Genomic DNA, 55566 nt, shown 5'->3' on the forward strand with positions numbered 1-55566 from the left:
CGGGAACTCGTCCATCCGCAGGTAGAGCGCGCCTTCGGTGGGTCCTGACCCCTCGACCATGCCGAGGACCTTCAGCCCGTATTCGCGCCAGGCCGCGACGTCGGTGGTCTCGATGCGCAGGTAACCCAGGGACTTGATCGTCATGAGGCGCCTCCCAAGAAGTCGATGGTCAGCTTGTTGAACTCGTCGAATTTCTCCAGCTGGGCCCAATGGCCGCACTGTCCGAACACGTGCAACTGCACCCGCGGAATCTGCTTCAGCGCCACCAGCGCCCCGTCGAGTGGGTTGACACGATCCTCGCGACCCCAGATCAGCAGTACCCGCTGACGCAGCTTGTACACGTCGCGCCACATCATGCCCAGCTCGAAATCGGCGCCGGCGAACGACTTGCCCATCGCCCTGGTGGCCGCCAGCGACTCCGGCGTGCTGGCGATCTGGAAGCGCTCCTCGACCAACTCTGGGGTGATCAGGCTCTGATCCCAGACCATGATGCGCAGAAACTTCTCGATGTTCTCCCGCGTGGGGTCGGCGGCGAACTTGCCGAGCAGTTTGACGCCCTCGGTCGGGTCCGGCGCGAACAGGTTCACGCTCAGCCCGCCCGGGCCCATCAGCACCAGGCGCCCGGCCCGCTTCGGGTTGTCCAGCGCGAACCGCACCGCGGTGCCGCCGCCGAGCGAATTACCCACCAACGCAGCCCGTTCGATGCCGAGATGGTCGAACAGGTTCAGCAACGCGTTGGCGCTGTAGCGGTTGTACTGCTCGTGCTCGGTGTGCTTGTCGGAGAGCCCGTAGCCGGGCTGATCGACGGCCAGCACATGGAAGTGCTTGGCCAGCACCGCGATGTTCTTGGAGAAGTTCGACCAGCTGGAGGCGCCGGGACCGCCGCCGTGCAGCAGCACCACCGTCTCGGAATGACCGACCCCGGCCTCGTGGTAATGCAGACGCATGTCCTGGCCTTTGCCACTGACATCGGCGAACCGCGAGGTCGACTCGAACGTGATCTCCTGCTGCTGGGCCGCTTCGGCTGCGAAAGACGTCATCAAACCATCGTGTCCTGGGGCGGCAGACCGAACGCGTCGTTACCGAAGATCAGGTACGCGCGCTCGGGCTCGTTGGCCGCATGGACCCGGCCCGCGTGCGCATCCCGCCAGAACCGCTGGACGGGCTGGTCCAGGCCGAGCGCGGTCGCACCCGATGCCTCGAACAGCAGGTCGATGGACGCGATGGCGCGCGCGGTGGCACGGACCTGGTCCCGACGGGCGCAGGCACGCAGCGAGAACGGGATCTCCTGGCCGGCCTGCAGCAGCTGGTACTCGTCGCGCACGTTGCCGATCAGCTGCCGCCAGCCGGCGTCGATGTCGCTGGCCGCCTCGGCGATCCGGATCTTGGCGAACGGATCCTCCTTGGACTTCTCGCCGGCGAACGCCGCGCGCACCCGCTTGCCCTGATGCTCGACATGCGCCTCGTAGGCGCCGTAGGCCATGCCCATGATCGGCGCACTGATGGTGGTGGGGTGCATTGTGCCCCAAGGCATCTTGTAGACCGGCGCGGTGTTGTTCTGATATCCGCCCGCGGTGCCGTCGTTCATGGCCTTGTAGGACAGGAACCGGTGCCGCGGCACGAACACATCCTTGACCACGACGGTGTTGCTGCCGGTGGCCTTCAGTCCCACCACGTTCCACACGTCGTCGATCTGGTAGTCGGTGCGCGGGATCAGGAAGCTGCCGAAGTCCACCGGCTTGCCGTCCTTGATCACCGGGCCGCCCAGGAACGCCCAGGTTGCATGGTCACATCCGGACGACCACTGCCAGGCGCCGCTGACCAGGTAACCGCCGTCGACCACGGTGCCCGCGCCCATCGGCGCATACGACGACGACACGCGCACCGTCGGGTCGTTGCCCCAGACGTCGTCCTGGGCCTGCTGGTCGAACAGCGCCAGATGCCAGTTGTGCACGCCGATGATCGACGCCACCCACCCGGTGGAACCGCAGGCGCTGGCGATGCGCCGCACGGCTTCGTAAAAGAGGGTCGGATCGCACTGCAGGCCGCCCCACTGCTGCGGCTGCAGCAGTTTGAAGAAACCCACCTCGTCCAGTTCGGCGACGGTCTCGTCGGGCAGACGGCGCAACTCTTCGGCGGCGAGCGAACGCTTGGCGATCCGCGGCAGCAGGTCGTCGATGCCGGCGAGAACCGACTGCGCGTCGCGCTGTTCAATGGACGTCACTGGTGTGCCTCCCGAGGCGTGCGAAAGTAACTACAAGAGATTAGAACACGTTACGATTTGTGTCGAGTAGCGGTGGCCTGTGGCCACTGGACCTGCGGACATGCATTTCTGTAACCTGTTCTAGTTATGACCTACCCCGGCGTGAAGAGAGGGCTCATCTTGTGACGGACGTAGTCGCCGACCAACCGCTGGGCGCCCACGTGCTCGAACTGGAGATCGTGAAGGTCATCGAGGAGACCGCCGACGCTCGCTCGCTCGTGTTCGGATCCCCGGCCGACGCGCCCGTTCCGCCGGAGAAGCTGCGATACGCACCAGGACAGTTCCTCACCCTGCGGGTGCCCAGCGACCGCACCGGCTCGGTCGCGCGCTGCTATTCGCTGTGCAGCTCACCGTTCACCGGCGACCCGCTGACCGTCACGGTCAAGCGGACCGCCGAGGGATACGCGTCGAACTGGTTGTGCGACAACGCCCACGCCGGGATGCGGATCCACGTGCTCGCCCCGTCGGGCACCTTCGTCCCCAAGACACTGGACACCGACTTCCTGCTGCTGGCCGCAGGCAGCGGCGTGACCCCGATGCTGGCGATCCTGAAGTCGGCGCTGTCCGAGGGCACCGGCAAGGTGACGCTGCTCTACGCCAACCGCGACGAGAACTCGGTGATCTTCGCCGAGGTCCTTCGCGACCTCGCCGCCAAATACCCGGACCGGCTCACCACGATCCACTGGCTGGAATCGGTGCAGGGGCTGCCGACCGTGTCCGCGCTGGCCGAGCTGTTCGCCCCGTACGGGTCCCGCGAGGCGTTCATCTGCGGGCCCGGCCCGTTCATGGCCGCCGCCGACGAGGCGCTCAAGACCGCGGGCCTGCCCGCCGAGCGCATCCACATCGAGGTGTTCAAGTCGCTGGAGTCCGATCCGTTCGCAGCGGTAACGCTGGCTTCAGATGACAGCGACGAAGGCCCCGCGACCGCGATCGTCACGCTCGACGGGCAGACCCACGAGGTGTCCTGGCCGCGCCGCGCCAAACTGCTCGACGTGCTGCTGGACAAAGGGCTCGACGCGCCCTTCTCGTGCCGGGAGGGCCACTGCGGTGCGTGCGCGGTGGTCAAGAAGTCCGGCGATACCGAGATGGAGATCAACGACGTGCTCGAGCAGCAGGATCTCGACGAGGGGCTGATCCTGGCCTGCCAGGCACATCCGATGTCGGATTCGGTCGAAGTCACCTATGACGAGTAGCGGGGGGATTACCTTCATCACGATGAAACGGCTCGCAACGGCAAGTGCGGTCGCGCTGGCCCCGATGTTGATGGCGGCACTCGCCGGCGCCCCCGCAGCCACGGCCGCGTCCAACACCGCGGTGTCCTCGATCAACGTCGACCCCGCCACGCAGATCCAGATGCACGTCACCGCGAACTGCGACGCGGCACAGAACAGGTGCTTCTACAACACCTCCGCGAACCTGCTGACCCCGAGCGGCCCGACCGGGTTCCCGCAGGACACCTGGGCCCGCCAGACGGTGACCCTGCGCAGCGACTCCCAGGACATCTGGCAGGAGGCCTCGTACAGCGCGCCGTCGGGCACCCCACGCGAATCCAAGGGCGCCAACCACGACAACGTGCTGTCCAGGATGCTGAAATCGCTGCGCGACGTCGAGGTTTCGGTGACCTACTTCGGCGGCGGCCCGATCCCACGGTTCACCACCGACGGTGACTCCGTGCCGACCTCGTGGACCACCGGCCTGCCCGCCAAGGGGTCGCAGTTCATCGTGTGCTCGCAGATCCAGGTGGTCTACGAAGGGGTCAACCTCACCACCCCGAGCGCCTGCGCGCAGACGACCTTCGAGTAGCCGCCTAGCGCGGCCCGCTCCACTCCAGACGCGCGCCGTCCGCCGCGACGACGACCAGGTCGCCGCCGAGCACCGCCCGATGCACCAGGTCGGCGAGTTCCTCGGCCGACGCGTCGGGGTGGGCCAGCGCGATGCCGCGGCCGACCTCGTTGTTGAAGAGGTCCATGGCCATGCTCGTCGGGCGGTTGCCGGCCCTGCCCTCGTGCGCGGCCGTGAACGTCGCCGTCCAGTCAGCGCCGAACCGCCGCGTCAACAGCGCGCTGGCGTACGCGTGCCGGAACGCATCGGTCTGGTTGTCGGTCTCGACGCCACCGGGCGGCGGGAACCGGGCCACGGCCTCGGCCGTCGCCCGGATCTTGACGGCGTGGACGTCGGACATGCGCGCCGGCTCGGCCAGCAGCATCTCGATCTCGGTGCGGGTCAACTCCACCGGAGCGATCTCACCGGCTTTCCGCCCGGTCACCACCGCGGCATCGAAAACCGATGTACCACCGGGATCTTCGGGGACCCGATAGGTCTGCAGGATCTCGGCGAGCCGACACGCGCGCTGCTCGCTCACCGCGGCAGGCCCAGCAGCCTCTCCCCCGCGACGGTCAGCAGGATCTGCTCGGTGCCGCCGGCGATCGTCAGGCAGCGGGTGTTGAGGAAGTCATGCACCTGCTGGTTGAGCACCGCGCCGCCGCCCTCGGACAGATCCATCCGGAACTCGGCGAGGGCCTGCCGGTAGCGCACACCGATGAGCTTGCGTGCGCTGGCCTGCGGGCCGGGGTCCTGGCCCTCGACGGCGAGCTGGGCGATCCGCTGGTCCAGCAACGAGCCGACCTGCGCGGTGACGATCAACTGACCGAGCTGATCCTGTTGGGCGCCATCGACTTCCAGCCGGGCGATGACCGCCAGCAGCTCCTCCATCGGGTTGCCCAGCGCGGTGCCCTGGGCCATCGCCACCCGTTCGTTGGCCAGCGTGGTGCGCGCCAGCCGCCATCCGTCGTTGACCTGCCCGACCACCATCTCGTCCGGGACGAAGACGTCGTCGAAGAACACCTCGTTGAACAGCTCGTCACCGGTGATCTCGCGCAGCGGGCGGATCACGATGCCCGGGCTCTTCATGTCGATCAGGAAGTAGGTGATGCCTTTGTGTTTCGGCGCGTCGGGGTCCGTTCTGGCCAGGCACACGCCCCAGTGCGCCTTCTGCGCGGCCGAGGTCCACACCTTCTGACCGGTGAGCTTCCAGCCGGGCCCCGATTCGCCGTCGACGCGGACGGCCTTGGTGCGCAACGCCGCCAGGTCCGAGCCGGCGCCGGGCTCGCTGAACAACTGGCACCACGTCAGCTCACCGCGCAACGTCGGCGGGACGAACTGCTCGACCTGTTCCGCGCTGCCGTGCTCCAGGATCGTCGGCACCGCCCACCACCCGATCACCAGATCCGGACGCACGACGCCCGCGGCGGCCAGCTCCTGGTCGATGAGCAACTGTTCGGCCGGACCGGCGGCGCGGCCGTGCGGTCGCGGCCAGTGCGGTGCCAGCAGGCCGGTCTCGGCGAGCGCGACCTGGCGCTCACCCTCCGGCGCGGCCGCCACTTCGGCCACCGCGGAAGCGATCTCGGGCCGCAGGTCGGCGACCGAGTCCAGGTCGATGTTGAGGTCCCTGCGCACGCCCTGCTGTGTCAGCGCGGCCACCCGGCGCAACCACCGCGACCGGCCGCCCAGGAACTGGCCGATGCCGTAGGCCCTGCGCAGGTACAGGTGCGCGTCGTGCTCCCACGTGATGCCGATGCCGCCGAGCACCTGGATGCAGTCCTTGGCGTTGGCCTTGGCCGCGTCGATGGCGACCGACGCGGCCAGAGCGGCCGCGATCGAGAGTTGATCGGCGTCCGCCTCCTCGGCGGCCCGTGCGGCATCCGCGGCAGCCACCGCCACCTGCTCCGAGCGCAGCAGCATCTCCGCGCACATGTGCTTGATCGCCTGGAAGCTGCCGATCGGCTTGCCGAACTGCTCGCGTACCTTCGCGTACTCGGTGGCGGTGCGCAGCAGCCAGCGCGCCAGCCCGGCGGCCTCCGCGGCCATCAGCGTGGCCGCCAGGTCGACGACCCACTGGGCGGGGACGTCCAGCGCCTCGGCCGGCGCACCGTCGAGCACGACGCGGGCCAGCGGGCGGGAGAAGTCGGTGGCCTCGAGCGTCTCGACGGTCACCCCGTCGGCGGCGCCGTCGACCAGCACCCACGTGTCGCCCGCGGGCAGCAGCAGCACCGCGGACCGGTCCGCGCCCAGCACGTGGGGCGCACTGCCCGAGACCCGGCCGTCGGCGTAGTCCAGGTCCGCGCTCAGCGTCAGCGCCGCGGTGCGCTGACCGGTGGCCAGCGCCTCCAGCAGCTCGGCCTGCGCTCCGGGCAGCACCAAGGTGGCCAGCGCGGTGGTCACCACCGGACCGGGCACCAGCGCCGCGGCCGCCTCGTCGATCATGGCTGCCAGATCCGATACCGTGCCGTCGGCTCCGCCGTGCTCCTCGGGGAGCGCGACACCGAAGATCCCTAGTTCGGCCAGGCCGGCGTACGGCGCGCGCCAGGCATCGGCGTCACCCTGCTCGACCTCCCGTGCCGCCTCGACCGCGCGCGACGCCGCGGCCCAGGTCCGGACCAGTTCACGGGCGGCGGACTGGTCGTCGGTGGTGGGAGCGGATGTTGAAGCCGACACCATGTCTCCTAGCGTTTGGGTGAGAAGACGATGCTTCTCACTAGAACGTGTTCTAATAGTGACAGCGTTCGACCGTCAAGTCGACCGCCCTCGGAGCGGGGCACCGGCGTGTGCCCGCCGCATGGACAAGAGAAATACGGGACCGGGATGCGTATCGTTTTCACCGGGAACGCATCACGAAGGAGCCATTCACCGGATGTCGGGGTCGTCGGATTTCGCCGCTGATAAGCCGCAGACGCCTGCCCGCACCACCTCGGGCACGGGGTCGGACTCCAAGCCCCGCCAGGTCATGAACGTCGCGGTGCTCGCCGAATCCGAGCTCGGCTCCGAGGCACAGCGCGAACGGCGCAAGCGCATTCTCGACGCCACCCTCGCGATCGCGTCCAAGGGCGGGTACGAGGCGGTACAGATGCGCGCGGTGGCCGAACGCGCCGACGTCGCGGTCGGCACCCTGTACCGGTACTTCCCGTCGAAGGTGCACCTGCTGGTCTCGGCGCTGGGCCGTGAGTTCGAGCGCATCGACGCCAAGACCGACCGGTCCGCGTTTCCGGCCGGCGCCACCGCCTACCAGCGGCTCAACATCATGGTCGGCAAGCTGAACCGGGCCATGCAGCGCAACCCGCTGCTGACCGAGGCGATGACGCGCGCGTTCGTGTTCGCCGACGCGTCCGCCGCCGGTGAGGTCGATCACGTCGGCAAGCTGATGGACTCGATGTTCGCCCGGGCGATGAGCGACGGCGAACCGACCGAGGACCAGTACCACATCGCGCGGGTGATCTCCGACGTCTGGCTGTCCAACCTGCTGGCCTGGCTGACCCGCCGCGCGTCGGCCACCGACGTCAGCAAGCGGCTCGATCTGGCCGTGCGGCTCCTGATCGGCGACGGCGACCAGCCTAAGATCTGACGGGTGAGCGCCGACCTCCCGTCCGAACTGCAGGCTGCGCTGACCGCCGCGGCCGACACCCCACGACTTCTGGTCACCTCTGACTTCGACGGCACGCTGGCGCCGATCGTCAACAACCCGGCCGATGCACGCCCACTGCCCGACGCCGCGGAAGGGCTGCTTCAACTTTCCGAATTGCCCTCTACCACAACGGCATTGATCTCCGGCCGGGCGCTCGAGACGCTCCGGGCGCTGTCGTCGATGCCGGCGTCCGTACACCTGGTGGGCAGCCACGGCGCCGAGTTCGCCGGTGGCTTCGCCCATGACATCGACCACGATCTGCTCGGGCGCATCACCGAGCGGCTGCGCGAGATCGCCTCGGGCCGAACAGGTGTGACGGTCGAGACGAAACCCGCCAGCGTCGCACTGCACGTACGCAACGCGTCCCCGGCCGACGGGGAGGCCGCCCTGGCTGCCGCGTGGGAGGCGTCCCCGCAGTGGAACGCGCACGTGACCAGCGGCAAGGCGGTACTGGAGTTCGCCGTCGTGTCCACCGACAAGGGCGAGGCGGTCGACATCCTGCGCGCCGAGCACGATGCGACGGCCGTGGTGTTCTTCGGCGACGACGTCACCGACGAGAAGGCGTTCGCCCGGTTGCGCAACTCCGACGTCGGGGTCAAGGTCGGGCCGGGCGAGACGGCCGCGGCCTACCGGGTGGACTCGCCGGACGACGTCGCCACCGCGCTGCAGTTCCTGCTCAGCCGACGACGGTCACGCCGGGGGTCCTGACGTACGTCCCCGCACCACCTCGGTCGGCAGCACCTCGATCACGGGCAGTCCCGAGCGCGCCGGGTTGTGCAGGATTTCCCCTGCCCGCCTTCCTTTTTCCACACCCGGCTGCACCACGGTGGTCAGGCCGCGGCGCCTGGCCTCCGGCACCCCGTCGAAACCGGTGACCGTCATCTGCCCCGGCACGTAGACCCCCCGTGCGCGGAGGTGGTCCATCGCCGAGAGCGCCAGCACGTCCGCGGTGCACATCAGCGCGGTGATCCGGGGATTGGCCTCCAGCGCGACGTCGGCGCCCATACCGCCCGACGACGGCAGATGTTCGTAGCTCTCCACGACGGTCAGCGACTGCGGGTCGAGGCCGGCCGCTTCCATCGCGTCGCGCACCCCGCGGATCCGTTCACCCTGCACCTGGAAGTGCGGGGTCCGCAATCGCTCCGGGTCGGCCAGCGCCGGAGAGACGCCGCCGTGCGGCCAGTCCCGGCCCAGTCGCATCGTCAGCAGCCCGATCTCGCGGTGGCCGAGGCCGATGACGTGCTCGGCGAGCCGACGCATCGCCGCCCGGTCGTCGATGCCCACGCGCGATGCCCCGGGTACGTCCCGCGGCTGGTCGACCACCACGAGAGGGAGATGACGTCCGGCCACCACCGGCAGATACGGGTCGTCGTCCGAGGCCGAGTACACCACGAAGCCGTCCACCCCGGCGGCCAGCACCGCCGCCGATCCCTCGGCGAGGCTGCGGTTCGGACCCACCGCGACCAGGAGCAGGCCCTGCCCCACCGCCTCACACGACTCGGCAAGCCCGGCAACGAAATCCAGTGCCGCGGGATCGCTGAACGAATAGTTCAGCGGTTCGGTGATCACCAGGCCGACGGCTCCGGCCTTGCGGGTGCGCAGCGAGCGGGCGACCGGGTCCGGGCCCGGATACCCCAGCCGCTTGGCGGTCGTGAGCACCCGCTCGCGCAGTTCGGGCGACAACTGGTCGGGCCGGTTGTAGGCGTTGGACACGGTGGTGCGCGACACCTTGAGCTCGGCGGCCAGTGAGGCCAACGTGGCACGCCGCCTCGGCGCCGGACTCCTGGACATGCTCCCCGACGTTAGTGGATGGCGGGCGCCGCAGGCCTGCGACTCGGGCGCGGCGCGCGGAGACCGGCCCACACCAGCAACCAGACCGCGCACGCGATCGAGACGATCACGAAGCTCGGCGGCAGATTGAACATCGCCGAGAGCACCAGTCCCACCCACACCGACACCAGTCCGATCACCGCGGACACCGCCATCGCCACGACCGGGCGGGCAGTCAGCATCAGCGCGGTCGCGGCGGGGGTGACCACCAGGGCGAACAACAGCAGTGTCCCCACGGCCTGCACCGCCATCGTCACCGTCAGCCCGAGCAGCACCATGAACGTGATCGACAGCCCACGCACCGGAACACCCTTGGCCTCGGCGACCTTGCTGTTGACCGAGGTGAACAGCAGCGGCCGGAAGATGAACGCGATGCCCGCGGCGGTCAACACCAGCAGCCCCAGGAAGGACAGCAACTGCTCGCCGGTGATCGCCAGCAGGTTGCCGAAAAGCACGTTGGTCAGCGTCGAGGAGTTTCGGGTCGCCAGCGAGTTGAAGAACAACCCCAGCCCGGTGGCGAACGCCAGCACGGTGCCGGTCGCGACCTCCCGGTCGGCGGCCCGCTTGCCCAGCGCGCCGATCACCAGCGCCCCGCCCACGCAGAACACGCCGAGCCCGACCGCCACCGGCAGGCCCAACAGCACGGCACCCGTGGCGCCGGGCAGGCCGATGTGCGCGAGCGCGTGCGCGGCGAACGCGATATGGCGCACCACGATGAAATAGCCCATGAGCCCGGCCGCCAGGGCCACGATGGTGCCGCCCAGCCAGGCGTTGCGCATGAACGACGAGCCGAGGATGTGCAGCCAGTTGTCCTGATAGCCGAGGGCCACCACGGTCTGGGTCATCCGCCGCTCCGCATGTAGAGCTGGCCCTGCAGGGTGTGGGCCACCTGGATCGTGGTTCCGTACATGTGGGTGAGCAGGTCGGAGTCGACGACGCGGTCCAGTGCCGCGTGGTGGGCGTGCCCGTCGAGCAGATAGATCGCGCTGTCCAGGACCGCCAGCAGCGGGTTGAGGTCGTGCGTCACCACCAGCACCGTCACCCCCAGCTCCTGCTTGAGCCGGTTCAGCACCGCGACGATCTCGTGCTGGTTGCGCAGGTCCAGCGAGGCCAGCGGCTCGTCGAGGATCAGCATCCGCGGCCGCGACACCAGTGCGGCGGCCAGCGCGATCCGCTGGCGCTGCCCGCCGGACAGGTCCGAGAGCCTGCGGTCGGCGATCTCACGCCCGTCCACCCAGCCGAGCGCCTCGTCGACGCGCTGACGGTCGGCGGCGCTGGTGCGGCTGAAACCCCACCGGCGCCCCGTCAGACCGAGCAGCACCGCGTCCCGGGCGCGGATGGCCTCGTTCGCGTTCGCGTCGTAGTTCTGTGGGACGTAACCGATCTCGTCATTGGCGCTGCCGGGCCGGTGACCGTATACCCGGACCTCGCCCGCGGTGGGCGGGAGCAGTCCGAGGATCACCTGCAGCAGCGTGGTCTTACCCGAACCGTTGGGTCCGATCACGGCGACGAATCTGCCCGCCTCGACCCGGAACGTCGAGTCGCTCCAGATCATCCGCCCGTCGCGCTCGACGCTGACGTCGTCGAACGCCAGCGCCGGTACCGCGGCCGGTTCAGGTGCGGACACCGAGGGCCTCGGCCAGGGCATCCAGTTGCGCCACCTGCCAATCCTGGAACGAACCGGCCCCGTCGGGCAACGTCTCGGTCACCTCCACCACCGCGACACCGGCCCGCTCGGCTGCCGAGCGCAGCTGCTGGGGCACCGAACCCTCGGTCTGGATGTTGTAGATCAGCACGTCGACGCCGCGGTCGGCGAGCAGCCGCAGGAACGCGTCCAGATCGGCTGGCGACGGTTCGCTCTCGTTGGCCGCGGCGGCGCGGTAGCCGGCCGGGGTGCGGTCCACCAGCCCGACCGCGGTGGCCATGTCTTCGAACACGCTCTCGCTGGCGCCGTAGGTCTTGCCCGCGGCACCGGTCCGGATCGCCGCGATCGCGTCGCGGTAGGGCTTCATCGACTCCTCGAACGCGGCGCGCCGATCGGCGAAGTAGCCGGCGGCGTCCGGGGCGAGGTCGCTCAGCGTCGCGGTGACCGCCTCGGCGACCTCGGTCACCACTGCCGGGCTGTACCAGACGTGGGGGTTCTCGCCTGCGCTGTGGTCGTGACCCGCGTGGTCATGGCCCACGTGGTCATGGCTGTGGTCCCCATGGTCCTCGCTGTGGCCGCCGCCGATCTCGACCGCGTCGATCACCCGCGCATCGGCCGCCGAGGTCGCGGCGAGCTTGACCGCCCACTCGTCGTAGTGCCCGCCGTTGACGACCACCAGTTGCGCGCCCTCGAAGGCCACCGCGTCGGAGGGTGCGGGTTCGTAGTCGTGCGGGTCGACCGACGAACCGGCCAGCACCGTCGTCACGTCGGCGCACGCTCCGCCGAGCTGGGACACGATGTCACCCCACTGGTCGACGCTGACGACGACGTCGACCGCCGACGCCGGGCAGTCCGGCGCCCCGGCCCCCGACGGGGCGGCGGTGTCCGCACCGCCACAGGCGGACAGGGACAGCGGCAGGCAGACGGCGAGCGTCGCGGTGAGCGCGCGCAGACGACGGGACGAACCAAGCACGTCGCAACGATAACCGTTTTCAATAACGTCCGCACACCGCCGTGGCGGCCGTCACTTCCCCGTCACCGCCGGTGTCCGGATTCCGGGCACTAGGCTCGGCCCCATGACCACGGTCTCGGTCGACCTCAACGCCGACCTCGGTGAGGGTTTCGGGGTCTGGACGCTCGGCGACGACGACGCGATGCTGGAGATCGTCACCTCGGCCAACGTCGCCTGCGGTTTCCACGCGGGTGATCCGGCGACGCTGTCGAAGGTGTGCCGCGCGGCCGCCGACCGCGGCGTGCGGATCGGCGCCCAGGTCAGCTACCGCGACCTGGCCGGCTTCGGCAGACGCTTCATCGACGCCAGCGCCGAGGACCTGACCGCCGACGTGATGTACCAGATCGGCGCCCTGTCCGCGCTCGCCGCCGCAGCCGGTACCTCGGTGTCATATGTGAAACCCCATGGTGCGCTGTACAACTCGATCGTCACGAATCGGGTACAGGCGCAGGCGGTGGCCGAAGCGGTACACGCCGTCGACCCCGCGCTTCCCGTGCTCGGCCTGGCCGGCTCGGTGTTCTTCGCTGCCGCCGACCGGCTGGGACTGCGCACCGTGCCCGAGGCGTTCGCCGACCGCGCCTACCGGCCCGACGGACAGCTGGTGTCCCGGCGCGAGCGCAACGCGGTGCTGCACGACGTCGACGAGATCGCCGCGCGCGTGATCTCGATGGTCACCGCCGGACGGGTCACCGCGGTGGACGGTTCGACGATCCCGGTCACCGTCGAATCGGTGTGCGTGCACGGCGACTCCCCCGGCGCCGTGCAGATCGCCACCGCGGTGCGTGAACGGCTGCTCGGCGACGGCGTGGCGCTGGCTCCGTTCACCTGAGCCAGCCGGGGAATATCCGGCGCCCCGCCGGGTTGAAGGTGATCAGGCCCCACGTACCCTCGACGGGCTCTACGCATGTCGAATCAGCCGGTCGGAGGTGAAGCGCGTTGGTCGCGTTCGAGCCGTCTGTCGGAGACGCCCAGCGATGGGCGTACCCACTGCTGCTGGTGCTCAGCGGTGTCGCACTCGGGGTCTCCGGGATGCCCGCGCCGCTGTACGGCATCTACGAGACCAACTGGCACCTCTCGCCGCTGGCCACCACGGTGGTCTTCGCGGTGTACGCCATCGCCGCACTGGCCGCCGTGCTCGTGTCCGGCCGGATCTCCGACGTGGTGGGGCGGAAACCGGTGCTCGTCGCCGCGCTGATCGCACTGCTGGTCGGCCTCGGCGTGTTCCTGGTCGCCGACAGCATGGCCATGCTGCTGCTGGCCCGCACCATCCACGGCGCGGCAGTGGGTTCGATCGTCGTCGCGGGCGCGGCCGCCCTGCTGGACCTGCGGCCCGATCACGGCGTGCGCGCCGGCCAGCTCAGCGGCGTCAGCTTCAACATCGGGATGACCGTGGCCATCCTCGGTTCGGCGCTGCTCGCCCAGTACGCGCCGCACCCGCTGCGCACCCCGTACGCGGTCGTCGCCGTCCTCTGCCTGATCGTCGGCGTCGGTCTGCTGGCGCTGCGCGAAACCCACACCACCCGCGCCAGTGGCCCCATCCGCATGGCCAAACCCTCTGTGCCTCAGGAAATCCGCGGCGACTTCTGGTTCTCCGCGCTCGGCGCGATGGCCTCCTGGTCGGTGCTGGGTGTGCTGCTGTCGCTGTACCCGTCGCTGGCGGCGCGCCAGACCCACATCGACAACCTGGTCTTCGGCGGGGCCGTGGTCGGCACCACCGCGTTCGCCGCCGCGCTCGCGCAGCTGGCGGCCACCCGCATCCCGGCGCGGTATTCCGCGATCATCGGCGACGCGGGAATGGCCGTCGCTCTGCTGCTGACGATCCCGGTGCTGCTGACCCACCAGTGGCAGCTGGTCTTCGTCGCGGCCGCACTCCTCGGCGCGACATTCGGGTTGGGGTTCGGCGGCTCACTGCGCCACCTGTCCGACGTCGTGCCCGCGGGCAGGCGGGGCGAGACGATGTCGGCGTTCTACCTGCTGGCCTACTCGGCCATGGCCGTGCCGACCCTGATCGCGGGCTGGGCGGCCACCCGATGGGATCTGGCCGCGGTGTTCCCGTGGTTCGCCGGCGCGGTGGCGGCGGCCTGCCTGGGCGCCGCGCTGGCCGGACTGCGCAGCATCAGGGCCACCCGCACCGCTTAGGGTGTCGTCATGCGCCTGAAGGCCGGGCGGCCTGACCTGCAGGCCTACGCCGGGTATTTCGACCTGCCGACCCCGCCACCGTCGTCACCGCTGACGGTGACCTGGGCCGGGGTGGCCACGCTGTTGATCGACGACGGCCGGTCCGCGGTCATGACCGACGGATTCTTCACGCGGCCAAACCTTCTCACGGTCGCCGCGCGGCCGCTGAAACCGTCACCGTCCCGGATCCGGGACGGGCTGACCCGACTGGGCGTGACGCACCTGGACGCCGTCACCCCGGTGCACACCCACTACGACCACGCGATGGACTCGGCGCTGGTCGCCGACCTGACCGGCGCCCGGTTGATCGGCGGCACCTCCGCGGCCCACCTCGGCCACGGCCTGGACCGCGTCGAGGTCGTCACCCCGGGTGCACCGAGCACGGCGGGCAACTTCGACCTCACGCTCGTCGAGGGCGACCACTGCCCGCCGGACCGCTTCCCGGGCACCATCACCGCACCGATCACCCCGCCGGCCCGGGTCTCGGCTTACCGCTGCGGGGAGGCCTGGTCGACGCTCGTGCACCACCGGCCGTCCGGCATCGGCATCCTCATCGTCGGCAGCGCCGGATTCCGGCCGGGCGCGCTGAGCGGCCACCGCGCCGACGTGGCGTACCTCGGCGTCGGGCAGCTCGGGCTGCAGCCGGAGAGTTACCTCGTCGAGTACTGGACGCAGACCGTCCGCACCGTCGGCGCCCGCCAGGTGGTGCTGATCCACTGGGACGACTTCTTCCGGCCGCTGCACAAGCCGCTGCGGGCCCTGCCGTTCGCCGCCGACGACCTCGACCGGTCGATGCGCGTGCTGTCCCGGCTGGCCGCCGAGGACGGTGTCGGACTGCACCTGCCCACGCTGTGGCGGCCGGCCGCCCCATGGAACTGACAGTCTCCGTCGTCGCGCTGGCCGCGGTGCTCGGTTTCGCGCTGCTGCGCCCGCACCGGTGGCCCGAGGCCGTCGTCGCGGTGCCTGCCGCGGGCGCCGTCATCGCCGTCGGCGCCCTGTCCTGGGATGAGGCCGTCGCCGAGGTCGGCCGGCTCGCCCCGGTGGTGGGGTTCCTGGCCGCGGTGCTCGTGCTGGCCCGGATGTGTGACGACCTAGGGTTGTTCCACGCCGCCGGCGTGCTGATGGCCCGGGCCACCTCCGGCGGCCAGAACCGGTTGCTGGCCTCGGTTTTCGGGATCGCCGCCGGCGTCACCGCGGTGCTGAGCCTGGACGCCACCGTCGTATTGCTGACCCCTGTCGTGCTGGCCACCGCACGCACGCTCGCAGTCCCGGCGCGGCCACACGCGTACGCCACCGCACACCTGGCCAACACCGCCTCGCTGCTGCTGCCGGTGTCGAACCTGACCAACCTGCTGGCCTTCAGCGCTGCCGGGCTGTCGTTCCTGCATTTCGCCGCGGCCATGTCGCTGCCCTGGATAGCGGCAATACTGGTCGAATTCCTGTTGCTGCGTTGGGTTTTCGCGAAGGATCTGGCGATCCCGCCGCAACGCGAGGTGTCCACCGAACCGATCGAGGTACCTGCCTTCGCGCTGGTGGTGGTGGGCCTGACGCTGGCCGGGTTCGCCGTCACCTCCCTGCTGGGCCTGTCGCCGGCATGGGCGGCACTGGCCGGAGCGCTGGTGCTGGGCGCGCGGGCGCTGGGTACCGGCCGCACCACGGTCACCGCGATCGCCAAGGCGGTCGACGTGCCGTTCCTGGCCTTCGTGCTGTGCCTCGGCGTCGTGGTCGACGCGGCGATGCGCAGCGGACTGGAACCTGCCATGCACCGGCTGATCCCCGACGGTCAGGGCCTGTGGGCACTGCTGGCGATCGCCGCGGTCGCGGCCGTGCTGTCCAACCTGGTCAACAACCTGCCCGCGGTGCTGGTGCTGCTGCCGCTGGTGAGCGCAGCCGGCCCCGCCCCGGTGCTGGCGGTGCTGATCGGGGTGAACATCGGGCCCAACCTGACGTACGTCGGGTCCCTGGCGAACCTGTTGTGGCGCAGCGTCGTCCGGCGGGACATGAAAGCCGGGTTCGGGGAGTTCAGCCGGGTGGGCCTGTGCACCACCCCGCTCGTGCTGGTCGCGGCGGTGCTGGGGCTGTGGACCTGGATCCAGCTGGTGGGGCTCTAGTTCAGGCGGCGCTGCCGGGCGATCTCGGCGAGCACGACCCCGGCTGCCACCGAGGCGTTCAGCGACTCGGTGGGGCCCGCCATCGGGATGGACACGATGCGATCGCAGTTCTCCCGCACCAGGCGCGACAGGCCCTTGCCCTCCGAACCGACCACGACGATCGTCGGACTCAACCCGTCGATCTCGTCGATCGTGGTGTCACCGTCGGCGTCGAGTCCGACGACCTGCAGTCCCGCGTCGGCGTACTGCTTCAGCGTGCGGTTGAGGTTGGTCGCCCGCGCCACCGGCGTCCTGGCTGCCGCACCCGCGCTGGTCCGCCATGCGACCGCGGTGACAGATGCCGACCTGCGCTGTGGCAGCACGACGCCATGGCCGCCGAATGCGGAGACCGAACGGACGATCGCACCGAGGTTGCGCGGATCGGAGATGTTGTCGAGTGCGACCAGAAGTGCCGGCGCCGCATCGGATTTCGCGTCGCGAAGCAGATCGTCGGGGTGCGCGTAGCTGTAGGGCGGCACCTGCAGTGCGATGCCCTGATGCAGGCCGTTGGCCGCGATCCGGTCCAGATCGTGGCGGGGCACCTCCAGGATCGAGATGCCTCTGTCGGCGGCCATCTGCACCGACTCGGTGAGACGCTCGTCGGAGTCGGTGCCCAGCGCCACGTACAGCGCCGTGGCGGGGACCCCGGCGCGCAGGCATTCCACCACCGGGTTACGCCCGAGGACGATCTCGGTGTCGTCCGTCTTCTTGTGCCTGCCCTGCGCCTGGCGCGCCGCCTTGGCGGCGCGCTTGCCCGCGGGGTGATGCGGCCGCTCATGCGCAGGCGGCGTCGCGCCGCGGCCTTCCAGACCGCGCCGCCGGACCCCGCCGGACCCGACCGTCGGCCCCTTCTTGGTTCCGGCCTTGCGCACCGCACCGCGACGCTGTGAATTACCCGCCATTACTTGTCCGTCCCGTCCAGAAGTGACCATTGGGGACCGTCGGCGGTGTCGGTCACCTCGATACCCGCCGCCTTGAGGCGGTCGCGGATGGCATCGGCCTCGGCCCAGTCCCGGCAGGCCCTGGCCTCCTCGCGGCGGCGCACCTCGGCCCGCACGAGCACGTCGACCGCCGCGAGCGCCGCCGAAGTCTCGTCGCGCGACTCCCAGCGCTCGTCGAGCGGATCGGCACCCAGGATGCCCATCATCGCCCGGATCGACATCGCGTGCGCCAGCGCGGTGTCGTGGTCACCCGCGTCCAGTGCCCGGTTGCCCTCGGCCCGCACGGCGTGCACCTCGGCCAGCGCCATCGGCACGGCGAGGTCGTCGTCGAGTGCGGCGCCGAACTTCGGAGTCCACTGACCGGGCACCACCGCACCCACCCGGTTGCGTACCCGGTGCAGGAAGTCCTCGATGCCGGTGTAGGCCTTCGCCGCGTCCTGCAGTGCCGTCTCGGAGAACTCCAGCATGGACCGGTAATGCGCACTACCCAGGTAGTAGCGCAGCTCTGCAGCCCGAACCCGTTGCAGCACAGCAGGTATCGCGAGCACGTTGCCCAGCGACTTGCTCATCTTCTCGCCGCCCATGGTGACCCAGCCGTTGTGCATCCAGAACCGGGCGAACCCGTCACCGGCCGCCTCGGCCTGGGCCATCTCGTTCTCGTGGTGCGGGAAGACCAGATCCATGCCGCCGGCATGGATGTCGAACTCGGGGCCGAGGTAGGTCTCGCACATCGCGACACACTCGGTGTGCCATCCCGGGCGTCCCCGTCCCCACGGCGTCGGCCACGACGGTTCTCCCGGCTTGGCGCCCTTCCACAGCGTGAAGTCGCGCTGGTCCCGCTTGCCGGTGGCCACACCCTCGCCCTGATGGACGTCGTCGATCCTGTGGCCGGACAGCTTGCCGTACTCGGACAGCGTCGAGACGTCGAAGTAGACGTCCCCACCCCCGGCGTAGGCATGCCCACGCTCGATGAGCCGCTCGATCAGCTCGACCATCTGCGTGATGTGCCCGGTCGCACGCGGCTCTGCCGACGGCGGCAGCACGCCCAGCGCGTCGTAGGCCGCGGTGAACGCCCGCTCATAGGTGGCCGCCCACTCCCACCACGGACGTCCCGCGTCGGCGGCCTTGTTCAGGATCTTGTCGTCGATGTCGGTGACGTTGCGGATGAACGCCACGTCGAAGCCCTTGGCGGTCAGCCAGCGCCGCAGCACGTCGAACGCGACGCCGCTGCGGACGTGCCCGATGTGGGGCAGACCCTGCACCGTCGCGCCGCACAGGTAGATGGACACGTGGCCGGGCCGCAGTGGCGCGAAATCGCGCACACCGCCAGACAAAGTGTCATAGAGCCGCATGACAGCTGCGGGGCTTTCGGTCACGACGGGCCAGCTTACCGGCCCGATCAGCCAGAACCCTCATCGCCGTTCACGGAGCGCTCGTCGGTAAGCACCAGGGCCGTCGCGATCGCGGCCAGTCCCTCGCCGCGCCCGGTCAGACCGAGACCGTCGGTCGTGGTCGCTGATACCGACACCGGGGCGCCGAGCAACTCGGACAGCACGGCCTGCGCCTCCGCGCGTCGTGGGCCGACCTTGGGCCGGTTCCCGATCACCTGCACGGCGGCATTACCCACCCGCAGACCGTTCGAGAGCAGCAGGGAATTCACGTGGCGCAGCATTTCGGCACCGCTGACGCCCCGCCATTGCGGCAGGCCGGTGCCGAACACCTCGCCGATGTCGCCCATGCCCGCTGCCGACAACAACGCGTCGCAGAGGGCATGGGCGGCCACGTCGCCGTCCGAGTGGCCGGCGCAGCCGTCTGCGTCATCGAACTGCAGACACAGCAACCAGCACGGACGACCGGCTTCGATGGGATGTACGTCGGTACCGAGCCCGACGCGGAAACCCGGCAGTGTCACAGCCGCATCGAGAAGTTGCGGCTACGACGCCGCAGCGAGAACTTCGTCCAGAATCGTCGAGGCCTTGGCGTCGTCGGTGTTCTCGGCGAGCGCGAGCTCACCCACCAGGATCTGCCGGGCCTTGGCCAACATGCGCTTCTCGCCGGCCGACAGCCCGCGCTCCTGATCACGACGCCACAGGTCGCGAACGACCTCGGCCACCTTGTTCACATCACCGGAGGCCAGCTTCTCGAGATTGGCCTTGTACCGCCGCGACCAGTTGGTCGGCTCTTCGGTATGCGGTGCCCGCAACACCTGGAAGACCTTGTCGAGGCCCTCCTGCCCGACGACATCGCGCACGCCCACGTACTCAGCGTTGTCTGCGGGAACGCGAACGGTGAGATCCCCTTGCGAGACCTTGAGGACGAGGTATTCCTTCTGCTCACCCTTGATGGTCCGGGTTTCGATCGCCTCGATCAACGCAGCACCGTGGTGTGGATAGACGACGGTGTCTCCGACCTTGAAAATCATCAGTTTCGAGCCCCTTTCACCCCTTGATCTTAACACGCACCGCCATCGGGCGCGGATCAACGATGCAGGTCAGGGGCACGGAAGGTATGTACTAGGGGTTGACACCACAACGAATCCATGCATCGCGGGGGGCCTTTCGGCGGTGTTCCCGGCCGCGTCCCGACCTCGGCTACCGCGCCGAATGATCACCTACTACTCTGCATAGTCGAACCACGGTGCCCGGCGGGAAACGTCTCCGCCGGCTAAGCAGGAGGCCCCCAGTGAACCCCTTCAATCGGCGCTCTTCTGTCCTCGCCGCGCTGGCGACTTGCGGCGTCGCCGCGTCCGTCGTGCTCAGCGGCTGCAGCGCCGGGCAGGTGTCCCAGACGGCGACCCAGGAGCCGGCGGTCAACGGCACCAGCGGCAACATCGGGAACATCGCGCTGCGCAACGTCCACCTGCGTGCCGAGCAAACAACCGACTACGTGCAGCCCGGCACCGAGGTCGAGTTGCTGTTCGTCGCGGCGAACAACTCCCCCGACGTCGCCGACAAGCTGGTGTCGATCACCTCCGACATCGGCGAGGTGACGCTGACCGGTGGCGGCGACCTCCCGGTGAACGGCTCCCTGTTGGTCGGCGCCCCTGACGGCCAGATCTCGGCGCTGGAGAGCGTCGAACCGACCGACGCCGCCGAGGCGAGCGTCGACCTCAGCAAGCCGATCACCAACGGGCTGACCTACGACTTCACGTTCACCTTCGAGAAAGCCGGTCAGACCACGGTCCCGGTGCCGATCTCGGCCGGCGAGACCCCGCGCCGCGAAGAGGCGGGCAGCTCGGCCGGCCACGGTGGCGGCGGCGGGCACTAGCCCGTCACGACACGTTCGCGCGCCGTCGGCGTTCTGTCGGTGCAGGCGGTTACGGTCAGCGCGTGGCCCGGACAAATTCGAAAGTACGTTCGCAATACCGTTGTTCCGAGTGCCATCACGTCACCCCCAAATGGGTGGGCCGATGCCCGGAATGCGGCACCTGGGGCACGGTCAACGAGGTGGCGCTCAGCGCGGTCGGCGGTTCTGCGTCCCGGCGTGCGGTAGCTCCGGCCTCCCCGGCCGTGCCGATCAGCTCGATCGACCCGGGCGCCACCCGGCATTTCCACACCGGAATCAGCGAACTCGACCGGGTGCTGGGCGGCGGCGTGGTCCCCGGCTCGGTGACCCTGCTCGCCGGCGACCCCGGGGTCGGCAAGTCGACCCTGCTGCTGGAGGTCGCCCATCGCTGGGCCTCGACCGGCCGCCGGGCGCTGTATCTGTCGGGTGAGGAGTCCGCCGGGCAGATCAGGTTGCGCGCCGAGCGCACCGGCTGCACCCACGACGAGGTCTACCTGGCCGCCGAGTCCGACCTGCAGACCGCGCTCGGCCACATCGACGTCGTGCAGCCCAGCCTCGTGGTCGTCGACTCCGTGCAGACGATGTCGACCACCGAGGCCGACGGCGTGACCGGCGGGGTCACCCAGGTCCGCGCCGTCACCACCGCGCTGACCATGACGGCCAAGACCACCGGGGTGGCCATGCTGCTCGTCGGGCACGTCACCAAGGACGGCGCAATCGCCGGTCCGCGCTCACTGGAACACCTGGTCGACGTCGTCCTGCACTTCGAGGGCGACCGCTCATCGGCGCTGCGGATGGTGCGTGGCGTCAAGAACCGGTTCGGCGCCGCCGACGAGGTTGGCTGTTTCCTGTTGCACGACAACGGGATCGAGTGCGTGTCCGACCCGTCCGGATTGTTCCTCGACCAGCGGCCCAAGCCGGTCTCGGGTACCGCGGTCACCGTCACCCTCGACGGCAAGCGCCCGATGATCGGCGAGGTGCAGGCGCTCATCGGCGCGCCGGCCAGCGGCAGCCCCCGCCGCGCCGTTAGCGGCATCGACTCCTCCCGCGCGGCGATGATCACCGCGGTGCTGGAGAAGCGCGCGCGGCTGCCGGTCGGCACGAACGACATCTACCTGTCCACCGTCGGCGGCATGCGGCTGACGGATTCGTCCTCGGACCTGGCCGTGGCCCTGTCCATCGCGTCGGCCTACACCGATCTGGCGCTGCCCACCACCGCGATCGCGATCGGCGAGGTCGGTCTGGCCGGGGATCTGCGCCGGGTCACCGGCATGGAACGCAGGCTGGCCGAGGCGGCCCGGCTCGGTTTCACCTGCGCAGTCGTCCCGTCCGGGGTGGCGTCGGCACCGCCCGGGCTGCAGGTGTTGTCGGCCGACAACATCACCTCGGCGTTGCAGGTGTTACGGCGGATCAGCCAGAATGGCGCGAACTGACAGCTCAGCGCGGACGTGGAGACCGCAGACGTGGAGAAGGTGTGGCCGTGAAGTCGACGACAGCCAGGGCTGCGCGCACGGTCGTGCCGCTGGCGCGCCCGACGCTGCGCGAGACGCTCGCCCGGCTGGCTCCCGGGACGCCGCTGCGCGACGGCCTTGAGCGCATCCTGCGCGGCCGCACCGGCGCACTGATCGTCATCGGCTACGACGACAGCGTCGAGGCGATCTGCGACGGCGGGTTCTCGCTGGACGTCCGCTACGCGCCGACGCGGCTGCGCGAGCTGTCGAAGATGGACGGCGCAGTGGTGCTGTCCAGCGACGGCAGCCGCATCCTGCGGGCGAACGTGCAGCTGGTGCCTGACCCGTCGATCCCCACCGAGGAGTCCGGCACCAGGCACCGGTCGGCCGAGCGGACCGCGATCCAGACCGGCTACCCGGTGATCTCGGTGAGCCACTCGATGAGCATCGTGACCGTGTATGTCGCCGGCGAGCGCCACGTGGTGCCCGAGTCGGCGACGATCCTGTCCCGGGCCAACCAGACCATCGACACCCTGGAGCGCTACAAGACCAGGCTCGACGAGGTCAGCAGGCAGCTGTCGACGGCCGAGATCGAGGACTTCGTGACGCTGCGCGACGTGATGACCGTGGTGCAGCGGCTGGAGATGGTCCGCCGCATCAGCCTGGAGATCGACTCCGACGTCGTCGAGCTCGGCACCGACGGACGCCAACTCAAGCTGCAGCTCGACGAACTCGTCGGCGACAACGACACCGACCGCGAGCTGATCGTGCGCGACTACCACGCCAACCCCGACCCGCCCACCGCCGCACAGGTGACCGCGACGCTGGAAGAGCTCGACGGGCTGTCGGACGGCGAGCTGCTGGACTTCACCACGCTGGCCCGGGTGTTCGGCTATCCGTCGACCGCCGAAGCGCAGGACTCGGCGATGAGCTCACGCGGCTACCGGGCGATGGCCGGTATCCCCCGGCTGCAGTTCGCCCACGTCGACCTGCTGGTGCGCAACTTCGGGTCCCTGCAGGGCCTGCTGGCCGCGAGCGCCAGCGACCTGCAGTCGGTCGACGGCATCGGCTCGATGTGGGCGCGCCACATCAGGGAGGGCTTGTCCCAGCTGGCCGAGTCGACGATCGCCGACCGGCTGGCCTGACTCAGCCGATGGGTCCGGGCGGCTGCCCGGGTCCCTGCGGCGGAAGGCCGCCTGGGTTGGCCGCGGGCTGGGCAAGGATGAACGGCACCGTCGCCGATCTCAGATTCCCCAGCTGTACCACCAGGTTGTAGGTTCCCGGCCCGATCGGCTGGCGCGGCAGCGGGCAGTTCGGTGCCGATCCCATGCCGGTCCAGGTCACCTCGGTGGTCACCTGCTCGCCCGGCTGGAAGGTCTTGATCAGCGTCTCGTTGGAGGGCGCGCAGTCCAGGTTCGACCACAGTCGCTGGTTGTCCAGGGAGTACACGTAGGCCGCGAGCACCGCGGCGCCCACGTCGCGCTGGCACGCGACCAGGCCGATGTTGGTGACCACCATGGTGAACTTCGGCTGATCGCCGACCACGTACTGGGGCTGGTTGGTGATGCCCTTGACTGCGAGCGTGGAATCCGGGCAGTCGTCGCCCTCTTTGAGGATCGGCGGCGGCACCACCGCGGCCGTCGGCGTGGGAGTCGGAGGCGGCGCATCCTGCGCAGGCGGCTGGATCGGCGACTTGACGGCGGGATCCTCGCCGGGCAGCGGCTGCGGGGCGGCATCGGCCGACTCCGATGTCGACTCGTTGGCGGTCGGCTGTTCGGTGCTCGTGCTGTTCAACACGACGACGGAGACCACGGCCGCGACAATGCCGATGACCAGCGCGGCAATGCCGAGCGCGAGCGCCCTGCGACGCCAGTAAATCTGCCTGGGCAGCGGCCCATGTGGTTCTAGATCCAGCACGAGATCACGGTAAGGCCAGGTCACGCCGCGTTGTCCGACGCTGCCCGGCGTGTCGCCCTCAGGCTTCGCCGATGTCACCGATATGGTCGCGCAATACCACCTGGCCGTCGGCCAGGTGGTAGGTCACGCCGGCAATCGCCAGCGCCCCGCTGTCCACCGCGTCGTGGATCGCCTTCGACCGGCTCAGCAACTGCTTACCGGTCTCGGTCACGTGCCGTGCCTCGAACTCGTCGATCCGGTGCAGACCGTCGCGGCGGGCCGCCAGGATCGACGGCATGACCCGCTCGACCACGTCCCGCACATAGCCGCCCGGGACGTCGCCGTCGTCGAGCGCTCCCAGCGCCGCCTTGACCGCCCCGCAGCTGTCGTGCCCGAGCACCACGATCAGCGGCACATTCAGTACCGTGACGGCGTACTCGATCGAGCCCAGTACCGCCGAGTCGATCACGTGGCCGGCGGTGCGCACCACGAACATGTCGCCCAGGCCCTGATCGAACAGGATCTCGGCGGCGACCCGGCTGTCACCGCAACCGAAGACCACCGCGGTCGGTTTCTGCGCCGACGTGAGGCTGGCACGGTGTTCGATGCTCTGGCTGGGATGTTGCGCCTTCCCGGCCACGAAGCGCTCGTTACCCTCTTTGAGTGCTTTCCATGCGGTCAATGGGCTCGAGTTAGGCATGGCTGCCATTCTGCCCGAGGTGGGCCCGACGATCGATCCCGAGGCGCTTGTCCGGTGGTATGAGCATGCGCAGCGGGACCTGCCGTGGCGTCGGCCCGGGGTGTCCGCGTGGCAGATTCTGGTCAGCGAGTTCATGCTGCAGCAGACCCCGGTGGCCCGCGTCGAGCCGATCTGGCTGGCCTGGATCGAACGCTGGCCGACACCCTCGGCGACCGCGGCGGCCGGCGCCGCCGAGGTGCTGAGAGCATGGGGCAAGCTGGGCTACCCGCGGCGGGCCAAGCGGCTGCACGAGTGCGCCACCGTGATCGCGGCCGAACACGGCGACGTCGTGCCCGACGACGTCGAGACGCTGCTGTCGCTGCCGGGCATCGGCGCCTACACCGCCCGTGCGGTGGCGTGTTTCGCCTACGGCCAGCGGGTTCCGGTGGTGGACACCAACGTTCGCCGGGTGGTGGCCCGCGCCGTGCACGGACTGGCCGACGCCGGATCCCCGTCGTCGCGCGACCTCGCCGAGGTCGAGGCGCTGCTGCCCGAGGACCCCGGTGCGCCGCGATTCTCGGTGGCGCTCATGGAGTTCGGCGCCACCGTGTGCACCGCACGCGCCCCGCGGTGCGGCATCTGCCCACTGCCGCGGTGCGCGTGGCGGGCACGGGGGTTCCCGGCCGGCACCGGCCCGGCCAAACGGGTGCAGAAGTACGCAGGCACCGACCGGCAGGTGCGAGGAAGGTTGCTCGATGTGTTGCGCGCCAGCACTTCCCCGGTCGCCCGCACCGAACTCGACGTCGCCTGGACCACCGACACCGCCCAACGCGACCGCGCGCTGGACTCGCTTCTGGTCGACGGCCTGGTGGAGCAGACCGCCGACGGCCGGTTCGCCCTGTGCGGTGAGGGCGGCGGCGAAGGCGACTAGGCCAGAGCGGCGATGGGCGTGACCGATTCCGAGGAGTTGAACCGCCTGCGGTAGTCCGACGGGGTGACGCCGATGATGCGCCGGAAGTGGTGGCGCAGCAGGGTGGCGGTGCCGAATCCGGATCGTTCGGCGATGTCGTCGATGTCCAGCGTCGACTCCTCCAGCAGCCGCCGGGCGTAGAGCACCCGCTGATCGGTCACCCACTGCATCGGCGTACGGCCGGTCTCCTCGACGAAGCGGCGGGCGAAGGTGCGGCCCGACATGTGAGCCCGGCGCGCCAGCGTGGTGACGGTGTGCGGTTTGTCCAGATTGGCCAGGATCCAGTCCAGGTGCGGCGCGAACCGCTCCGAACACTTCACCGGGATCGGCTGCTCGATGTACTGGCGCTGCCCGCCGTCGCGCTGCGGCGGCACCACCATCCGGCGGGCGATCGTGTTGGTCACCTCGCTGCCGAGCTCGCGGCGCACCAGGTGCAGGCACGCGTCGATGCCCGCCGCGGTGCCCGCACTGGTGATCAGGTTGCCGTCGTCGACGAAGAGCACGTTGCGGTCGACCTTCGCGGTCGGGTACATCCGCGCCAGCTCGTCGGCGTGCATCCAGTGCGTGGTGCACGGACGCCCGTCGAGTAGACCTGCGGCGCCGGCGACGAACGCCCCCGAGCACACCGTCAGGATGATCGAGCCCGATTCGGCTGCCCGGCGCACCGCCTCGAGCGCCTCCGGCAGGTAGTCGCCGCCGCCGATCGCCGGGATCGCCACCAGATCGGCGCCGACGAGGTCGTCGAGACCGTGGTCCGGGGTGATGGTGGCGCCGACCGAGGTCCGCAGCGGCTTACCCGCCTCGGGGCCGCACACCTTGAAGTCGAAGTTGGGCACGCCGTCGCCGGAGCGGTCGATGCCGAACACCTCGCAGATGACGCCGAACTCGAACACCGCGAGTTTGTCGAGCACCAGCGCCGAGACACTTTTCAACGTCATGGCAGCATCTTATCGAGACCTGTCGCTCCTGCCACTGTTGGCCGGATGTTATCTGGGCGGACGATTACTGCCATGAGTACCGCACTGGCATATCTGATCCTTCTCTCTCCGTTCGCGCTGGCCGTCGCGGTGAGCCGGGCGGCCCACCGGTCCGGCCACCTCCGCCTGCACCTCGGTCAATTCCGTTGGGCGGCACCGATGTCCGGCCGGCTGTTCGACGACCCCGACTGGAATCGGGTGCAGCACGACCTCGACGCGGTGCGCACCCGGTTCGAGCAGAACCCGAGCTGGCCGTCCTCAAGCGCGTCCGGCGAACGTCGTTGACAACGGCCGGACTAGGAACGCGCAGTCCGAAACTTGTGGTCAAGCATTAGGCACACAGTGTTAAGAACTCCGTGACCGCCCGTTCATATTTCCCGGCGGCGTCGTCGTGGATGAGGTGTCCGGCGTTGGGCACGTGCACATACCTCGCGCCGCGCACCATCTCGGCCATCTCGCGCATCTGCCCCGGCGGGGCCACCGAGGCCCCCGCCTCCAGCAGCAGCGCCGGCGCCGAGACCGCCCGCCACTGCTCCCAGTAGTCCCGCCTGCCCCATTCCGCGGCGATCTCGATCCACTTGTCCGGGTGTCCGTGCAGCCGCCAGCCCGACGCCGTGCGATCGAACGCCTCCAGGAAGTACCTGCCCGCCACCGGCCCGAACTCGGCGTACACCTGCTCGGCGGTGCCGAACTCGACCGGCAGCGCATGCACCCACGGTTCCCACGGACCCGTCGTGCGGCCCCGGAAGTCCGGCGCCATGTCCTCGACCACCACCGCGGCCACCAGATCGGGCCGCTCGGCCGCCAGGCACCAGGAGTGCAGCGCCCCCATCGAATGACCGATCATCACCGCGGGCTCACCGAGCCCGGCGACGGCGGCACCCAGGTCGGCGACGAACCGCTCGGTGCAGATCGGATGCGCATCGGCGACCTCGCGGCCCCGGTGCCACGGCGCGTCGTAGGTGTACACCCGCCCGAACCGGGCCAGCCACGGCACCTGCCGGGGCCACGTGGTGCCCCGCCCCATCAGTCCGTGCACCAGCACCAGCGGCAGGCCCGTGCCGCCCTGGAAGGTGAGCAGATCGCCGCCGGTCACGCCGTGCCCCGAGTCCATGCAGACATCATGCCGAGACCGCGCGGTAACCTGAACGGCATGGCTGTGGTGAAGATCAACGCAATCGAGGTACCCCCGGACGCCGGGCCGGAACTGGAGAAGCGGTTCGCCCACCGCGCCCACGCCGTCGACAACCAACCCGGCTTCTTGGGATTCCAGTTGCTGCGCCCGGTCAAAGGTGAGACCCGCTACTTCGTGGTCACGCAGTGGGAGTCCGAGGACGCGTTCCAGGCCTGGGCGAACGGGCCCGCGATCGAGGCACATGCAGGTGAGCGCGCCAACCCGGTGGCCACGGGTGCGTCCCTGCTCGAGTTCGAGGTTGTACTCGACGTTGCAAGGACCGACACCACGTCATAGGGCAGGCCGGATCAGGCGCAGAGCGACCGCGCTGGCGGTCAGCCTTGTCTGCGTCGCGTCCGTGGCCTGCGGATGTGCCGCCACGCGTCCGGCTCCGGCCGACGCCGCGTACGGCGTGCCCATCCAGATCAACACGCCCCAGGGTCTGCGCGCCAAGCAGACCATGGACATGCTCAACAGCGACTGGCCGATCGGCGAGGTCGGCATTCGCACGCTGGCCGCTCCCGAGGCTGTCGAGCACGTCGGGGTGACACTCGACCGGATGTGGTGGGACAGGCCCTTCACGGTCACCGACATCGACGTCGGCGCCGGGCACGCGAAACTGAACGTGCTGACGTCCTACGGGGTGGCCCAGACCATCGAGCTGCGCACCGACGACGCGGGCATGGTGGACCGGTTCCAGGTCGACCTGGTGCCGCCGGCGGTACGGGAGTGGTCGGACATCGACGAGCTGCTGACCGGGGCCGGGGCGCGCTACTCGTACCAGGTCGCCAAGGTGGACGACGGCCGGTGCGTCAAGGTGGCCGGCTCCAACACCGACCTGTCGCTGCCGCTGGCGTCGATCTTCAAGCTGTACGTGTTGTTCGCGGTCGCCGAGGCGGTCAAGGCGGACACCCTGGAGTGGACCGACACGCTGACCATCACCGAGGGCGCCAAAGCCGTCGGCTCGTCGGCGTTCGACGGACTGGACCCGGGCTCCACGGTGTCGGTGCGCGATGCCGCGCAGCAGATGATCTCGGCCAGCGACAACATGGCCACCGACCTGCTCATCGAGCGGTTGGGGCCGGGCGCCATCGAGCGGGCCCTGGTGGCCGCCGGCCATCACGATCCGGCCAGCATGACCCCGTTCCCGACCATGCACGAGTTGTTCTCGGTCGGCTGGGGCACGCCGGATCTGCGCGAGGAGTGGAAGCAGGCCTCGCGCGAGGGCCGCGCCCAGTTGCTACAGCAGACCAACAGCCGTCCCTACGAGCCGGATCCGAAGCGCACGCACATGCCGGCCTCCGACATCGGCGCCGAGTGGTACGGCAGCGCCGCCGACATCTGCCGGCTGCACGCCGCCCTGCAGAAAGGCGCGGTCGGCGAGGCCGCGCCGGTCAAGGACATCTTGTCCGCGGTTCCCGGCATCGACCTCGACCGCGACGAGTGGCCCTACATCGGTGCCAAGGCAGGCAACCTGCCCGGCGACCTGACGTTCAGCTGGTACGCCGTCGACCGCTCCGGGCAGCCGTGGGTGGTCAGCCTGCAGTCGAACTGGCCGGAGTTCCGCAGCCAGACAGCCGCCGCGTGGCTGATGTCGATCGCCCGGCAGACCTTCGACCTCATCCCGAACTGATCGGGGCCCCCCGCAGGGTCCACGCGTGCCCGCGGAAATGCATGGTCGTGCGACTGACCGGTGCGATGTCGATGCGCCAGAACGACTTCGGCGGGGCCTCAAGCGCCACCAGGATCGCCGCCCGGATCACCGCCGGATGGGTGACGGCGACGACGCGGCTGCGCTCGGCGGTCACCGAATCCAGCCACCGGCCCACCCGGGCGACCAGTTCGACCACCGATTCGCCGCCGTGCGGCACCCGCGCGGGATCCGTCAACCAGACGGCCATCTCGGCCGGTGGCACGCCGCCGAGTTCGCTGCCCCGCCACCGGCCGCAATCGAGATCCGCGAGCCCGGGCTCGACGGCCGCGTGCAGACCCAGCAGCTCGGCGGTCTGCCGGGCACGCAACTCCGGCCCGCAGAAGACCCGCTCGGCCTGACCGAGGTCGGCTCGGCCGACCTTGGCGATCTGGTCTCGGCCGAGCGGGTTCACGGGCTCGTCGACGGGGAACCGTCCGGCCGCCATCCCATCGGTCATCGCATGCGACACCAGGGTCAGCCGGACGACCTCGCTGACCGGACTCACCTGCTGACGGGTTGCTTACGTTCCCCGAACAGCCGCGACACCAAAGCCGCGAACACCAGCCCGATCGTGGCGTAGATGACGACCTGGGTACCGAGCGAGTACAGCCGGAACTCATAGAGCAGATCGGCCGGGAAGCCCTCATAGACGATGACGCCCGCGTCGTCGACCAGCGGACCGGGGGTCTCGTTGATCGACGGCAGGATCAGCATCGCGACCGCGACCGCGACCACGTACGCGCCACCGGCCGCCAGCGTGGCGTTCCAGGCGCCCAGCTTGGTCGTCCACCGCCTGCCCAGATACACCGCGCCGACCAGCAGCACGGCCGACAGCACCACGACGGCGACGTAGAGCAGCGTGCGCTGCCGGATCGTCTCGTCCAGGCTCAGCGCAGGCGGACTCGCGGGGTACTTCAGCGACGGCACGACGTACAGGCTCAACAGCATGCCGCCGGCGATGTAGACCGACAGCAGCCGGGCCGACACGTCACCGACCCGCCCGTAGGCGACCGCGAACACGACGGCGAACAACGCGCCGATCGCGAGGCTGAACAGCAGCACGCCCAGACCCATGCCGACGTTCATCTGCACGGCCCGGGTGAAGCCTCCCCCGTCGCCGTGGCTGTGGCCCGCGGCCCCCGCGGCGTGCTCGATCGCCTCGTGCGCGGCGCCGACGCCGTCCTCGTAGCCGATCGCCAACTCGATCTGCGGCTCGACGAAGATCCGGGCGAACAAGAACCCCAGCACGCCGGCCGCGGCGCCGGCCAACAGGCCGCGCCAGATGATCTGCTTCTCCATTTTCGGTTGTCCCTGCCTGCCGCTGAAATCAGTGGCAGGGGAAACCGAGGAGGTGCCGTGCGTCGTGCACGAACTCGTGGATGTAGGTGTTGCTGCCGAAGACCGACGTCGCACCCTGGTCCATGCCGATGAAATACAGCACCACCAGCGCGAAGAATGCGGTGAGAGACAACCAGACCGCGGCTTTGGTGCCGGAGAGGTCGATCGCGCCCGCCCGTGTCCTGCTCGCGTGAGGAGAAGTCATGCCCAGTTCCTTTCAGGGATACCGCGTCCCAGTGATGAGGGCGACGGGTCCGGGTCTGACTTTCACAGTGGCGCGACCGTTCTGGAATTTCACCAGGTTCCGGGGCCCGTCGATTACTCCTGCATCGTAAGCCCAATCACACCGCCGACGTAAGCCACCCGGGAAGCCCGACGGGCGGCCACCCGAGGGTGACCGCCCGCCTGAGGTTGATCGCGTTATTCGGCTGCGGACGCAGCGCCGCCGGCACCGGCCTGTGCCAGGTCCGGCTCGACAGCCGCAACCGGCTTGCGGGCACCGGAGAACGTGAACACCGCGTCCTCGCCTTGGCCCTCGCCGTCCCAGTTCTCGACGTCGACGGTGACGAGCTGACCGGGGCCGACCTCCTCGAAGAGGATCTTCTCCGACAACGCGTCCTCGATCTCGCGCTGGATGGTCCGGCGCAGCGGGCGCGCGCCCAGCACCGGGTCGAACCCGCGCTTGGCCAGCAGCGACTTGGCCTTGTCGGTCAGCTCCATCGTCATGTCCTTGGCAGCGAGCTGCTTGGAGACCCGGCCGATCATCAGGTCGACCATCTTGATGATCTCGTCCTGCGTCAGCTGGTGGAACACGATGATGTCGTCGATGCGGTTGAGGAACTCCGGACGGAAGTGCTTCTTCAGTTCGTCGTGAACCTTCTGCTTCATCCGCTCGTAGTTGTTCTCTCCGCCACCCTGGGTGAAGCCCAGACCGACCGCCTTGCTGATGTCGCTCGTACCGAGGTTCGAGGTGAAGATCAGCACGGTGTTCTTGAAGTCGACCGTGCGGCCCTGGCCGTCGGTCAGGCGACCGTCCTCGAGGACCTGCAGGAGGCTGTTGTAGATCTCCTGGTGGGCCTTCTCGATCTCGTCGAACAGCACCACGGAGAACGGCTTGCGGCGCACCTTCTCGGTGAGCTGACCGCCCTCTTCGTAGCCGACGTACCCGGGAGGGGCGCCGAACAGCCGCGACGCGGTGAACCGGTCGTGGAACTCGCCCATGTCGATCTGGATGAGCGCGTCGTCGTCGCCGAACAGGAAGTTCGCCAGCGCCTTGGACAGCTCGGTCTTACCGACACCGGACGGCGAAGATGAACGAACCGGACGGACGCTTGGGATCCTTCAGGCCGGCACGGGTGCGGCGGATCGCCTTGGAGACGGCCTTGACGGCATCCTCCTGGCCGATGATCCGCTTGTGCAGCTCGTCCTCCATGCGGAGCAGACGCGTGGTCTCCTCCTCGGTCAGCTTGAACACCGGGATGCCGGTCCAGTTGCCCAGCACCTCGGCGATCTGCTCGTCGTCGACCTCGGCGACCACGTCGAGATCACCGGAGCGCCACTGCTTCTCACGCTCGGCACGCTGCGCGACGAGGGTTTTCTCCTTGTCGCGCAGGCTGGCGGCCTTCTCGAAGTCCTGCGCGTCGATCGCGGACTCCTTCTCCCGGCGCGCGTCGGCGATCTTCTCGTCGAACTCGCGCAGGTCCGGCGGCGCGGTCATCCGGCGGATGCGCATCCGGGCACCGGCCTCGTCGATCAGGTCGATCGCCTTGTCCGGCAGGAACCGGTCGTTGATGTAGCGGTCGGCCAGCGTCGCCGCGGCTGCGATGGCACCGTCGGTGATGGACACCCGGTGGTGCGCCTCGTACCGGTCGCGCAGACCCTTGAGGATCTCGATGGTGTGCTCGACCGTCGGCTCGCCGACCTGGACGGGCTGGAAGCGGCGCTCCAGCGCGGCATCCTTCTCGATGTACTTGCGGTACTCGTCGAGGGTGGTCGCGCCGATGGTCTGCAGCTCGCCGCGGGCCAGCTTCGGCTTCAGGATGGACGCCGCGTCGATGGCGCCCTCGGCCGCACCCGCACCGACGAGCGTGTGCAGCTCGTCGATGAACAGGATGATGTCGCCGCGGGTGTTGATCTCCTTGAGCACCTTCTTCAGGCGTTCCTCGAAGTCACCGCGGTAGCGGCTGCCGGCCACCAGAGAACCCAGGTCCAGCGTGTAGAGCTGCTTGTCCTTCAGCGTCTCGGGCACGTCGCCGTGCACGATCGCCTGGGCCAGGCCCTCGACGACGGCGGTCTTGCCGACGCCGGGCTCGCCGATCAGCACCGGGTTGTTCTTGGTGCGGCGGCTCAGCACCTGCATGACCCGCTCGATTTCCTTCTCGCGGCCGATGACGGGGTCGAGCTTGCCCTCCATCGCGGCGGCGGTCAGGTTGCGGCCGAACTGGTCGAGGACCAGCGAGGTGGACGGGTTGCCCGCCTCGCCACCGCGGCCTCCGGTACCGGCCTCGGCCGTCTCCTTGCCCTGGTAGCCGCTCAGCAACTGGATGACCTGCTGGCGCACCCGGGTCAGCTCGGCGCCGAGCTTGACGAGAACCTGAGCGGCCACGCCTTCACCCTCACGGATGAGGCCGAGCAGGATGTGCTCGGTGCCGATGTAGTTGTGGCCGAGCTGCAGCGCCTCGCGCAGGCTCAGCTCCAGCACCTTCTTGGCTCGGGGGGTGAAGGGGATGTGCCCGGACGGCGCCTGCTGTCCCTGGCCGATGATCTCCTCGACCTGGCTGCGCACGCCTTCCAGCGAGATGCCCAGCGATTCGAGGGACTTGGCGGCCACGCCCTCACCCTCGTGGATCAAGCCCAGCAGGATGTGCTCGGTGCCGATGTAGTTGTGGTTGAGCATCCGGGCCTCTTCTTGAGCCAGGACGACAACCCGACGCGCACGGTCGGTGAATCTTTCGAACATCCGTGGTTACCTGCTCTCCATTGCATATATGGAGGTGCTCGCACTGCGCCGTCTCGCGGGCGGTCTCATCCAGCGCTTCGCACCTACGCCGTCCACTCTAATGGTCGGCGGCTCCGAGTGCCCCGCCCGCCGGTAACTGATGGAATGACGACAGAACTGGCAGAGGGCGGGAAAACCCGACGCTGATACAAGCAACGCGGGGTAACGGCATTTCGTTTCCGAATCCGCGTCATCGTGGGTTCGCCCGCAGCGAACGAAAAACCCGGTGTGCGACGCACCGGCAGCCGGTGGCTACGTTGCCGCGTGGAAGGCGTCGATGACGTCGGCCGGAATCCGCCCGCGGGTGGAGACGTTGTGGCCGTTGCGCCGGGCCCATTCGCGGATGGCAGCGCTCTGTTCCCGATCGATCGCGGCGCGGCCCCGGCCGGTGCCCACCGCGCGACCGCGGCGCCGACCGCCGACCCGACGCCCGGCGTCCACCCATTGCTTCAAATCATTTCGAAGCTTTGCGGCGTTCTTGGCAGAGAGATCGATCTCATAGGCGACACCATCGAGACCGAATTCGACGGTCTCGTCGGCGGCACCTTCACCGTCAAAATCGTCGACCAACGTGACGGTGACTTTCTTCGCCATTACCGTACTGCCCTTCTCACGTCTCAGATGGGCGGATATGGCCCCATCGCTGGCACCAATGTGCCATAAATATGCGGGCCATTCAACAACGTGCGATTCGAAGCAGTTCAGTTACCGTGTCGGCGAACAATCGGGAACAAAACCGTCTCCCTAATCGACAGTCCGGTCAACGCCATCAGCAGTCTGTCGATACCCATTCCGGTCCCGGTAGTAGGCGGCATGCCGTACTCAAGTGCGGCCAGAAAATCCTCGTCCAGCGCCATTGCCTCGTCGTCTCCCGCCGCGGCGGCACGCGCCTGGGCTTCAAAACGTTCACGCTGAACGACGGGATCGATCAACTCCGAGTATCCGGTCGCCAACTCGAAGTTGCGCACGTAAAGATCCCATTTTTCGGTGACGCCCTCGATGCTGCGGTGCGGCCGCGTCAGCGGCGTGGTCTCCACCGGGAAGTCACGCACGAACGTCGGCGCCCACAGCTTGTCACCTACGGTGAATTCCCACAGTTCTTCCACCAATTTCCCGTGTCCATAACCGCGGTCGCGGGCAATCTCGACGCCTAAACGGTCGGCGATCTGCCAAAGACGCTGTGCAGGGGTCTGCGGGGTGATCTCTTCACCCAGCGCCTCGGACAATGACGGATACATTTCCAGCGTCGCCCATTCACCGTCGAGGTCGTAGACGGAGCCGTCTGCCAATGGGACCTGCCGGGTGCCGATCGCTTCGTCGGCGACCTCCTGAATAAGTTCCCGGGTGACGACCGCGGAATCGTCATACGTTCCGTACGCCTGATATGTCTCCAACATCGCGAATTCGGGCGAATGTGTGGAATCCGCTCCTTCGTTTCTGAAGTTTCGATTCAACTCGAAGACCCGGTCGAATCCACCCACCACACAGCGCTTCAGAAAAAGTTCCGGCGCGATGCGCAGGTAAAGATCGGCATCCAGCGCATTGGAGTGCGTCACAAAAGGCCGGGCCGCGGCGCCGCCGGCCAGCGTCTGCAGCATCGGGGTCTCGACTTCGAGGAAACCGCGCCGCTCCAGCGCCGAGCGCACCGCGCGCACCACCGCCACCCGCTGCCTGGCGATCGCGCGCGCCTCGGGACGCACGATCAGATCGACATAGCGCTGCCGCACCCGGGATTCCTCGCTCAGTTCCTTGTGCGCGACCGGCAGCGGCCTCAGCGCCTTCGCAGCGATCTGCCAGGAATCGGCGAGCACCGAGAGTTCACCGCGGCGGGAGCTGATCACCTCTCCGTGCACGAACACGATGTCGCCGAGATCGACGTCGGCTTTCCACGCGTCCAGGGATTCCCGCCCGACCTGGTCCAGGCTGATCATCGCCTGCAGCTGCGTACCGTCGCCCTCCTGCAGCGTCGCGAAGCAGAGCTTGCCGGAGTTGCGCGCGAAGATCACCCGGCCCGAGACGCCGACCTGCTCACCGGTCTTGGTGTCCGCGGTCAGGTCCGGGAACGCCGCGCGCAGCTCCGCGAGGGTGTGGGTGCGGTCGACCTTCACCGGGTACGGGTCGCGCCCCTCGGCCAGCAGCCGCTCACGCTTGGCCTGCCGGATGCGGAACTGCTCGGGGATGTCGTCAACAGAATCGGGGGACGTCACGACGTGCCAGCTTAAATGAACGAATGAGCCCGTCCGCCCACGCTCTAATCGACGCCGCCGCGGTGCGTGCCCTGGGTCACCGCACCCTGGACTGCAGCTACAAAGGCGTCCCGGCGCCGTGGTGGGGACACACCCCGGCGCAGATCGTCGCGCAGCGCCCGGACCTGCCCATGCGGGGCGCAGGCGGCCCGGTCTGCGTGCTGCGCGGCGACGCCGTGGCACACAACATCGAGACGATGGCCGCCTGGTGCCGCGGCCGGGGCGTGCAGCTGGCCCCGCACGGCAAGACGCACATGTCTCCGCAGCTGGCGGCCCGCCAGCTCGCCGCGGGCGCCGTCGCGGTCACCGTCGCGACCGTCGGGCAGGCCGCGGTGTACCGCGCGTTCGGGGTCCGCGATCTGGTGCTGGCCAACGAGCTGGTCGACGACGCCGGACTGCGCTGGGTGGCCGCCGAACTGGACCGTGACCCCGCCCTCGGGTTCGTGTGCTGGGTGGATTCGGTGCGCGGCGTGGAGCTGATGACCCGGGCGCTGGCCGGCGCGGCGCGGCCGGTCGACGTGTGCGTCGAGATCGGCATGCCGGGCGGACGCACCGGGTGCCGGTCACCGGAGGCCGCAGACGAGGTGGCCCGCGCCGCGGCCGCCTCCCCGCGGCTGCGGCTGGTGGGTGTGGCCGGGTACGAGGCGGCGGTGGCGCAGGCGCTGACCGGCGACGCGGTCGCCGGTGTCGCGACCCACCTGGCGGACCTGCGTGCGGCCGTCATCCGGCTGGCCCCGCTGTTCGAGACCGACGACATCGTGGTCACCGCGGGCGGCAGCACGTACTTCGACGCGGTCGCCGACGCGCTGACCGGCTGGCCGCAGGGTCTGTCGGTGCGCCCCGTGCTGCGCAGCGGCTGCTACGTGACCCACGACCACGGCCTCTACGCGCAGACCTCGCCGCTGACCCGGGACGGCGGCGCCGGGCTGCGGCCCGCGCTGGAGGTGCACGCCCAGGTGGTGTCGCGCCCTGAACCCGACCTGGCGATCCTGGCCATGGGCCGGCGCGACGTGTCGTTCGACCAGGGCATGCCGATCCCGCTGGACCTCGCCGGTGCCACGGTCGAACGACTCCACGACCAGCACGCCAACCTGCGGCTGGGCCGCGGCGCCGACGCCGAGGTCGGCCAGTGGCTGCGGTTCGGGATCTCGCACCCGTGCACGACTTTCGACAAGTGGCGGCTGATCCCAGAGGTCGCCCCCGACGGCCGGGTGGCCGACCTGATCCACACGTTCTTCTAGCGCTTGGCCTTGCTGCGCTGGTTGTCGCGGTTGCGTTCGAACACCATCCGCAGCCCGTCGAGCGTCAGGTGCCGGTCGTAGTGCTGCACGGTGTGCAGATCGGCCAGCATCAGCGGCGCGCTGTGGCCGGTGGCGATCACGTTGACGTCGTCCCCGGCGAAGCCGTCGACGTCTTCGCGCACCCGGTTCACCAGCCCGTCCACCAGGCCGGCGAAGCCGAAAACCGCTCCGGCCTGCATGCATTCGACGGTGTTCTTGCCCACCACCGACCGCGGCCTGGTCAACTCCACGCGCCGCAGTCCCGCCGAGCGGGCCGCCGCCGCGTCGGACGACACCTGCACGCCGGGGGCGATCGCGCCGCCGAGGAATTCACCGCGCGCCGAGACCACGTCGACGCAGATCGAGGAACCGAAGTCGACCACGATCGCTGCCGTGCCGAATTTCTGGTACGCGGCAAGGCAATTCACGATCCGGTCGGCGCCGACCTCTTTCGGGTTGTCGACCAGCAGCGGGATCCCGGTGCGCACCCCAGGCTCGATCAGCACATGCGGCACCGACGGCCAGTACTGCTCGAGCATCACCCGCACCTCGTGCAGCACCGAGGGCACCGTGGACAGCCCGGCCGCGCCGGTCAGCAGTTCGGCGTCGTCACCGATGAGTCCGTCGATGGTCAACGCGAGTTCGTCCGCGGTCACCTCCGGCTCGGTCCGGATGCGCCAGTGGTGGGCGACCTTCGCGTGGTCGCCGGAACCCGAGATCAGCCCGACCACGGTGTGGGTGTTGCGCACGTCGATGGCTAACAGCACGACGTCACCTCGGAGACAGCGGCGCGGTGGCGTCGGACATCAGTTCCTCCAAGGCAATTCGTGGCTGTCCCCGGACGGGCTGCGCGGATGGCCGTCGATGCCCGCACTCGCCCCGATGTCCACGGCGATGTTGTCGAGCAGGCGGGTGTGACCCAACCGAGCGGCGATCAGCATGCGGCCTGCGCCCTCGGCCGGCGCGGGCCCCAGCAGCGGGTCCCGGACCTCCAGGTAGTCCACCTCCAGCGCGGGCACCTCGTCGAGCACCGCGCGCGCGGCGTCCAGGGCGGCGTTCACCCCGGCCGACGCGCCGTACATGCCGGCCAGCAGCGCCGCCGACAACGCGCCGGCCTGCTCACGCTGCACGGGGTCCAGGTAGCGGTTGCGCGACGACATCGCCAGGCCGTCGGCCTCGCGCACGATCGGCACGCCCTGGATCTCGATGTCGAGGTCGAGGTCGGTCACCATCTGGCGGATCAGCGCGAGCTGCTGGTAGTCCTTCTCGCCGAAGTACGCGCGGTCCGGGCGCACCATGTTGAACAGCTTCAGCACGACCGTCAGCACGCCAGCGAAATGCGTTGGCCGCGAAGCTCCTTCGAGTTCACCGGCGAGCGGTCCGGGATGCACGGTGGTGCGCATACCGTGGGGGTACATGTCGTCGGCGGTCGGGGTGAACGCGATGTCGACACCCTCGTCGCGCAGCGCCTCTAGGTCGTCGTCGAGAGTGCGCGGGTAGGCGCTCAGATCCTCATTCGCGCCGAACTGCAGCGGATTGACGAAGATCGACACCACGACCGCCGCGCCCGGCACCCGCCGGGCGGCGCGGATCAGCGCCAGGTGACCGTCGTGCAACGCCCCCATCGTCGGAACCAGCACGATCCGTCGCCCGGTGGTGCGCAGCGCCCGTGTCACCCCGGAGACGTCCCGCGGCCGGTGGTACACGTTCAACTGGCCCGGGGTGAACTTCGGGACGTTGCGCCTGGTCATGACTGTCCTGCTTCTGCCAGCACCTCGAAGACCCCTTCCGGAGCGTGCGCACGTTGGGCCGTGCGCCATGAGTTCGTCCTATACGCCTGCGCCAGATCGGTGTTCACCTCGGCGAGCGCCTGCAGATGACCGGCGACGGCGGCCGCGTCACCGCGGGCCACCGGACCCGTCAGCGCGGACTGCCCGCGCGCCAGCGCGTTGTCGAGTGCCGCACGGGCCAGCGGGCCGACGATCCGCTCCGGCAGCCCGCCGGGCGCGTCGCCGACGGTCTCCTGGCCGAGAAGCTCCTGGCCTCGCAATGCGGCGCGCAACGCGTCCACCGCGTCGAGCACGACCGTCACCACATGGTTGCCTGCGTGGGCGAGCGCCGCGTGGTAGAGCGCCCTGGCATCCTCGCGCACCCGGAACGGTTCGCCGCCGACCTCCAGCACCAGCGATGCGGCGATCGCGTACCCGATCTCATCGCCGGCGGTCACCCCGAAGCAGGTGTCCCGGAGCCGGTCGACGTCCTCGTCGGTACCCGCGAACGTCATCGCCGGGTGGATCGCCAGCGTGATGCAGCCCTGCTCGGCCAGCGGGGCGAGAATGCCGATGCCGTTGGCTCCCGAGGTGTGCGCCACGATCGTGTTCGCGCGCACCGCCCCGGTGGCGGCCAGGCCGCTCACCAGTGCGGCCAGCTCGGCGTCGGGCACGGCGAGCAGCAGCAGCTCGGCACGCCGGGCGACCTCGTCGACCGGCAGGATCGGGGTGTCGGGCAGCCAACGCTGTGCGCGGGTGCGGGAGGCGGCGGACACCGCGCTGCACCCTACGACGACGTGTTCGGCGCGCTCGAGCGCCGCGCCCATCGCGGCGCCGACCCGGCCGGCGGAGATGATCCCGACGGTCAGGCGGGCCGGGCGGAGTCCGTCGGGCGGGCTGTCACCGCCGGCGGGGGGCTGCACCATCGCAGTCGACCTCGCTGATCCTCATGGCTTCGTTCCGGTCCCGCGGTGCGGGTACCGGACGGTCGCCACGAAGCCTACTCAATCCTCGCGGCGCCTCCGGCGCCCACCACCGGAGGGTGACGCCGCCTGCAGACGGGCCAGCAGCTCGGCGACCGACTGGCCGCCGGTGTGGGCGCCGCCGTCGGCGTCCTCCTCGACCGGCTCCTCTTCCGGGGCGGGGGGCGCCTCCTCGCCGGGGGCGTAGTGCTTACCGCGGGGCGGTTCGGAATCCGGTGCCCGGCGCCTGCCGACGTACTCGTCGTCCGGCGCGCCGTCGACAGGCGGGGCGTCGGCGGGCGGGGCGGCCTCCCAGTTGCTGCCCGGCGCACCGGCCGGAATGAACTGCCCCTGCGCGGGCGCCGGCTGCCAGTGCGTGCCCGCCGGAGCGGTCTGCGGGCGGGGCTGCGGGGGCAACCACGGAAAGTGCGGCTGCTGCTGCGGCGGGGGCGGCTGGGGCGGGGCCTGCGGGGGTGGTGGCGGGGCGGCTCGGGAGCCGGGCCCGGCGGTGGTGGCGGGGGCGCCCACTGCGGGTGCGGGGCGGGGGCATCGTCGGCGCGGTGCCGTCGACCGGCAGCCTGTTCGGCCGAGCGCCGATGTGCGCCACCGGGTTCACCGGCGGGCACCCATTCGTGCTCGGGCAGATGCGGCTCGACCGGCACGTCGATGATCGGGCTCTCGTCGGTCTCCGGCGCATCCGGCTCCGGGGTGACGACGAAGTCGTCCTCGGTGTCGATGCGGCTGCTGCTGACCCGGCCGGCCGTGCGTTCGGTCTCCAGCGCCGGGCGATCCGAGAGGTCGGCGTCGAACAGGTACTCCAGGTTGGCCCGCAGCGCGGCCAGCTCGGCGCGCAGGGCCGCCACCTCGTCGGCCGACTGCGCCCGCAGCTCCGAGGCCAGCTCGCGGCGCAGCTGGGATTCCACCGCGAGCTCGTACTCCCGGCGCGCGGAGATCTCGCGGTCCAATTGCAGGTCGTACACCAGCTTCAGGTCACGCACCTTGGCCTGGTCGGCGTCGCTCTGCCTGCGATAGATGACCGAGACGAACGCGGCGACCACCGCCGCCCACAGCGCGAGAATGACCGCCAGCTTGAGCAATTCGACACGGTTGGTGAAAACCAGCGCTGAGCTGGCGCCGATCGCGAGTACCAGCAACACCGTCATCAGGAACCAACCCGGCCTGCGGCCGCTGCGCCGGAGGCGGGTGCCTCGGGTCGGATCGGTCATGGGCCGACTGTACCTGTCACTGGTCGTGTCGCGTGTCGACCCGGGCGGCGATTCGGCCTGTCGCCGGGGATCACGTCAGCTCGGCGCCGCGTCGGCGTTCTGCGACTGATCCTCCGGTGACTTGCAGCAATGCTGCAGCCACATCGCCGCGACCACCAGTGCGAGCGCACACAACCCGGCCACCACCGCACCGGGGGTGTCCTCGGCGGCCACCCGCAGCGTGCTGCGCCGCGGCAGCAGAAAGACCACCACGGCCACCCACCAGCCGAACACGACGCTGCCCATCCACGCCGAGGCCTTCGCGATCACGACCGACCGGGCCACCGCCAGCGGGTGCAGCCGGCCGTGCCCGAGCCCGATCTCGCCGTCGCGGATCCGGGCCCGCACGTAGAACGCCCAGCCCGCCAACGCCACCGCGACTCCGAGCAGGGACACCCCCGTCCACACGTCGACCGGCGGGAACCACCGGTAGATGAGGTGCACGAGTACATAACTGACGACCGCGGTCACCGCGGCCGCGGCGGCCAGGTCCCGCTTGCGCGTCGGGCCCATCAGTTGCGGTCCCCGACCCGCAGGGCGAACCCGGTTCTGCGTACGCCGGTGCGTTCGGCGGCGTCGACGGCCGCCAGGTGCACCGCGATCGGGTCGGTCCGGCCCGCCACGGTGAGGGTCGCGTCGGGCTGCACCTCCAGCCACGGCACCAACACGAACGCGCGGACGTGCGCGTACGGGTGGGGCAGGGTCAGATCGGCGTCGCCGAGCACCACCTCGCCATCGGGGCCGACGCACTGCACCAGGTCGACGTCGAGCGTCCTGGGTCCCCAGTGCTGCTCGCGGACCCGCCCGGACGCGTCCTCCAGCTGCTGGGCGCGGCGCAGCCACCCGTGCGCGTCGAGATCCGGATCTTCGGCCACCACAACGGCATTGAGGAACGGCCCCTGCTCGACCCCGCCCCACGCCGGCGTCTCGTAGACCGGGGACACCGCGACGACGGCGTCGCCGAGGCCGTCGAGCACCGACTGCAGATGCGCCAGCCGGTCGCCGAGGTTGGACCCGATGGACAGCACGACGCGGCTGCTCACGGCGCGGTACCCCGTCCACCGCGGCGCGAGCGGCGCGCGATCACCGCGACATCGTCGAACTGCAACGGGATCGGGGCCGAGGGCTTGTGCACCACGACCTCCACCGCGTGCACGCGCTCGTCACGCATCACGTCCTCGGCGATCTCCGCCGCCACCGTCTCGATCAGCTGCCGCGCCGGCCCGGCCACGACGTCGGCGGCCCGCTGGGCCAGCACGCCGTAGTCGAGGGTGTCGGCGAGGTCGTCGCTGGCGGCCGCGGCGGCCAGGTCGATCCACACCGTGATGTCCACGACGAAGTCCTGACCGTCGCGGCGCTCGTGGTCGAACACGCCGTGGTTGCCGCGAACCTTCAACCCGCGCAGCTCGATCCGGTCAGTCATCGGAGTCCGCCCCGAGATCAGCCATGCCACCTGTCCGCCATGCCTCCACCACCGCCAGTGCGTCGACCGACGCACGCACATCGTGCACCCGCACCCCCCAGACGTGGTGCCAGCCGGCCAGCGCGGACACCACCGCGGTGGCCGTCTCTCGGCCAGGCCGGGGCGCGCAGTTCCCCGTCCGGGGCGGCCAGCAGACTGCCCAGGAAACGCTTGCGCGACGCGCCCACCAGCACCGGGATCCCGGTGCCGACGAACTGCGGAAGCGCCTGCAGCAGAGCCCAATTGTGCGCGGCGGTCTTGGCGAAGCCGAGCCCGGGATCGATGATCAGATTCGCCGGGTCCACACCCGCCCGCACCGCGGCGTCCACCCCGGCCAGCAGTTCGTCCCTGACCTCGGTGACCACGTCGCGGTAGGAGGGCACGTCGTGCGGGCGGTCGGCGCCGACGTTGCGCCAGTGCATGAGGATCCACGGCACACCGGCGTCGGCGACCACCCTGACCATGTCGGGATCGGCGTTGCCGCCCGACACGTCGTTGACGATCCGCGCGCCGTGTTCGAGCGCGGCCCGCGCCACCTCGGCGTGCATCGTGTCGATGCTGACCGTGATGCCTTGTTGCGCAAGTTCTTTGACAACGGGCAGCACGCGGGCCGATTCCACCTCGGCACGCACCCGGGTGGCGCCCGGCCGGGTCGACTCACCGCCGACGTCGACGATCGCCGCGCCCTGGCGTACCAGCTCGACACCGTGTGCCACCGCGCGCTCCCGGTCCAGGAACCGGCCGCCGTCGGAGAACGAGTCGTCGGTGACGTTGACGACTCCCATCACCTGCACGGTCGCCGGTGCCGCAGGTGGAACGCTGGCGGAGCTCACTTGCGCAAGATCAGTTCCAGGGCTTCGGCGCGAGAGGCCTTGTCGGTCTTGAACTGTCCGCGCACCGCCGAGGTGGTGGTCACCGCGCCGGGCTTGCGGATCCCGCGCATGGCCATGCACAGGTGTTCGGCCTCGATCACCACGATCGCCCCGCGCGGCTTCAGCCGGCGCATCAGCGCGTCGGCGATCTGGGCGGTCAGCCGCTCCTGCACCTGCGGGCGCTTGGCGTACAGGTCCACCACGCGGGCCAGCTTCGAGAGCCCGGTGACGCGCCCGTCCTCGCCCGGGATGTAGCCGACGTGGGCCACCCCGTGGAACGACACCAGGTGGTGTTCGCACGTCGAGTACATCGGGATGTCCTTGACCAGGACGAGTTCGTCGTGCTGCTCGTCGAACATGGTCTTGAGGACCTCGTCCGGGTCGACGTACAACCCGGCGAAGATCTCCTGATAGGCCCGTGCCACCCGGGCCGGCGTGTCCCGCAGGCCCTCCCGGTCCGGGTCCTCACCGACTGCGATGAGCAGTTCCCGCACGGCAGCTTCCGCACGCGCCTGATCGAAGGCAGGGGGGGTGATCGTCGCCGTGTGGTTGGGCGACCGCGTCATCGAGATCTCCGTTCAGTATCAGCCGTTGGAGGGCGGAGCGCCCTGCCCGTTCTCCCCGCCGCCGTCGTGGCCGGGATCCTCCTTCGGTTCCGGTGCGGGCGCACCGCTGTGAGGAGCACGTTGTCCGGGCTGCGGGTAGGGCTGATACGGGGGGTACCCCGGATACGTCGGAGTGGGCGGCGGTGTCCCGCCCTGCCAGCCCGGCTGCGCCGGCGGCGGATACCAGTAGCCCTGCGGCGGCTGCTGCTGCGGTGAGCCCGGCCGGGGCGGCCACCCCGGGGCATGCCAGCCTGCGGGGGCGCCGTAGTCGGGCTGGGTCGGGCCGTTCGGCGCACCGTTGGGTCCGTGGGAACCGTTGCCGCCGTTCTTGTGCGCGCGCTCGGCGGCAGCCTTGGACGCCTGGGCGATCGCGGTCTTGAAGGCCGGCTCGGGCATCGGCTTGGGCCACGGCTCGCCGCGCTCCATCGCCAGCTCCCCCGGCGTCTTGATCGGCGGCTTGTCCGACGGCACCCGGCCGCCGAAGTCGTCGAACATGGTCAGGCGAGGGCGCTTCTTCACGTCGCCGAAGAGGGCTTCGAGCTCGACGCGGTGCAGGGTCTCCTTCTCCAGGAGCTCGCCTGCCAGCGTGTCGAGGACGTCGCGGTACTCGGTGAGGATCTCCCACGCTTCGGTGTGCGCGGCCTCGATGAGCTTGCGCACCTCGTCGTCGATGATCTGGGCGACCTCGTGGCTGTAGTCGGCCTGGTTGCCCATCGAGCGGCCCAGGAACGGGTCACCGTGCTCGGTGCCGTAACGCACGGCGCCGAGCTTGGAACTCATGCCGTACTCGGTCACCATCGCCCGCGCGATCTTGGTGGCTTGGTCGATGTCGGACGACGCGCCGGTGGTCGGCTCGCGGAACACCAGTTCCTCGGCGGCACGGCCGCCCATCGCGAAGACCAGCCGCGCGATCATCTCGGAGCGGGTCATCAGACCCTTGTCGTCCTCGGGCACGGACATCGCGTGACCGCCGGTGCGGCCGCGGGCCAGGATCGTCACCTTGTAGATCGGCTCGATGTCGGGCATCGCCCACGCCGCGAGGGTGTGTCCACCCTCGTGGTAGGCGGTGATCTTCTTCTCGTGCTCACTGATCAGGCGGCTCTTGCGGCGCGGGCCGCCCACCACGCGGTCGACGGCTTCCTCCAGCGCCGCGCCGGTGATGATGGTGCCGTTCTCACGCGCGGTCAGCAGCGCGGCCTCGTTGATGACGTTGGCCAGGTCGGCGCCGGACATGCCGACGGTGCGCTTGGCCAGGCCGTCGAGGTCGGCGTCGTCGGCGATCGGCTTGCCCTGCGAGTGCACCTTGAGCACCGCGCGCAGGCGAGGTCGGGGCTGGACACCGGGATCTGCCGGTCGAAGCGGCCGGGCCGCAGCAGCGCCGGGTCGAGGATGTCGGGCCGGTTGGTGGCCGCGATCAGGATGACGCCCTGGCGGTCACCGAAGCCGTCCATCTCGACCAGCAGCTGGTTCAGCGTCTGCTCGCGTTCGTCGTGGCCGCCGCCCAGGCCGGCGCCGCGCTGGCGGCCGACGGCGTCGATCTCGTCGACGAAGATGATGCAGGGGCTGTTCTGCTTGGCCTGCTCGAACAGGTCACGCACGCGGGAGGCGCCGACGCCGACGAACATCTCGACGAAGTCCGAGCCGGAGATCGTGAAGAACGGCACGCCGGCCTCGCCGGCCACCGCGCGGGCGAGCAGCGTCTTGCCGGTGCCGGGCGGGCCGTAGAGCAGCACGCCGCGCGGGATCTTCGCGCCGAGCGCCTGGTAACGGCTCGGGTTCTGCAGGAAGTCCTTGATCTCGTAGAGCTCCTCGACCGCCTCGTCGACGCCGGCGACGTCGGCGAACGTGGTCTTGGGCATGTCCTTGGACAGCATCTTGGCTTTGGACTTGCCGAAGCCGAAGCCCATCCGGCCGCCCGCCTGCATACGGGAGAACATCACGAACAGGCCGACCAGCAGCAGCAGCGGAAGCATGTAGATCAGCAATGTGCCCAGCACGCTGCTCTGGTTGACCACGGTGTTGGTCTTGACGTTCTTATCCTGCAGCGTCTCGAACAGCGTCACCCCGTACCCGGTCGGGTACTTGGTGATGATCTGGTTGCTGTCCTCGGTGTCGCCGTTGCCGTTCTTGAGCTCCAGCCGCAACTGCTGCTCACGGTCGTCGAGCTGCGCGCTGTTGACGTTGTCACCGTTGATCTGCGCTACCGCGACGGACGTGTCGACGGGTTTGTACCCGCGGGTGTCGTCGCTGAAGTAGAAGAAAGACCAACCCAGCAGCAGCACCACGGCGATCACCGTGAGCGTGCGGATGACATTCTTGCGGTTCATGAGTCAGTCCGGTTCATCAACGTGTACGGCCGGCGATCGGTTTCGCCGGCCAAATCCTTCCAATACATGCAGCTGGAATAGTCAAGGCTACCGCTAGACCAACGTTCGGCAGTTCCCGGAGTTCACGGAGGGAACAATCAGGCCGGAGCCCGGAGTTCACGGAGGCCCGCGAACGTGAACTCTCGGTAGTCAGTCTGCGCTGCCCACGACCGTGGGTGCACGCTCGGGGAAGGGGCACCTGATGCGGACGCGGAGGGTACGGACCAACGGGGTCACGTTGCGGGTGTTCGAGGCCGGCGAGCCCGGCGCGCCCGTCGTGGTGCTGTGCCACGGCTTCCCCGAACTGGCCTTCAGCTGGCGTCACCAGGTGCGGGCGCTGGCCGACGCCGGCTACCACGTGCTGGCCCCCGACCAGCGCGGCTACGGCGGTTCGGACCGGCCCACGGCCGTCGGGGCTTACACCGTCGCCGAGCTCGCCGCCGACGTCGTCGGGTTGCTCGACTCCGACGTCGGCGGAGGCGCCGAGCAGGCGGTGCTCGTCGGCCACGACTTCGGCGCCGTCGTCGCCTGGGCCGCCCCGCTGCTGCATCCGGACCGCTTCTCGGCGGTCGCGGGGCTGAGCCTGCCCCCGGTGCCCAGACCGAAGGTGCCGACCACCCAGGCGTTCCGCCGGATCTTCGGTGACCGCTTCTTCTACATCCTGTACTTCCAGGAGCGGGGCCCGGCCGACGCCGAACTGGATCGCGACCCGGCCACCACCTTCCGGCGGCTGTTCACGATGGCGGCAGGCACCGCGTCGGCCGAACCGGGTGCGGCCGGGTTCCTCGACCGCATCCCGGACCCGGGCGGCCTCCCCGACTGGATCAGTCAGGCGGATTTCGACGTCTACGTCGACGAGTTCACCCGCGGCGGATTCACCGCACCGCTGAACTGGTACCGCTGCTTCGACCGGAACTGGGAGCTGACGGCCGATCCGCCCGCCGCGACCATCGCGGTCCCGGCGCTGTTCGTCGGCGGCTCCGAGGACCCGACGCTGGCCTACACCCCCCGACACCGGGTGCGCGAGGTCGTCTCCGGCGACTACCGCGAGGTGATGATCGACGGCGCGGGCCACTGGCTCACCGAGGAGCGGCCCGACGACGTGTCGCGCGTCCTGCTGGAGTTCCTCACGTCGCTGCGCTGACGCTCTAGGGTGCCAGGCATGCCTATCCCAGCACGCGCCAACGCAATCCGGAACACGCTCGCCGCCGTCGCCGTAGCGGGGGTGACCGCCGCAGGACTGACGGCGTGCGACGCGCAGAGCTCGCCGACGCTGCAGCCGGGCGCCGACAGCCGTCAGGTGACCGTGGTCGGCGAGGGCCAGGTGCAGGGCACGCCCGACACACTGACCGTCAACGCGTCGACGGAGTTCCTCGGGCCCGACGCCACCGCGGCGATGAACCAGACCAACGAACTCCAGCAGACCGTCATCGACGGCCTCGCCGGGCTCGGCATCGAGCGAAAGGACGTGGCCACCACGGCTGCGGATCTGCAGCCGCAGTACGGCAGCAACACCACCGCGATCGCGGCGTACCGGGCGACCAACTCGATCACCGTCACCGTCCGCGATCTCAACCTCGCCTCGGACGCGATCAACCTGATCGTCGACACCGGCGGCAACGCGGCCCGGATCAACTCGATCAGCTACTCGATCGAGGACGACTCAGAACTGGTGCGCGACGCCCGGGCGCGCGCGTTCGAGGACGCCAAGGACCGCGCCGCCCAGTACGCCGAGTTGTCGGGCCTGAACCTCGGCAAGGTCATCTCGATCTCCGAATCGTCCTCGCCGACCCCGCCGATCCCGCTGCAGGCGCCGCGCGCGATGGAGGCCTCGGTGCCGCTGGAGCCAGGTCAGCAGACGGTCGGGTTCTCGGTGACGGTGATCTGGGAGCTGACCTGACCTGACCCGGCCGCAGTTCCCGGCCCGACCAGCACCGGGATGCCGTTGAGCACCGCGGTGCCCGACAGCGGGTCCAGCGTCGAGCCGTCGTTGAGCTGGTTGGCGTTGACTCCGGGATGCTCGGCGGCCAGATGCTGACGGGTGCCGTCGCGGTCGTGACCCCAGCCGTGCGGCAGCGACAGCACGCCACGCCGGATCCCGTCGGTGACCTCGACGGGCACCACCACCTCACTGCCGGGCCCCTTCACCACGGCGGTGTCGGTCACGCCGAGCTCGGCCGCGTCGTCGGGGTGGATCCGCAGTGTGCAGCGGTTGGTGCCGCCGGCCAGCGCGGGCAGGTTGTGCATCCAGCTGTTGTTGGAGCGCAGGTGCCTGCGGCCGATCAGCACGTACCCGTCACCCGACCGGCTCATCGCGGCGCGCAGCCGCCCGACGTCGACCACCAGCTCCGGCGGGGCGAGCTCGACCTTGCCCGACGGGGTGCGCAGCACCTCGGTCAGCCGCGGCTGCAGCGGGCCCAGGTCGATGCCGTGCGGGGACTCTCGGAGCCGTTGCAGCGTCAGGCCGCCCGGCCGGGCCCCGAACGCGTCGCCGTACGCGCCGAGACGCAGCATCATGTCCAGGCGACGCTCGTAGCCGCGGCCGCCGGTCAGCATCGCGGTGAGCTCGTCGACCTGGCGGCCGGCGACCGGCGACCCGGCGTCGGCGGTCTCCTTGGCCAGCGTCGCGGCGATCACCTGTTCGTCGACCAGCGCCGGGTCGGCGTCGGGGCCGAGACCGTAGAGCCCGAGCGCGATCCGGGACAGGATCTCGGCCTCGTCCGGCCTGCCGTCGAGCGGCAGCACCGGCGGTGAGTAGCGGGCGTTGTTGCGCACGGCCAGGCCGTTGAGCGCGAAGTCGAAGTGCGGGCTGCGCGACGGCGGCGGGGGCGGCAGGATCACGTCGGCGTGCCGAGTGGTCTCGTTGAGGTACGGGTCGACGCTCACCATGAAGCCGACACCGGCCAGCGCACGGTCCAGCCGGTCGCCGTCCGGGGCCGACAGCACCGGGTTGCCCGCGATGGTGATCATCGCCCGGATCTGCCCGTCGCCGGGTGTCTCGATCTCCTCGGCCAGCGCGGCGGTCGGCATCTCCGAGAGCACCTCCGGGTGGCCCGAGACCCGGCTGTGCCAGCGGCCGGTGCGAAATCCGCGGCCCGGCCGGTGCCCGCGCGGGGCGGCCGCCACCGGCGACAGTGGGAACATCACGCCACCGGGCCGGTCCAGGTTGCCGGTCAGCGTGTTGACGACGTCGACCAGCCAGCTGCCCAGCGTGCCGAACTCGACCGTGGAGGTGCCGATCCGGCCGTACACCGCGGCACTGGCTGCGGCGGCGAGCTCGCGGGCCAGGGTCCGGATGTCGCCGGCGTCCACGCCGCAGTACCCGGCCACCACCTCCGGCGCGAAATCCGAAGCGAGCGTGCGGACTTCGTCAACGCCGACGGCGTGGTCGGCGACCGCGCCCAAATCGACGAGGTCCTCGTCGAACAACACGTGCGCGACCGCCAGCAGCAGCGCCGAGTCGGTGCCGGGCCGCGGCGCGAGGTGCCGGTCGGCCGACTCGGCGGTGCGGGTGCGGGCCGGGTCGATGACCACCAGCCGGCCACCCCGCTTGCGCAGCGCGCGCAGCTTGCCGGGGAAGTCGGCGGCGGTGGCCAGGCTGCCGTTGGACACCAGCGGGTTGGCGCCGATGACCACCAGATAGTCGGTGCGGTCCAGGTCGGGCACGGTGAACGCGACCGGGCTGCCGAACATCAGCCCGAGCGAGACGTGCTTGGGCATCTGGTCCAGCGTGCTCGCCGAGCAGACCTGCCTGGTGCCCAGTGCGCGGATGATCAGCGGCGGATACAACGCGCCTGCGACGGTGTGGGCGTTTGGATTGCCCAGGTACACGCCGACGGAGGCCCCGCCGTGCTCACGCACCGCGGCGCCCAGTCCGTCGGCGACCGCGGCGAACGCGTCCTCCCACGTCGCCTCGGTGAGCACGCCGTCGCGACGGATCAGCGGCGCACTCAACCGGTCGGGGTCGTTGTCGAGTTCAGCGAAGCTCGCGCCCTTGGGGCAGATGAACCCGGCGGAGAACACGTCGTCGCGGTCCCCGCGGGCGGCGCCCACCCGACCGTCCTCGATGGTCAGCGTGAGTCCGCAGGTGGCCTCACAGAACGGGCAGATGCGCAGCGCGGTGTCGGCCATGCCCTGCATTCTGCGCTCAGGAGTCGGTGTACACCTTCGGATCGAGGGTGCCGATGTAGGGCAGGTCGCGGTAGCGCTCGGCGTAGTCGAGGCCGTACCCGACGACGAACTCGTTCGGGATGTCGAAGCCGATGTACTGGATGTCGACGTCCGCGCGGACCGCGTCGGGCTTGCGCAGCAACGTGCACACCCGCAGCGAGCGGGGCCCGCGGGTCGCGAGATTGCGCAGCAGCCACGACAGGGTGAGCCCGGAGTCCACGATGTCCTCGACGATCAGCACGTCGCGGTCGTTGATGTCGCGGTCGAGGTCCTTGAGGATGCGCACCACTCCTGACGACGACGTCGACGAGCCGTAGGAGCTGACGGCCATGAACTCCAGTTGCGTGGGCACCGGGATGGCCCGGGCCAGATCGGTGACGAACATGACCGCGCCTTTGAGCACGGTGATCAGCAGCAGGTCCTGCCCGGACGTCGCGTCGCGGTAGTCCTCGGCGATCTGCGCGGCCATCTCGGCCGTCTTGGATCTGATCTGTTCCTCCGACAGCAACACCGATTTGATGTCCCCCGGATACAGGTCCGCAGTCGGCGCAGGCACTCCCACAGCCTAGCGGTGCCGTTCGGCCACCGGCTCGCGGTACAGGGTCAGCATTCCGTCACGGCGTCCGGCGAACAGCCGTACACGTGACCGGTCGCCGGGCACCGCGACGCCGCCCTGGCCGCGCCAGTCGGTGACCAGCGCGTCGACCGCGCGGATCTGCCGATCGGTCAGCTCGCATGCCCCGCCCGACAGCAGCCAGTTCCGGATCACCCGCCGCCGCACCGCGGTGGGCAGCGGCGCAAGGGCGGCCACCGCGAGGCCGGCCTCCCCGGCGGCGCGACGGCCTGCGCGGCGATGCCGTCGAGCGTGTCGGTGTCCTCGCGCAGCGCGATGGCGGTGCGGGCCAGCGCCTCGGCCACGCCGCCGCCGAGCACCTCCTCGAGCAGGGGCAGCACCTCTGCGCGCAACCGGACCCGGGTGTAGCGCGGGTCCGCGTTGTGCGGGTCCTGCCATGGATTGAGGCCCAGCTCGGCGCACGCGCGGTGGGTGACCGTGCGCCGGATCCCCAGCAGCGGCCAGGCCCAGGGCGGATCGTAGGGCCGCATGCCCGCGAGCGAACGGGCCCCGGAGCCGCGACCGAGCCCGAGCAGCACGGTCTCGGCCTGGTCGTCGAGCGTGTGCGCCAGCAGCACCGGCGCACCGCGCCGCGCCTGTCCGAGGGCACGGTAGCGGGCTGCGCGGGCGGCCGCCTCCGGACCGCCGTCGGTGCCGACATCCACCGGAATGACCTGCGCCTCAACGCATCCCAGGCTCAGCGCGTGGACGCGGGCGGCGTCTGCGACGCCCGCGGAGTCCGGCTGCAGCCCGTGGTCGACGATCAACGCGGTGGTCGGCCGCAGCGCCGCCGCGACCGCCGTCAGCGCCAGTGAATCGGGACCGCCGGACAGCGCGACACACCACGGCCCGGACACGTCGGGGTGGGTACGGACGAAGCCGGCCAGCGCAGCGCGCAGCTCGGCTACAGCACCCTTTCGATCCATCGCTGCGGCTCGTCGATCTCGGCAGGCAGTGGCAGCGTCTCGGCATCGGTCCAGACGGTGTTGAAGCGCGCCATGCCGACCCGGTCCACCACCTCGTCGACGAACGCCTTGCCCCGGGTGTACTGGCTGAGCTTCGCGTCCACACCCAGCAGTGCGCGCATCAGGCGTTGCAGCGGCGGCTGTTTGCGCTGCCTGCGCTCGTCGAACCGGCGCCTGATCGTGGCCACCGACGGCACCACGGCGGGTCCGACGGCGTCCATCACGTGTTCGGCGTGGCCTTCGAGCAGAGTGCCGAGCACCAGCAGGCGGTCCAGCGCCGCACGCTGCGGCTCCGACTGCACGGCACGCACAAGCCCGAGGATGCCCGCCGAATTCGATTCTGGCTCACCCGCTTTGGCACCCGAGCGGCGATCGCGGACGTACTCGGCGACCCGGCCCACGATCTGGCCCAGGTCCTCCCCGTCCTCGTCGGTCAGCACGGCGAGCGCATCCGACATGTGCCCGGCCAGCCACGGGTTGGCCCGGAACTGCACCCGGTGGGTGACCTCGTGCAGGCACACCCACATCCGGAAGTCCTTGGGCGACACCCGGAGTTGCCGCTCGACGGCGATCACGTTCGGATACACCAGCAGCAGCTCGCCACCGCCGGGGGCGAACGGGTCGTACTGGCCGAGGATGCCCGAGGACACGAAGGCCAGCACTGCACCGGTCTGCGCGCCGGCGATCCGGCCGGTCAGCGCGCCCGGTTTGCCGCCGCCGTCACCGCCGGTCATCACCCGCATCGACTGCGCCGCGGCGCGAATCCACTCGGGGCGGTTGACCACCCGCGCCTCGGGGATCTCCCCGCCCTCGATGAGCCCGGTGGTCTCCCGCACCGGCAGCTCGGCGTCGCGGGCGGACTCGGCGAGCTGCGCGACGGCCTGCCTGCGGGTGTAGTCGGTGGCCGGCGGTTCGGGCCGGGCCAGTTTCCCGCCCAGCGACGCGGCCAGATCCCAGTCCACCGCGCGGCCGACGGTGAGACCGGACTTCGGCGACGAGCTCACGACCGGCACCCGCAGGTGCGCAGCGTGGCCGCGAACGCGTCGAGCGCCGTCCGCCCGGTCGGGCCGGCGTCGTTGGACAGCAGCGCGAAGGTGAGCACCCGCCCACTCTCGCCGGTGACGATCCCGGCCAGCGAGTTGGTGCCCGTCAGCGACCCCGTCTTGGCCCGCAGATACCCCGCCGCGGCGCGGCCGTCCTCGGTGTCGAGATAGCGGTTGGACAGGGTGCCGGAGCCGCCCGCGATGGGCAGCAGGTCCACCGCGGGCCGCAGCGCCGGCTCGGAGTCGCCGGCCGCGGCCTGCACCACCTCGTCGAGGGTCTCGGCTGTCAGTCGGTTGTCCACCGACAGGCCGCTGGAGTCCAGCAGGCGCGCGCCCGAGGTGTCGATGCCGGCCTCGCGCAGCGCGGCCAGCACCGCCCGCGCGGCGCCGGCGAAGCTCTGTGGCTCCCCGGTGGCGGCGGCGACCTCGCGACCGATCGACTCGGCCATCACGTTGTCGGAGAAGTTCATCATGTCGCGCAGCCGCTGCATCAGCGGCGGGGACTGCACCGACGCGATCTCGGTGCCCTTGGTTTCCGGAGCCGCCGACGACGTCACCGTCACCTTGGCCGGATCCAGCCGCAGCGCGACCGCCAGCGCGCGGCCCGCGTCCAGCGCCGGGGTCTTGGACCGGCGGGACTCGACGCTCACCGGCTGCGTGCGGCCGCCGTCGAGCATGATCGACTCGATCGGCGCGATGTCGCCGCCGTCGATGTCCCGCGGGTCCCAGCCGGGCGCCATCGTCGGCCCGCTGTACGCACCGACGTCGACCTGCACGGTCTTCACGTCGACGCCGCTGCGCCGGACCTGGTCGGCCAGGTCGACGATCCGTGCGGCGTCGCGGTACCAGGTGTCGACGTTGCGCTGCGCGGCCGACAGCGTCTGGTCACCGCCACCGACGAGCACCACCACCCCCGGCTTCGTGGACAGCACGCGCGTCGTCAGCCTGGCGTCGCGGTCGAGGGTGAGCAGCGCCGCGGCGGCGGTCAGCAATTTGTTCGTGGAGGCGGGCTGCATCGGGACACCCGCGCCCTGCGTCCACAGCTGCTCGCCGGTCAGCGCGTCGGTGATGCGGCCGGTGAACCTGCCCAGATCCGGGTTGGCCAGCACCGCGCGCAGCGCCCGGGTCAGGCCCTGCGGGGTGGGTTTGTCCGCGGACTCCGAGACGGGCTGGACCTGCGGCGACGCGGTCGCCGGGGCGGGGGCGGGACCGACCGCGATCTGGTCGGAGGTCTGCCGGGTGGCCACCAGCGCGGCCGCGGCGACCAGCACCACCACCAGCGCCAGAACCGACACCCCCACCACGATGTACGTGGATCGCCGCCACCGAGTGGGCCGCATATTTCTCCTGATCTCGATCGCCTAGCCGAGCCACCCCTGTAGAGCAGGGTATCCCTCGTTTAGTGTTGACCCGCGTCGTCAGCCGACGCCCCAGGTCCCCCGCACAGTAGGAGTCACGGCGTGCAGTTCGATGTCCTCATCGAGATCCAGAAGGGTTCCCGCAACAAGTACGAGGTGGACCACGACAGCGGCAAGGTGAAGCTGGACCGGTATCTGTTCACCTCGTTCGGCTACCCGACGGACTACGGCTACATCGAGGACACCCTCGGCGAGGACGGCGATCCGCTGGACGCGCTGGTGCTGCTGCCCGAGTCGGTGTTCCCCGGCTGCATCGTCGAGGCACGTCCGGTCGGCATGTTCCGGATGGAAGACGAGAAGGGCGGCGACGACAAGGTGCTGTGCGTGCTGGCCGACCCGCGCTGGGACCATATCCAGGACATCGGCGACGTGTCCGAGTTCGAACTGGACGCGATCAAGCACTTCTTCGTGCACTACAAGGACCTGGAGCCGGGCAAGTTCGTCAAGGCCGCCGACTGGGTGGGCCGCGAAGAGGCCGAGGCCGAGGTGAACCGCTCGATCGAGCGCTTCAAGGCCGAGGGTCACTAGGAATTCCGGGGACCTCCCCCGCCCACTCGCGAGCAGACACGAACTCGCACGCTCCGGCCCGCTT

General features: G+C 70.0%; 52 protein-coding genes and 5 pseudogenes (1 of these 57 cut by a window edge). 19 read left to right on the forward strand and 38 right to left on the reverse strand.

What is annotated here, in order from left to right; translation table 11 throughout:
- The 3 genes in view from hsaC to hsaA are tightly spaced (each overlapping or abutting the next) and all read right to left on the reverse strand, a layout consistent with a single transcriptional unit that may run on beyond the window.
- Window positions 1–144, reverse strand: partial view of an iron-dependent extradiol dioxygenase HsaC gene (gene hsaC / locus C6A87_RS25140; RefSeq protein WP_311114734.1) — the beginning only. 759 nt of this gene lie to the left of the window's left edge; the window shows 144 of its 903 coding nt (coding positions 1–144); it begins with the start codon at window positions 142–144; its stop codon lies beyond the left edge, outside the window.
- Window positions 141–1040 carry a 4,5:9,10-diseco-3-hydroxy-5,9,17-trioxoandrosta-1(10),2-diene-4-oate hydrolase gene (gene hsaD, locus C6A87_RS25145; RefSeq protein WP_311114735.1) on the reverse strand — a complete coding sequence of 300 codons (900 nt, stop codon included), beginning with the start codon at window positions 1038–1040 and terminating at the stop codon, window positions 141–143. Before hsaD ends, hsaC begins: the two co-directional genes overlap by 4 nt.
- Window positions 1040–2224, reverse strand: a complete 1185-nt coding sequence (gene hsaA / locus C6A87_RS25150; protein WP_003930645.1) for a 3-hydroxy-9,10-secoandrosta-1,3,5(10)-triene-9,17-dione monooxygenase oxygenase subunit — start codon at window positions 2222–2224, stop codon at window positions 1040–1042. The genes hsaD and hsaA overlap by 1 nt, the downstream gene beginning before the upstream one ends.
- Before the next feature lie 161 nt (window positions 2225–2385).
- Between hsaA and C6A87_RS25155 the strand changes: the two genes are divergently transcribed.
- A complete protein-coding gene (locus tag C6A87_RS25155) occupies window positions 2386–3456 on the forward strand; it encodes a ferredoxin--NADP reductase (RefSeq protein WP_311114736.1) in 1071 nt (356 codons plus the stop codon).
- 22 nt (window positions 3457–3478) lie between these two features.
- Window positions 3479–4066: a hypothetical protein gene (locus C6A87_RS25160; RefSeq protein WP_311114737.1), complete on the forward strand. Its 588-nt coding sequence runs from the start codon at window positions 3479–3481 to the stop codon at window positions 4064–4066.
- A gap of 4 nt (window positions 4067–4070) precedes the next feature.
- Here the strand turns inward: C6A87_RS25160 and C6A87_RS25165 are convergent, their stop codons facing one another.
- Together C6A87_RS25165 and C6A87_RS25170 are read right to left on the reverse strand one after the other, a co-directional pair.
- On the reverse strand, window positions 4071–4625 hold the full coding sequence (locus C6A87_RS25165; protein WP_311114738.1) for a DUF6973 domain-containing protein: 555 nt from the start codon (window positions 4623–4625) through the stop codon (window positions 4071–4073).
- Window positions 4622–6760 (reverse strand): acyl-CoA dehydrogenase, encoded by a 2139-nt coding sequence (locus C6A87_RS25170; protein ID WP_311114739.1) that lies wholly within the window; start codon window positions 6758–6760, stop codon window positions 4622–4624. The genes C6A87_RS25165 and C6A87_RS25170 overlap by 4 nt, the downstream gene beginning before the upstream one ends.
- Window positions 6761–7046: 286 nt before the next feature.
- On the opposite strand from C6A87_RS25170, the gene kstR reads away from it, so the two are divergent.
- Together kstR and otsB are read left to right on the forward strand one after the other, a co-directional pair.
- Window positions 7047–7661, forward strand: coding sequence for a cholesterol catabolism transcriptional regulator KstR (gene kstR, locus C6A87_RS25175; protein ID WP_311118074.1), 615 nt, complete (start codon window positions 7047–7049; stop codon window positions 7659–7661).
- A 3-nt stretch (window positions 7662–7664) separates the two neighbouring features.
- Complete coding sequence (gene otsB, locus C6A87_RS25180; protein ID WP_311114740.1) at window positions 7665–8429, forward strand: trehalose-phosphatase; 765 nt, start codon at window positions 7665–7667, stop codon at window positions 8427–8429.
- Here otsB and C6A87_RS25185 read toward each other — a convergent pair.
- From C6A87_RS25185 to C6A87_RS25200, 4 genes are read right to left on the reverse strand one after another with little or no spacing between them, the layout of a single operon-like run.
- A complete protein-coding gene (locus C6A87_RS25185) occupies window positions 8412–9512 on the reverse strand; it encodes a LacI family DNA-binding transcriptional regulator (RefSeq protein ID WP_311114741.1) in 1101 nt (366 codons plus the stop codon). The genes otsB and C6A87_RS25185 overlap by 18 nt on opposite strands.
- Before the next feature lie 11 nt (window positions 9513–9523).
- On the reverse strand, window positions 9524–10396 hold the full coding sequence (locus C6A87_RS25190; protein ID WP_311114742.1) for a metal ABC transporter permease: 873 nt from the start codon (window positions 10394–10396) through the stop codon (window positions 9524–9526).
- Window positions 10393–11178, reverse strand: a complete 786-nt coding sequence (locus C6A87_RS25195; protein ID WP_311114743.1) for an ABC transporter ATP-binding protein — start codon at window positions 11176–11178, stop codon at window positions 10393–10395. The genes C6A87_RS25190 and C6A87_RS25195 overlap by 4 nt, the downstream gene beginning before the upstream one ends.
- Complete coding sequence (locus tag C6A87_RS25200; protein ID WP_311114744.1) at window positions 11165–12169, reverse strand: metal ABC transporter solute-binding protein, Zn/Mn family; 1005 nt, start codon at window positions 12167–12169, stop codon at window positions 11165–11167. The genes C6A87_RS25195 and C6A87_RS25200 overlap by 14 nt, the downstream gene beginning before the upstream one ends.
- A 103-nt stretch (window positions 12170–12272) precedes the next feature.
- Here C6A87_RS25200 and C6A87_RS25205 point away from each other — a divergent pair, with 103 nt between their 5' ends.
- The 4 genes from C6A87_RS25205 to C6A87_RS25220 all read left to right on the forward strand — a co-directional run bounded on the left by C6A87_RS25205 (window position 12273) and on the right by C6A87_RS25220 (window position 16497).
- Window positions 12273–13037 carry a 5-oxoprolinase subunit PxpA gene (locus C6A87_RS25205; protein ID WP_311114745.1) on the forward strand — a complete coding sequence of 255 codons (765 nt, stop codon included), beginning with the start codon at window positions 12273–12275 and terminating at the stop codon, window positions 13035–13037.
- A gap of 107 nt (window positions 13038–13144) precedes the next feature.
- Window positions 13145–14347 (forward strand): MFS transporter, encoded by a 1203-nt coding sequence (locus C6A87_RS25210; RefSeq protein WP_311114746.1) that lies wholly within the window; start codon window positions 13145–13147, stop codon window positions 14345–14347.
- 9 nt (window positions 14348–14356) lie between these two features.
- The gene (locus C6A87_RS25215) at window positions 14357–15265 is read left to right on the forward strand and encodes an MBL fold metallo-hydrolase (protein WP_311114747.1); all 909 of its coding nucleotides are present in this window, start codon (window positions 14357–14359) and stop codon (window positions 15263–15265) included.
- The gene (locus C6A87_RS25220) at window positions 15256–16497 is read left to right on the forward strand and encodes an SLC13 family permease (RefSeq protein WP_311114748.1); all 1242 of its coding nucleotides are present in this window, start codon (window positions 15256–15258) and stop codon (window positions 16495–16497) included. The genes C6A87_RS25215 and C6A87_RS25220 overlap by 10 nt, the downstream gene beginning before the upstream one ends.
- Here C6A87_RS25220 and rlmB read toward each other — a convergent pair.
- From rlmB to carD, 4 genes are read right to left on the reverse strand one after another with little or no spacing between them, the layout of a single operon-like run.
- A complete protein-coding gene (gene rlmB / locus C6A87_RS25225; RefSeq protein ID WP_311114749.1) occupies window positions 16494–17438 on the reverse strand; it encodes a 23S rRNA (guanosine(2251)-2'-O)-methyltransferase RlmB in 945 nt (314 codons plus the stop codon). The two genes, C6A87_RS25220 and rlmB, sit on opposite strands and share 4 nt — an antisense overlap.
- Window positions 17438–18829 carry a cysteine--tRNA ligase gene (gene cysS / locus C6A87_RS25230; RefSeq protein ID WP_311118075.1) on the reverse strand — a complete coding sequence of 464 codons (1392 nt, stop codon included), beginning with the start codon at window positions 18827–18829 and terminating at the stop codon, window positions 17438–17440. The genes rlmB and cysS overlap by 1 nt, the downstream gene beginning before the upstream one ends.
- Window positions 18830–18876: 47 nt before the next feature.
- Window positions 18877–19383: a 2-C-methyl-D-erythritol 2,4-cyclodiphosphate synthase gene (gene ispF, locus C6A87_RS25235; protein WP_396837120.1), complete on the reverse strand. Its 507-nt coding sequence runs from the start codon at window positions 19381–19383 to the stop codon at window positions 18877–18879.
- A gap of 27 nt (window positions 19384–19410) precedes the next feature.
- Window positions 19411–19899, reverse strand: a complete 489-nt coding sequence (carD, locus tag C6A87_RS25240; RefSeq protein WP_003930663.1) for an RNA polymerase-binding transcription factor CarD — start codon at window positions 19897–19899, stop codon at window positions 19411–19413.
- A gap of 260 nt (window positions 19900–20159) precedes the next feature.
- On the opposite strand from carD, the gene C6A87_RS25245 reads away from it, so the two are divergent.
- The 3 genes from C6A87_RS25245 to disA all read left to right on the forward strand — a co-directional run bounded on the left by C6A87_RS25245 (window position 20160) and on the right by disA (window position 23358).
- Window positions 20160–20744, forward strand: a complete 585-nt coding sequence (locus C6A87_RS25245; protein ID WP_311114751.1) for a hypothetical protein — start codon at window positions 20160–20162, stop codon at window positions 20742–20744.
- Window positions 20745–20806: 62 nt separating this feature from the next.
- Entirely contained in the window at window positions 20807–22195 is a 1389-nt protein-coding gene (radA, locus tag C6A87_RS25250; RefSeq protein WP_311114752.1) for a DNA repair protein RadA, read from the forward strand.
- Between the two features lie 83 nt (window positions 22196–22278).
- Window positions 22279–23358 carry a DNA integrity scanning diadenylate cyclase DisA gene (gene disA, locus C6A87_RS25255; protein WP_396837121.1) on the forward strand — a complete coding sequence of 360 codons (1080 nt, stop codon included), beginning with the start codon at window positions 22279–22281 and terminating at the stop codon, window positions 23356–23358.
- Between the two features lies 1 nt (window position 23359).
- Here the strand turns inward: disA and C6A87_RS25260 are convergent, their stop codons facing one another.
- Both C6A87_RS25260 and C6A87_RS25265 read right to left on the reverse strand, forming a co-directional pair.
- Window positions 23360–24130, reverse strand: coding sequence for a hypothetical protein (locus C6A87_RS25260; RefSeq protein WP_311114754.1), 771 nt, complete (start codon window positions 24128–24130; stop codon window positions 23360–23362).
- A 58-nt stretch (window positions 24131–24188) separates the two neighbouring features.
- Complete coding sequence (locus C6A87_RS25265; RefSeq protein ID WP_311114755.1) at window positions 24189–24809, reverse strand: carbonic anhydrase; 621 nt, start codon at window positions 24807–24809, stop codon at window positions 24189–24191.
- Between C6A87_RS25265 and C6A87_RS25270 the strand changes: the two genes are divergently transcribed.
- A complete protein-coding gene (locus C6A87_RS25270; protein ID WP_311114756.1) occupies window positions 24808–25719 on the forward strand; it encodes an A/G-specific adenine glycosylase in 912 nt (303 codons plus the stop codon). The two genes, C6A87_RS25265 and C6A87_RS25270, sit on opposite strands and share 2 nt — an antisense overlap.
- Here the strand turns inward: C6A87_RS25270 and C6A87_RS25275 are convergent.
- A complete protein-coding gene (locus tag C6A87_RS25275) occupies window positions 25716–26696 on the reverse strand; it encodes a helix-turn-helix domain-containing protein (RefSeq protein ID WP_311114757.1) in 981 nt (326 codons plus the stop codon). The genes C6A87_RS25270 and C6A87_RS25275 overlap by 4 nt on opposite strands.
- A gap of 72 nt (window positions 26697–26768) precedes the next feature.
- On the opposite strand from C6A87_RS25275, the gene C6A87_RS25280 reads away from it, so the two are divergent.
- Entirely contained in the window at window positions 26769–27020 is a 252-nt protein-coding gene (locus C6A87_RS25280) for a hypothetical protein (RefSeq protein ID WP_311114758.1), read from the forward strand.
- A 46-nt stretch (window positions 27021–27066) separates the two neighbouring features.
- Here C6A87_RS25280 and C6A87_RS25285 read toward each other — a convergent pair whose 3' ends face one another.
- A complete protein-coding gene (locus tag C6A87_RS25285; protein ID WP_311114759.1) occupies window positions 27067–27849 on the reverse strand; it encodes an alpha/beta hydrolase in 783 nt (260 codons plus the stop codon).
- A gap of 39 nt (window positions 27850–27888) precedes the next feature.
- Here C6A87_RS25285 and mhuD point away from each other — a divergent pair, with 39 nt between their 5' ends.
- Both mhuD and C6A87_RS25295 read left to right on the forward strand, forming a co-directional pair.
- Window positions 27889–28206: a mycobilin-forming heme oxygenase MhuD gene (gene mhuD / locus C6A87_RS25290; RefSeq protein WP_311114760.1), complete on the forward strand. Its 318-nt coding sequence runs from the start codon at window positions 27889–27891 to the stop codon at window positions 28204–28206.
- Window positions 28181–29542: a serine hydrolase gene (locus C6A87_RS25295; RefSeq protein WP_396837122.1), complete on the forward strand. Its 1362-nt coding sequence runs from the start codon at window positions 28181–28183 to the stop codon at window positions 29540–29542. The genes mhuD and C6A87_RS25295 overlap by 26 nt, the downstream gene beginning before the upstream one ends.
- Here the strand turns inward: C6A87_RS25295 and C6A87_RS25300 are convergent.
- The 6 genes and pseudogenes from C6A87_RS25300 to lysS all read right to left on the reverse strand — a co-directional run bounded on the left by C6A87_RS25300 (window position 29529) and on the right by lysS (window position 36145).
- Window positions 29529–30059 carry a histidine phosphatase family protein gene (locus tag C6A87_RS25300; RefSeq protein ID WP_396837123.1) on the reverse strand — a complete coding sequence of 177 codons (531 nt, stop codon included), beginning with the start codon at window positions 30057–30059 and terminating at the stop codon, window positions 29529–29531. The two genes, C6A87_RS25295 and C6A87_RS25300, sit on opposite strands and share 14 nt — an antisense overlap.
- A gap of 44 nt (window positions 30060–30103) precedes the next feature.
- Window positions 30104–30901 carry a CbtA family protein gene (locus C6A87_RS25305; RefSeq protein WP_311114762.1) on the reverse strand — a complete coding sequence of 266 codons (798 nt, stop codon included), beginning with the start codon at window positions 30899–30901 and terminating at the stop codon, window positions 30104–30106.
- Window positions 30902–30929: 28 nt separating this feature from the next.
- Window positions 30930–31145: a CbtB-domain containing protein gene (locus C6A87_RS25310; protein WP_003930677.1), complete on the reverse strand. Its 216-nt coding sequence runs from the start codon at window positions 31143–31145 to the stop codon at window positions 30930–30932.
- Between the two features lie 215 nt (window positions 31146–31360).
- A pseudogene (gene clpC1, locus C6A87_RS25315) lies at window positions 31361–33899 on the reverse strand (ATP-dependent protease ATP-binding subunit ClpC).
- A 291-nt stretch (window positions 33900–34190) separates the two neighbouring features.
- Complete coding sequence (gene lsr2 / locus C6A87_RS25320; protein ID WP_311114763.1) at window positions 34191–34532, reverse strand: histone-like nucleoid-structuring protein Lsr2; 342 nt, start codon at window positions 34530–34532, stop codon at window positions 34191–34193.
- Between the two features lie 107 nt (window positions 34533–34639).
- Complete coding sequence (gene lysS, locus C6A87_RS25325) at window positions 34640–36145, reverse strand: lysine--tRNA ligase (protein ID WP_311114764.1); 1506 nt, start codon at window positions 36143–36145, stop codon at window positions 34640–34642.
- Window positions 36146–36168: 23 nt separating this feature from the next.
- On the opposite strand from lysS, the gene C6A87_RS25330 reads away from it, so the two are divergent.
- Window positions 36169–37425 (forward strand): alanine racemase, encoded by a 1257-nt coding sequence (locus C6A87_RS25330; protein ID WP_311114765.1) that lies wholly within the window; start codon window positions 36169–36171, stop codon window positions 37423–37425.
- Here C6A87_RS25330 and C6A87_RS25335 read toward each other — a convergent pair.
- The 10 genes and pseudogenes from C6A87_RS25335 to ftsH form a co-directional block, all read right to left on the reverse strand.
- Window positions 37422–38231 (reverse strand): type III pantothenate kinase, encoded by an 810-nt coding sequence (locus C6A87_RS25335; protein WP_311114766.1) that lies wholly within the window; start codon window positions 38229–38231, stop codon window positions 37422–37424. The two genes, C6A87_RS25330 and C6A87_RS25335, sit on opposite strands and share 4 nt — an antisense overlap.
- A gap of 39 nt (window positions 38232–38270) precedes the next feature.
- The gene (panC, locus tag C6A87_RS25340) at window positions 38271–39215 is read right to left on the reverse strand and encodes a pantoate--beta-alanine ligase (protein ID WP_311114767.1); all 945 of its coding nucleotides are present in this window, start codon (window positions 39213–39215) and stop codon (window positions 38271–38273) included.
- The gene (locus tag C6A87_RS25345) at window positions 39212–40159 is read right to left on the reverse strand and encodes a DUF2520 domain-containing protein (protein ID WP_311114768.1); all 948 of its coding nucleotides are present in this window, start codon (window positions 40157–40159) and stop codon (window positions 39212–39214) included. Before C6A87_RS25345 ends, panC begins: the two co-directional genes overlap by 4 nt.
- Before the next feature lie 78 nt (window positions 40160–40237).
- A pseudogene (locus C6A87_RS25350) lies at window positions 40238–41421 on the reverse strand (DUF6779 domain-containing protein).
- A 75-nt stretch (window positions 41422–41496) separates the two neighbouring features.
- Window positions 41497–41973, reverse strand: a complete 477-nt coding sequence (locus C6A87_RS25355) for a DUF3180 domain-containing protein (RefSeq protein ID WP_311114769.1) — start codon at window positions 41971–41973, stop codon at window positions 41497–41499.
- Entirely contained in the window at window positions 41973–42503 is a 531-nt protein-coding gene (folK, locus tag C6A87_RS25360) for a 2-amino-4-hydroxy-6-hydroxymethyldihydropteridine diphosphokinase (RefSeq protein ID WP_311114770.1), read from the reverse strand. The genes C6A87_RS25355 and folK overlap by 1 nt, the downstream gene beginning before the upstream one ends.
- Window positions 42500–42883 carry a dihydroneopterin aldolase gene (folB, locus tag C6A87_RS25365; RefSeq protein WP_311114771.1) on the reverse strand — a complete coding sequence of 128 codons (384 nt, stop codon included), beginning with the start codon at window positions 42881–42883 and terminating at the stop codon, window positions 42500–42502. Before folB ends, folK begins: the two co-directional genes overlap by 4 nt.
- A pseudogene (gene folP, locus C6A87_RS25370) lies at window positions 42876–43707 on the reverse strand (dihydropteroate synthase). The gene folB and the pseudogene folP overlap by 8 nt, the downstream one beginning before the upstream one ends.
- A gap of 44 nt (window positions 43708–43751) precedes the next feature.
- On the reverse strand, window positions 43752–44360 hold the full coding sequence (gene folE, locus C6A87_RS25375) for a GTP cyclohydrolase I FolE (RefSeq protein WP_311114772.1): 609 nt from the start codon (window positions 44358–44360) through the stop codon (window positions 43752–43754).
- An 18-nt stretch (window positions 44361–44378) separates the two neighbouring features.
- Window positions 44379–46726 (reverse strand): annotated as a pseudogene (ftsH, locus tag C6A87_RS25380) (ATP-dependent zinc metalloprotease FtsH).
- A 241-nt stretch (window positions 46727–46967) separates the two neighbouring features.
- Between ftsH and C6A87_RS25385 the strand changes: the two are divergent.
- Complete coding sequence (locus C6A87_RS25385) at window positions 46968–47909, forward strand: alpha/beta hydrolase (protein ID WP_311114773.1); 942 nt, start codon at window positions 46968–46970, stop codon at window positions 47907–47909.
- Window positions 47910–47927: 18 nt separating this feature from the next.
- Window positions 47928–48665, forward strand: a complete 738-nt coding sequence (locus tag C6A87_RS25390) for an SIMPL domain-containing protein (RefSeq protein WP_311114774.1) — start codon at window positions 47928–47930, stop codon at window positions 48663–48665.
- On the opposite strand, the gene C6A87_RS25395 is transcribed toward C6A87_RS25390, so the two are convergent.
- From C6A87_RS25395 to dacB, 5 genes and pseudogenes are all read right to left on the reverse strand, one after another.
- The gene (locus C6A87_RS25395) at window positions 48617–50896 is read right to left on the reverse strand and encodes a molybdopterin-dependent oxidoreductase (RefSeq protein WP_311114775.1); all 2280 of its coding nucleotides are present in this window, start codon (window positions 50894–50896) and stop codon (window positions 48617–48619) included. The two genes, C6A87_RS25390 and C6A87_RS25395, sit on opposite strands and share 49 nt — an antisense overlap.
- A gap of 16 nt (window positions 50897–50912) precedes the next feature.
- A complete protein-coding gene (gene hpt / locus C6A87_RS25400; RefSeq protein WP_311114776.1) occupies window positions 50913–51497 on the reverse strand; it encodes a hypoxanthine phosphoribosyltransferase in 585 nt (194 codons plus the stop codon).
- 3 nt (window positions 51498–51500) lie between these two features.
- Window positions 51501–52474: pseudogene (tilS, locus tag C6A87_RS25405) on the reverse strand (tRNA lysidine(34) synthetase TilS).
- Window positions 52453–53526, reverse strand: a complete 1074-nt coding sequence (locus C6A87_RS25410; RefSeq protein ID WP_396836938.1) for a zinc-dependent metalloprotease — start codon at window positions 53524–53526, stop codon at window positions 52453–52455. Before C6A87_RS25410 ends, tilS begins: the two are co-directional and overlap by 22 nt.
- The gene (gene dacB / locus C6A87_RS25415) at window positions 53514–54896 is read right to left on the reverse strand and encodes a D-alanyl-D-alanine carboxypeptidase/D-alanyl-D-alanine-endopeptidase (protein ID WP_311114778.1); all 1383 of its coding nucleotides are present in this window, start codon (window positions 54894–54896) and stop codon (window positions 53514–53516) included. Before dacB ends, C6A87_RS25410 begins: the two co-directional genes overlap by 13 nt.
- Before the next feature lie 120 nt (window positions 54897–55016).
- Between dacB and C6A87_RS25420 the strand changes: the two genes are divergently transcribed.
- Window positions 55017–55502, forward strand: coding sequence for an inorganic diphosphatase (locus tag C6A87_RS25420; RefSeq protein WP_311114779.1), 486 nt, complete (start codon window positions 55017–55019; stop codon window positions 55500–55502).
- The last annotated feature ends 64 nt before the right edge of the window (window positions 55503–55566 follow it).

The organism is Mycobacterium sp. ITM-2016-00317 (genome assembly GCF_002968295.1).
Classification (GTDB): domain Bacteria; phylum Actinomycetota; class Actinomycetes; order Mycobacteriales; family Mycobacteriaceae; genus Mycobacterium.

Excerpts from the sequence above, each read along its gene's own strand:
- C6A87_RS25190 (WP_311114742.1), bottom strand. The coding sequence starts at position 10,396 with ATGACCCAGACCGTGGTGGCCCTCGGCTATCAGGACAACTGGCTGCAC.
- C6A87_RS25205 (WP_311114745.1), top strand. The coding sequence starts at position 12,273 with ATGACCACGGTCTCGGTCGACCTCAACGCCGACCTCGGTGAGGGTTTC.
- hsaD (WP_311114735.1), bottom strand. The coding sequence starts at position 1,040 with ATGACGTCTTTCGCAGCCGAAGCGGCCCAGCAGCAGGAGATCACGTTC.
- C6A87_RS25280 (WP_311114758.1), top strand. The coding sequence starts at position 26,769 with ATGAGTACCGCACTGGCATATCTGATCCTTCTCTCTCCGTTCGCGCTG.
- carD (WP_003930663.1), bottom strand. The coding sequence starts at position 19,899 with ATGATTTTCAAGGTCGGAGACACCGTCGTCTATCCACACCACGGTGCT.
- cysS (WP_311118075.1), bottom strand. The coding sequence starts at position 18,829 with ATGCGGCTCTATGACACTTTGTCTGGCGGTGTGCGCGATTTCGCGCCA.
- C6A87_RS25390 (WP_311114774.1), top strand. The coding sequence starts at position 47,928 with ATGCCTATCCCAGCACGCGCCAACGCAATCCGGAACACGCTCGCCGCC.
- folE (WP_311114772.1), bottom strand. The coding sequence starts at position 44,360 with ATGACGCGGTCGCCCAACCACACGGCGACGATCACCCCCCCTGCCTTC.
- kstR (WP_311118074.1), top strand. The coding sequence starts at position 7,047 with ATGAACGTCGCGGTGCTCGCCGAATCCGAGCTCGGCTCCGAGGCACAG.
- C6A87_RS25265 (WP_311114755.1), bottom strand. The coding sequence starts at position 24,809 with ATGCCTAACTCGAGCCCATTGACCGCATGGAAAGCACTCAAAGAGGGT.
- C6A87_RS25395 (WP_311114775.1), bottom strand. The coding sequence starts at position 50,896 with ATGGCCGACACCGCGCTGCGCATCTGCCCGTTCTGTGAGGCCACCTGC.
- C6A87_RS25285 (WP_311114759.1), bottom strand. The coding sequence starts at position 27,849 with ATGGACTCGGGGCACGGCGTGACCGGCGGCGATCTGCTCACCTTCCAG.
- lsr2 (WP_311114763.1), bottom strand. The coding sequence starts at position 34,532 with ATGGCGAAGAAAGTCACCGTCACGTTGGTCGACGATTTTGACGGTGAA.
- C6A87_RS25215 (WP_311114747.1), top strand. The coding sequence starts at position 14,357 with ATGCGCCTGAAGGCCGGGCGGCCTGACCTGCAGGCCTACGCCGGGTAT.
- C6A87_RS25170 (WP_311114739.1), bottom strand. The coding sequence starts at position 6,760 with ATGGTGTCGGCTTCAACATCCGCTCCCACCACCGACGACCAGTCCGCC.
- rlmB (WP_311114749.1), bottom strand. The coding sequence starts at position 17,438 with ATGGCGGGTAATTCACAGCGTCGCGGTGCGGTGCGCAAGGCCGGAACC.
- C6A87_RS25345 (WP_311114768.1), bottom strand. The coding sequence starts at position 40,159 with ATGGTGCAGCCCCCCGCCGGCGGTGACAGCCCGCCCGACGGACTCCGC.
- C6A87_RS25330 (WP_311114765.1), top strand. The coding sequence starts at position 36,169 with ATGAGCCCGTCCGCCCACGCTCTAATCGACGCCGCCGCGGTGCGTGCC.
- C6A87_RS25275 (WP_311114757.1), bottom strand. The coding sequence starts at position 26,696 with ATGACGTTGAAAAGTGTCTCGGCGCTGGTGCTCGACAAACTCGCGGTG.
- C6A87_RS25220 (WP_311114748.1), top strand. The coding sequence starts at position 15,256 with ATGGAACTGACAGTCTCCGTCGTCGCGCTGGCCGCGGTGCTCGGTTTC.
- C6A87_RS25385 (WP_311114773.1), top strand. The coding sequence starts at position 46,968 with ATGCGGACGCGGAGGGTACGGACCAACGGGGTCACGTTGCGGGTGTTC.
- panC (WP_311114767.1), bottom strand. The coding sequence starts at position 39,215 with ATGACCAGGCGCAACGTCCCGAAGTTCACCCCGGGCCAGTTGAACGTG.
- dacB (WP_311114778.1), bottom strand. The coding sequence starts at position 54,896 with ATGCGGCCCACTCGGTGGCGGCGATCCACGTACATCGTGGTGGGGGTG.
- folB (WP_311114771.1), bottom strand. The coding sequence starts at position 42,883 with ATGACTGACCGGATCGAGCTGCGCGGGTTGAAGGTTCGCGGCAACCAC.
- mhuD (WP_311114760.1), top strand. The coding sequence starts at position 27,889 with ATGGCTGTGGTGAAGATCAACGCAATCGAGGTACCCCCGGACGCCGGG.
- C6A87_RS25355 (WP_311114769.1), bottom strand. The coding sequence starts at position 41,973 with ATGGGCCCGACGCGCAAGCGGGACCTGGCCGCCGCGGCCGCGGTGACC.
- C6A87_RS25185 (WP_311114741.1), bottom strand. The coding sequence starts at position 9,512 with ATGTCCAGGAGTCCGGCGCCGAGGCGGCGTGCCACGTTGGCCTCACTG.
- C6A87_RS25310 (WP_003930677.1), bottom strand. The coding sequence starts at position 31,145 with ATGACTTCTCCTCACGCGAGCAGGACACGGGCGGGCGCGATCGACCTC.
- C6A87_RS25160 (WP_311114737.1), top strand. The coding sequence starts at position 3,479 with ATGAAACGGCTCGCAACGGCAAGTGCGGTCGCGCTGGCCCCGATGTTG.
- C6A87_RS25305 (WP_311114762.1), bottom strand. The coding sequence starts at position 30,901 with ATGGAGAAGCAGATCATCTGGCGCGGCCTGTTGGCCGGCGCCGCGGCC.
- C6A87_RS25270 (WP_311114756.1), top strand. The coding sequence starts at position 24,808 with ATGGCTGCCATTCTGCCCGAGGTGGGCCCGACGATCGATCCCGAGGCG.
- C6A87_RS25300 (WP_396837123.1), bottom strand. The coding sequence starts at position 30,059 with ATGACCGATGGGATGGCGGCCGGACGGTTCCCCGTCGACGAGCCCGTG.